Origin of the sequence: Rheinheimera sp. UJ51 (assembly GCF_020819615.1) — a bacterium.
Classification (GTDB): Bacteria; Pseudomonadota; Gammaproteobacteria; order Enterobacterales; family Alteromonadaceae; genus Alishewanella; species Alishewanella maricola.
Map to the genome: position 1 here is coordinate 57,672 of NZ_JAJHOG010000012.1, position 52,695 is coordinate 110,366.

At 47.9% G+C, this 52,695-nt stretch carries 32 protein-coding genes (1 of these 32 cut by a window edge); 16 read left to right on the forward strand and 16 right to left on the reverse strand.

Annotation, left to right across the window (positions count from 1 at the left end; genetic code table 11):
- A protein-coding gene (locus LMJ53_RS13945) for an EAL domain-containing protein (RefSeq protein ID WP_229587617.1) crosses the window boundary here: on the forward strand, positions 1-1,078 show its final stretch. Its footprint begins 1,466 nt before the window's first position; only the last 1,078 of its 2,544 coding nucleotides appear in the window; its start codon lies beyond the left edge, outside the window; it ends in the stop codon at positions 1,076-1,078.
- A gap of 74 nt (positions 1,079-1,152) precedes the next feature.
- Here LMJ53_RS13945 and LMJ53_RS13950 read toward each other — a convergent pair whose 3' ends face one another.
- The 5 genes from LMJ53_RS13950 to LMJ53_RS13970 all read right to left on the reverse strand — a co-directional run bounded on the left by LMJ53_RS13950 (position 1,153) and on the right by LMJ53_RS13970 (position 8,966).
- Positions 1,153-1,662: a hypothetical protein gene (locus tag LMJ53_RS13950; RefSeq protein ID WP_229587619.1), complete on the reverse strand. Its 510-nt coding sequence runs from the start codon at positions 1,660-1,662 to the stop codon at positions 1,153-1,155.
- Between the two features lie 117 nt (positions 1,663-1,779).
- On the reverse strand, positions 1,780-3,141 hold the full coding sequence (hemN, locus tag LMJ53_RS13955) for an oxygen-independent coproporphyrinogen III oxidase (RefSeq protein ID WP_229587621.1): 1,362 nt from the start codon (positions 3,139-3,141) through the stop codon (positions 1,780-1,782).
- Between the two features lie 88 nt (positions 3,142-3,229).
- A complete protein-coding gene (locus tag LMJ53_RS13960) occupies positions 3,230-5,161 on the reverse strand; it encodes an esterase/lipase family protein (protein WP_229587623.1) in 1,932 nt (643 codons plus the stop codon).
- A gap of 103 nt (positions 5,162-5,264) precedes the next feature.
- Positions 5,265-7,376, reverse strand: coding sequence for a putative bifunctional diguanylate cyclase/phosphodiesterase (locus LMJ53_RS13965; protein ID WP_229587624.1), 2,112 nt, complete (start codon positions 7,374-7,376; stop codon positions 5,265-5,267).
- 9 nt (positions 7,377-7,385) lie between these two features.
- Complete coding sequence (locus LMJ53_RS13970; protein ID WP_229587626.1) at positions 7,386-8,966, reverse strand: methyl-accepting chemotaxis protein; 1,581 nt, start codon at positions 8,964-8,966, stop codon at positions 7,386-7,388.
- A gap of 394 nt (positions 8,967-9,360) precedes the next feature.
- Here LMJ53_RS13970 and LMJ53_RS13975 point away from each other — a divergent pair, with 394 nt between their 5' ends.
- The 5 genes from LMJ53_RS13975 to LMJ53_RS13995 all read left to right on the forward strand — a co-directional run bounded on the left by LMJ53_RS13975 (position 9,361) and on the right by LMJ53_RS13995 (position 17,693).
- A complete protein-coding gene (locus LMJ53_RS13975; protein ID WP_229587628.1) occupies positions 9,361-11,553 on the forward strand; it encodes a TonB-dependent receptor in 2,193 nt (730 codons plus the stop codon).
- A gap of 211 nt (positions 11,554-11,764) precedes the next feature.
- Complete coding sequence (locus LMJ53_RS13980) at positions 11,765-12,112, forward strand: hypothetical protein (protein ID WP_229587630.1); 348 nt, start codon at positions 11,765-11,767, stop codon at positions 12,110-12,112.
- Positions 12,113-12,179: 67 nt separating this feature from the next.
- Complete coding sequence (gene glsB / locus LMJ53_RS13985; protein ID WP_229587632.1) at positions 12,180-13,136, forward strand: glutaminase B; 957 nt, start codon at positions 12,180-12,182, stop codon at positions 13,134-13,136.
- 274 nt (positions 13,137-13,410) lie between these two features.
- A complete protein-coding gene (locus tag LMJ53_RS13990; protein WP_229587634.1) occupies positions 13,411-14,559 on the forward strand; it encodes an efflux RND transporter periplasmic adaptor subunit in 1,149 nt (382 codons plus the stop codon).
- Positions 14,560-14,573: 14 nt separating this feature from the next.
- On the forward strand, positions 14,574-17,693 hold the full coding sequence (locus tag LMJ53_RS13995) for an efflux RND transporter permease subunit (RefSeq protein ID WP_229587635.1): 3,120 nt from the start codon (positions 14,574-14,576) through the stop codon (positions 17,691-17,693).
- 99 nt (positions 17,694-17,792) lie between these two features.
- Here LMJ53_RS13995 and LMJ53_RS14000 read toward each other — a convergent pair whose 3' ends face one another.
- From LMJ53_RS14000 to LMJ53_RS14015, 4 genes are all read right to left on the reverse strand, one after another.
- Entirely contained in the window at positions 17,793-18,410 is a 618-nt protein-coding gene (locus LMJ53_RS14000) for a TetR family transcriptional regulator (protein WP_229587637.1), read from the reverse strand.
- Between the two features lie 117 nt (positions 18,411-18,527).
- On the reverse strand, positions 18,528-19,484 hold the full coding sequence (locus LMJ53_RS14005) for a sugar kinase (RefSeq protein WP_229587644.1): 957 nt from the start codon (positions 19,482-19,484) through the stop codon (positions 18,528-18,530).
- Between the two features lie 154 nt (positions 19,485-19,638).
- Positions 19,639-20,871 carry an Nramp family divalent metal transporter gene (locus LMJ53_RS14010; protein ID WP_229587646.1) on the reverse strand — a complete coding sequence of 411 codons (1,233 nt, stop codon included), beginning with the start codon at positions 20,869-20,871 and terminating at the stop codon, positions 19,639-19,641.
- 203 nt (positions 20,872-21,074) lie between these two features.
- On the reverse strand, positions 21,075-23,057 hold the full coding sequence (locus LMJ53_RS14015; RefSeq protein WP_229587648.1) for an LTA synthase family protein: 1,983 nt from the start codon (positions 23,055-23,057) through the stop codon (positions 21,075-21,077).
- Between the two features lie 444 nt (positions 23,058-23,501).
- Here LMJ53_RS14015 and LMJ53_RS14020 point away from each other — a divergent pair, with 444 nt between their 5' ends.
- Entirely contained in the window at positions 23,502-23,690 is a 189-nt protein-coding gene (locus LMJ53_RS14020) for a YgaP family membrane protein (protein WP_229587650.1), read from the forward strand.
- A gap of 281 nt (positions 23,691-23,971) precedes the next feature.
- On the opposite strand, the gene LMJ53_RS14025 is transcribed toward LMJ53_RS14020, so the two are convergent.
- Together LMJ53_RS14025 and LMJ53_RS14030 are read right to left on the reverse strand one after the other, a co-directional pair.
- Complete coding sequence (locus LMJ53_RS14025; protein WP_229587651.1) at positions 23,972-24,952, reverse strand: sensor domain-containing diguanylate cyclase; 981 nt, start codon at positions 24,950-24,952, stop codon at positions 23,972-23,974.
- The gene (locus LMJ53_RS14030; protein WP_229587653.1) at positions 24,942-25,787 is read right to left on the reverse strand and encodes an alpha/beta fold hydrolase; all 846 of its coding nucleotides are present in this window, start codon (positions 25,785-25,787) and stop codon (positions 24,942-24,944) included. The genes LMJ53_RS14025 and LMJ53_RS14030 overlap by 11 nt, the downstream gene beginning before the upstream one ends.
- A 358-nt stretch (positions 25,788-26,145) precedes the next feature.
- On the opposite strand from LMJ53_RS14030, the gene LMJ53_RS14035 reads away from it, so the two are divergent.
- The 8 genes from LMJ53_RS14035 to LMJ53_RS14070 all read left to right on the forward strand — a co-directional run bounded on the left by LMJ53_RS14035 (position 26,146) and on the right by LMJ53_RS14070 (position 34,786).
- Entirely contained in the window at positions 26,146-27,723 is a 1,578-nt protein-coding gene (locus LMJ53_RS14035; RefSeq protein ID WP_229587655.1) for a diguanylate cyclase, read from the forward strand.
- Positions 27,724-27,915: 192 nt separating this feature from the next.
- Positions 27,916-28,731 carry a hypothetical protein gene (locus LMJ53_RS14040; RefSeq protein WP_229587657.1) on the forward strand — a complete coding sequence of 272 codons (816 nt, stop codon included), beginning with the start codon at positions 27,916-27,918 and terminating at the stop codon, positions 28,729-28,731.
- Entirely contained in the window at positions 28,732-29,019 is a 288-nt protein-coding gene (locus LMJ53_RS14045) for a hypothetical protein (RefSeq protein WP_229587659.1), read from the forward strand. It abuts the gene before it with no gap.
- Positions 29,020-29,041: 22 nt separating this feature from the next.
- Entirely contained in the window at positions 29,042-29,389 is a 348-nt protein-coding gene (locus LMJ53_RS14050) for a hypothetical protein (protein ID WP_229587661.1), read from the forward strand.
- Between the two features lies 1 nt (position 29,390).
- The gene (locus tag LMJ53_RS14055; RefSeq protein WP_229587663.1) at positions 29,391-30,989 is read left to right on the forward strand and encodes a peptidoglycan-binding domain-containing protein; all 1,599 of its coding nucleotides are present in this window, start codon (positions 29,391-29,393) and stop codon (positions 30,987-30,989) included.
- Between the two features lie 170 nt (positions 30,990-31,159).
- Complete coding sequence (locus tag LMJ53_RS14060) at positions 31,160-31,957, forward strand: hypothetical protein (RefSeq protein ID WP_229587665.1); 798 nt, start codon at positions 31,160-31,162, stop codon at positions 31,955-31,957.
- A 239-nt stretch (positions 31,958-32,196) separates the two neighbouring features.
- Positions 32,197-32,853: a transglutaminase-like cysteine peptidase gene (locus LMJ53_RS14065; RefSeq protein WP_229587666.1), complete on the forward strand. Its 657-nt coding sequence runs from the start codon at positions 32,197-32,199 to the stop codon at positions 32,851-32,853.
- Between the two features lie 34 nt (positions 32,854-32,887).
- On the forward strand, positions 32,888-34,786 hold the full coding sequence (locus LMJ53_RS14070) for a LapD/MoxY N-terminal periplasmic domain-containing protein (RefSeq protein ID WP_229587668.1): 1,899 nt from the start codon (positions 32,888-32,890) through the stop codon (positions 34,784-34,786).
- A gap of 6 nt (positions 34,787-34,792) precedes the next feature.
- Here LMJ53_RS14070 and LMJ53_RS14075 read toward each other — a convergent pair whose 3' ends face one another.
- Genes LMJ53_RS14075 through LMJ53_RS14095 form a run of 5 tightly spaced genes read right to left on the reverse strand, consistent with a single transcriptional unit; the run spans position 34,793 to position 41,100 of the window.
- Positions 34,793-35,155: a tryptophan synthase subunit beta like protein gene (locus LMJ53_RS14075; RefSeq protein WP_229587670.1), complete on the reverse strand. Its 363-nt coding sequence runs from the start codon at positions 35,153-35,155 to the stop codon at positions 34,793-34,795.
- Between the two features lie 12 nt (positions 35,156-35,167).
- The gene (locus tag LMJ53_RS14080; protein WP_229587672.1) at positions 35,168-35,755 is read right to left on the reverse strand and encodes a helix-turn-helix transcriptional regulator; all 588 of its coding nucleotides are present in this window, start codon (positions 35,753-35,755) and stop codon (positions 35,168-35,170) included.
- A 7-nt stretch (positions 35,756-35,762) separates the two neighbouring features.
- Positions 35,763-37,079 (reverse strand): HlyD family type I secretion periplasmic adaptor subunit, encoded by a 1,317-nt coding sequence (locus tag LMJ53_RS14085; protein ID WP_229587674.1) that lies wholly within the window; start codon positions 37,077-37,079, stop codon positions 35,763-35,765.
- Entirely contained in the window at positions 37,076-39,214 is a 2,139-nt protein-coding gene (locus LMJ53_RS14090; RefSeq protein WP_229587676.1) for a type I secretion system permease/ATPase, read from the reverse strand. Before LMJ53_RS14090 ends, LMJ53_RS14085 begins: the two co-directional genes overlap by 4 nt.
- 23 nt (positions 39,215-39,237) lie before the next feature.
- Entirely contained in the window at positions 39,238-41,100 is a 1,863-nt protein-coding gene (locus tag LMJ53_RS14095) for a TolC family outer membrane protein (protein WP_229587678.1), read from the reverse strand.
- Between the two features lie 194 nt (positions 41,101-41,294).
- On the opposite strand from LMJ53_RS14095, the gene LMJ53_RS14100 reads away from it, so the two are divergent.
- On the forward strand, positions 41,295-52,695 hold an 11,401-nt coding region (locus LMJ53_RS14100; protein ID WP_229587680.1), incomplete at its 3' end, for an Ig-like domain-containing protein.

Consider the following 52,695-nt stretch of genomic DNA (forward strand, 5'->3'; position numbering starts at 1 on the left):
CCGCTTAGGCGGCGACGAGTTTATTATTTTAATCCCCGAAATCAAAGTTTGTGATTCACTGCAAGCATTAGCGCAGCGTTTAATCGCGCAGTTTGAACGGCCAGTGCAATTATTAGGGCAAGATTTCTTTTTAACCACCAGTATTGGCATCAGTTTATTTCCCAAGGATGGGCATACAGCGGAAATGTTGGTGAAACATGCTGATGTCGCAATGTATCAGGCAAAAAATGCGGGGCGTAATCAATACCGCTTTTATGACGCGAGCCAAGGCCAACAAAACGTCGATGAACTGAAGTTAGAGCAAGCGTTACGACAAGCACTGCGTCTGCAATTACTTGAGGTGCATTATCAACCTAAATTCAGCATAAAAACCCAAGAGGTCATTGGTTTTGAAGCCTTGTTGCGTTGGTCAGATCCAGAGTTAGGCCCACTGTCGCCCGCCTTGTTTATCCCGTTGGCGGAAAAACTCGGGCTGATTCATCAGTTAGGCGAATGGGTGTTGCGCCAAGTCTGTTTTCAGTTAAAGCAATGGCAAGCATCCGCTCTGCCTGTTTCCATTAATATTTCAGTGTTGCAATTAATGGAGCTGGATTTTCTACCACGCTTTCGCGCTATTGTCACGCAAGCCGCAATTCAGCCACGTTTGATAGAGTTAGAACTGACTGAAAGCTGTTTTATACCCGAGCATTCGGCTTATATTTTAAATGTACTAACCGAACTGAAAAAGCTGGGGCTACGCTTATCCATTGATGATTTTGGGACAGGCTATTCATCCCTGTCTTACTTACGCCGTTTGCCAATCGATGCTTTGAAAATTGACCATAGCTTTATTCGTGAATTACCGGCCAATGAAAGTGATCGGCAAATCACTCTGGCCATTATTGCCATGGCTAAAGCCTTGGGTTTAGAAGTGATTGCCGAGGGTATTGAACACACCGCTCAGTGTGAATTTTTACTGCAAGCCGGCTGCGATACCGGCCAAGGTTATTTCATCTCGCCAGCATTACCAGCAGCCGACATCACTAAAAAGTGGCTAAAAACCACACCCAGTACATCCGCTGAACATGACACGGTCTGACGCCCCCTAAGCGGCTATTTGCTATAATAGCCGCTCAGTTACCTGCGCGTGTTTGGTTAACCGCACCCGCACGGCTAATAGCGGTATTTCGCAAGCAAGATCTGTTCACGCTGTTTGTCAAATTGGTTATGCGCCACTTCTACTTGATGTGCAAACTTATCATAAGCTCGTTCAACTTTACGTTGATACGCTTGTCTTGCTTTGCTCTTTTGTTTGGGTTTGGCTTTGTGATGACTGTGCTGATAAGCATCAGATAATTGCGCTAATTCGCGATCAAGCTGACGTTCTAACGACACCAGATGACGCTGATGTTCATGGGCTAACTGCTGTAATGCTTGGCGCTGCTTGGCAACAATACGCGGTGTTGCATGCTTAACCTTGTAATATCGGCTATAGCCTTGTTGCACCGGATCGATGCGGGCCACTCTAACTAATTCATCGGCAGCCCGTCTTAAGGTATACACCAACACATCATGACCCACTCGCTCAATGGCAACGGGCGACGCTTGATGCGCGAGCACTGGCAGTTGTACCAGTGTTAACAAAGAAACAGCAAACAGGGTTTTGGTGATTGTTGTGGCCATAATCGGCTCCACTTTCTGCTAAACACCCGTTAATCTTGCACTGTACAACTGAACCACTGCTGAAAGCTTTTTCGGCATTTTGATTAAAAAAGTCAACTTACCCTGCCCTATGCCGATTTATACTACCTTGGAACAACGTTGCTGACTTTGCGTTAAATAGGCATCGAAGCAGGCACAAATACTGCGAACCCATAGCCGACCTAAGGCAGTCACTGTTAACTCACTGTCATTGGCTACAAGTAAACCATCGGTGATAAACGGCTGCAACTGCGGCACCGCATCGGCAAAATATCCCCAAAAATCGATTAACTGCCATTGCTGGCAAAAAGCAGTGATATCCAATTTGAAGTGACAAATGAGTTGGCTAATCAATGCAGCGCGCAGCCGATCATCCTCACTTAAACTCAAGCCACGCTCAACTGGGCGCTGTTGTTGCTGTAAGGCAGCATAATAATCGGCTAATACCTTACTGTTTTGCCACAATACACCGTTGATTTGGCTAATACTTGACACCCCCAGCCCCAACAACGCATCTTGCCCGGCTGTGGTATAGCCTTGAAAATTACGCTGCAAACGGCCTTGCTGCTGCGCTATCGCCAGTGGATCACTGGCTTTAGCAAAGTGATCCATGCCAATAAATTGATAACCGGCTCCTACTAACGCCGTGATCGCCAATTGCAATAACTGCAGCTTCGCAGGCGCAGCCGGTAAACTGTCGAAGGGGATTTTCCGCTGCGCGGCAAAGCGCTCTGGTAAATGCGCATAGCTGAATAATGAAATGCGATCGGGTGATAAACGGATAATCTCGGCTAAGGTTTCAGCAAAACTGTCGGGCTGTTGATATGGCAGGCCATAAATCAGATCCAGATTGACCGAGCTAAAACCCAGTGCTCGACTTAATTGCACTTGCTGGCGGATCAACTCGGTTTCTTGCACTCGGTTAATGGCAATTTGCACTTTCTCGTCTAAATCTTGCACACCAAAACTGACACGATTAAACCCCAGTTGGCGTAAATGTCGCAGCTTTTGCTCGCTACAACTGCGCGGATCGATCTCAATACTGATCTCTGCCTCAGTTATCAGCTGAAAATGCTGATGAATTAACTGCATTAATTGCGTTAACTGCGCTTCCGTTAAAAAGGTGGGTGTGCCGCCACCCAAGTGCAATTGCGTGATGCGTTTATCGGCTACACTAGCTTGATACAGCGCCATTTCTTGCGCCAATGCCGTTAAATACTGATCAGCTTTGTGCTGATGCCGCGTGACAATTTTATTACAGCCACAGTAATAGCAAAGCTGATGACAAAACGGAATATGTATATATAAGCTCAGCTCAGACGGAGCGTCTTGCAGCACGGGGGTAATCATGGCCGAGTCAAAAGCGGGATCTAACGCTAACGCGGTTGGATAAGAGGTATAACGCGGTCCGTTAATGTTGTATTTGCCGATTAACGCCGCATCCCATGATATCGCTTGCATCTTCTGCCCCCTTATTTAGCTAAGGCGGCAGTATACTGAGCTTTCACTGACTCAGCCTTGATCTAACGCAAACGGAAATACTTGCCGTTTAGCGTGTTAACTCAGCGAGGTGCTGATGCAAAATGCGGCGGATCTCTAAAATGGCAGCCGAGGTTTCTTGTACGCTATGCCCCGAGCGGATCACCATCTCTGATTCAGCTTCCGGTAAATGCGCACTTAAATAGGGTACAACGCCATCCGAGTGTTGGGCCACAGGTAAGCTGGGTTGTTCTACCCCAATAATCGAGTGATACCGCACCGCAGCATTAATCGGAATGCGTGCCGCCGCCATGATAAAACTATCGCGATCGCTGAGGTTTTCAATGCTGGTGATCCGCAGTGGCACACGCGCTTGGCTCTTGCTGCTGGGATCGTTTAACAGCTCAGCCGCTTCGGCCACACGTTCTAACACCGTCACGGGCAAGGTAATGAGCCCGGCTAACCAGCGAGCTAAACGATAGTCTGCCACCGCCGTACCCAAATGTGGTGTCGCAATAAAAATCGCCCGATTCGCCCCCGGTAAAGCTGAAAACGTAAAATCATCACGAAAGCTTTGAAAGAAACGCTGCTGACGTTTTAAATCTAATTTATGCTCTTCGCTAACGGCATACAATAATTGCTCACCCGAGTCAGACACCAATAAACGCGCCAATAGCCCACCCATACTATGACCAATGATCACCATATCTTCTGAAGCCGGAGCCAAGCCTTCAGGATCAAACTGTCGTAAGGTTTGCGTAATACGCTGGCGGATAGCTTGTAAATTCAGAACCAAAGGTAAGTTCGTAGGGTAATACAATTGCCACAACTGATAGTTGGCACGCAGCTTTTCATCACCCAAAACCTCATTCGCCGTATTAACCCAGGCTTCAGGGCTACTAGCAATACCATGTAACATAATGATAATTTTACGATTAGGATCATAAGGCTGCAGCATAAATAAATGTGGCTGCGCTAATGAATCGCTTGCACCCATTAAATTCCAAAATGCTTGCCGAGAAAAATCAGAACGCGCTAACCATAAACCATAACCCGCGGTAAAGTTGGCCGCCAATGGGATCTTCGCGCCAGCAATCGTCACTTGCTGCTGTTGCAGCGGATCCAGCACATGTAAGGTCACCTGATCGGTACTTAACACTTCAGCTAAAGTGTTACCGCCAAAACTCAACACGGCTGTCACCACCGGCGAGGGTAATTCGCTATAGCCTTGCTGCAAATTTAATTGCGTGCGCGCCGCACTGACGGCCACTAATTCAGCACCGAGCCCATCGCGGCGATATTGATTGCGCAAGCCTTGAAATGACAAGGTGTTGGTGGGCACAAGCTGCGCAGGAAGTGCTTGCTCGCGAAAGCGCCGATGTTGCAACTGGCTTCGTAACTGCCAACGCTCGGTTTGTAAGGTAATAGCACTGTCTTGCAACCAGCGCCGTTGTTGCTGTGAGAATAATAAGGTTGCGGCTTGTTGGGTGGCAAAGTTGTAGTAATCACGCACTTGCGTTTGCCGGTCTTCAAACAAACGATTAATCGGTGTCACACCAGAATAAAATAAATAAGCGTAAGCATAGCGAGCGCTCATCAGGTAGGCATCGACCTCAGCCAGCACATCTTTATTGCGTGGACGGCTATACCATAAGGCTTGATGTAACCACAGTTCCGCCATCGCCGATAGGCGTTGTTCACTGGTTAAACCCAAACCGGTGCTGAGGATCTCGGCACATTCTGCCGCTTCGCGCTGACAGGTTGCCTGATCTAGCCCAAGTATTTGCAGCACGACACCTGTATATTGGCTAATGGTGCCCGTAGTTAACACATCGCCTCGCCGCTGCTTAACATACTCGCGGCTATCCACATTCGACACCGACACGGTGGCGCAGCCGCTTAAAGCGAGCAACAACCATAAGCACACTAAGCAATGCCAACGACGTTTTACCGCTGCCAGAGAAAAAAGCGGCAACTTTGCTGTAACTAACACGCTATTCACTCACTACTGACCATGGCTTAGATGAACTATCATAGCATGCGCCGTTGCCTACGAATATCGAACTAGTATGACAGAAAGCTAAGGCGCGAGCCCTATGTCAACTTTAACTGGCAAACACGGCACGATGAAAATTAACAAAATCATGGCTAGCCAGTGGCTTACTAAAATAAAAGCCTTGATAGTGATAGCATCCCATTCCTGCCAACGCATCACGCTGCTCAGCAGTTTCTACGCCCTCTGCTATTACCCCTAAGCCTAAAGCTTTTGATAACGCAATCACCGTACAGGCTATTGCAGCATCATTGTTGTCATGCAAAATATCTTCGACAAAACTACGATCAATTTTTAATTGCTCTAAGGGCAAACACTTCAAATAACTTAAAGACGAGTAACCGGTACCAAAATCATCTAACGCAAAGCCAATGCCGTATTCTTGCAAGCGGCGCATTTTAGCAACAACTTCATCTACTCGAGAAACTAAAATACTCTCTGTTAATTCAAATTGCAGACGATTCTGGACTAACGGATGTTGCTCTAAAATAGCTAAAACCTGCGGCAAAAAATTTTCTTGGTGAAATTGCCGTGCACTGATATTAATCGATAATTTAGGCACTAGACCCGGCATGTCAGCAGTCCAATTGGTGAGTTGCAAGCAAGATTGCTCAATAACCCATTGGCCAATTTCATAAATTAAACCACTTTCTTCAGCGATAGGAATAAACACCGCTGGGCTAACGGAGCCAAGCTCAGGATGAAACCAACGTATTAAAACCTCAGCCCCGACTAATTCGCCTTGCTCATTATGCAAGCCTTGATAATGCAATTGTAATTGTTGGTTGCTGAGAGCTTGTCTCAATTGGCTTTCTAATTGCGTCCGGGTTGAAGCTTGTATTTGCATCGACACATCAAACAAGCTAATCATGTTTTTGCCAGCGGCTTTCGCTTGATACATCGCTAAGTCTGCTTGCTGCAAAAGCTCATCCACGACTCTGTTGTCATCAGAAAAAATCGTAATACCGATACTAGGGCTACTCACATAACTCAGCTTTTCTAATTTAAATGGAGTATTCAGTACTGCACGAATTTTCTCGGCGATCTGGGCGGCCTGATCAATGGCCTGATAGTAATCTGGTGAGAGATGTAACAACAAAATGATAAACTCATCGCCACCTAAGCGTGCCACGGTATCTTGCTGCCGTACGCTTTGCTGTAAACGCTGCGCCACTTGCCGCAAAAGCTGATCACCGGTTGCGTGACCAAGTGAATCATTTAGATGTTTAAAGTTATCCAAATCAATAAACAGTAAAGCGCCCAATTCTTGACCGTACTGGCGCTTTTCTAAGGCATCATTTAAACACTGCATCAACATACGGCGGTTCGGTAACGAGGTTAAAGGGTCGTAAAAAGCTAATTTTTCAATTAAAACTTCTGCACGTTTGCGCTCCGAAAGATCTCTTACCATACCAATAAAGGTTACACTGTCAGCACGTTCGATCCGTGAAATGCGTAACTCCATATTAAATAAACGACCATCTTTACGCTGGCCTTTAGTTTCTCGACTGCGGCCAATAATTTTTGTTACGCCAAAGTGTAAATGCGCATTAATATAGTGGTCATGCTGGCTGCGATAGGGTTCAGGCATCAGCATCGACACATTTTTGCCCAGCACCTCTTCTTCTTTATAACCAAACAACTTAATTGCGGCATTGTTAAAGGTTTGAATTAAGCCTTGTTCATTAATGGTAATAATGGCATCCACCACATTATCGAGGATCTCACGATGCGCAACAGCATAATCCTCTAAAGCTTGTTCATTTTGCTTCATGCTACTGATATCACTGATATAACCATACCAGCTTGGTCGACCTAAATGATCTTGTTCAAGTGAAGCATGCGCGGCAAGCCAAACAATGTTACCGCTTGGATGTTGATAACGAAATTGCATGTGCCATGGTGTACCATGAGTAGCAGAATGGGTGAGTAGTGCTCTGAGATCATCAAAATCTTCAGCCGCTATCCGAGAAAAAATAGCGGATTGATTAGTGTGCAACTCTTGCAATGGCATACCCAGAATCGCTGCAGCACTATTGGTCAACTTCAACAACTGATAGGATTGTCCAGTGGTTTCAGATAATTGAAAAAAAAATCCCGGTAAATTGTCCGTTAATAAATTCAGAACCGTCTGACATTCCTGCTGACTACTAACTAACATCATGCCTCCTAGCTAGTTGGTGCGCTGCCGCGCCCAGAATTGCCGAGTTAACGCATCAAAACCTTGCGTGATGCCATTCATTTCATCACTGGCACAGGCGGTGGATTCGGCATTGTCCAGACTACGACCGGCTAAATCTCTAATGCTGGTTATATTCTGATTGATCATTTCCGCCACAGAACCTTGTTGAGAAACAGCTGCTGCAATCTGTTGATTCTGCTCGGTTATGCTTTGAATAGAATGTAAAACCTGCTCCAACACTTCTGCTGTTTGTGCACTCATTTCTGCACAGTTTTCTGCGCTATCATTACTTTGTTGTAAAGCATCGACGGCCAGAACAGTTCCTTGCTGTAATTTAGTTATTTTTTGTTGAATATCAGATATCGCGGTCTGCGTTCTACTTGCTAGTTGTCTTACCTCATCGGCCACGACTGAAAAACCGCGTCCCGCCTCTCCGGCACGAGCGGCCTCGATGGCAGCATTTAAAGCTAAGAGGTTGGTTCGCTCTGCAATGCTTCGAATAATATCTAAGATTTGACTAATATCCTGACTACTCTGCGCTACCTTTAATACAATTTGCCGCGCTTCGGCTAAAGTGTGTTGTAGTTGTTTGGCAGCACCAAGACTTTGATCAACTACCCCCTTACCACTTTGCGCTCGACAAAATGCACTATCTGCTGCATCTGATGAATATTTTGCATTGCCCGCAACATCTTGCACACTGACACACAGTTGATTAATGGCTGTAGCTACCTGCTCTGTTTCAGCAAACTGTGCAAAAATTTCTTGCCGAGTCGCCGACACCGATTGCGTTAGCTGCCCAATTCCTCTTGCTAAAGAATTAGCAGAATCTGCAACGCGCCCAACCACTCCGGCGGTTTCAGCTTCTAATGCTCGAATTAGTAGTTGAGTTTGGCCAATTTCATCAGCGCGACCGGTATAAACATAACAGGCTACTGGATCTGCAGACTGCTCCTTCACCATTTGAAACAACTTTTGCAGTGGCTCGAGTAATTGCCAATTCAGTATCAAAGCCAATAACAGCCCCAAAAAAGGATACAGAACATAGCTCATTGGAGATGAAATAAAATGAGCGATTGTTATACCCATTGCGATGGGTAGGAAGGTGGTGAACATTAATTTTAAACGCAGTGATAAGGTTGGTTTGCTTTGACGAAGGATTTTGCCTTTATTCAGCGCCGTGTAAATTTGCTGTGCACGCTTAATTTGTGGCGCAGACGCTTTCCGCCGGACAGACTGATATTCTGAAACCTTACCGTTATGACTAATAGGTGTTACAAAAGCGTCAACCCAATAGTGATCACCATTTTTACAACGATTTTTAACAATACCCATCCAGGGTGAGCCGGCTTGTATACGTTGCCAAAACTGTTGAAAAACCAAAGGCGGCATATCAGGATGACGGACAACGTGGTGATTTTGTCCTAACAATTCGTCTTGGCTAAAACCACTTATTTCAATAAATTCTTCATTTACATATTTAATTCGTCCTTGAAGATCTGTTGTTGATAAAATATTTGCCTCTGCATCAACTACCTGCTCACATCCTGTCACCGGTAAATTTTGTTTCATAACAGTTCTACTTTATTAGAATTAATTAAACAAAATAAATAACCATGAGCATATAAAGGTTATTTAACCATTATTTAATTGTGGTTATATCCTGTTCCTTTTTTACTGTCAACACTGAAAACTAATATTCGTAAAATATAATTTACGTATCCGTGACAAGCACTGTTAGCCAAATCGGCTTTTTTTGTAACGTATAAGTTTTGATGTAAACATTGCTGCAACTCACCTAATTTTATCTTCTCAGCCACAAATTATCGCCACAGTTACGCTCTGTTAGCATCAATTAAAAACGGTGAGCTAAATGCCAGGTAATGGTTTTCATCCAGCTGTTCAGCATTTATACTCCGCGGGTTTGCCCATCTGTTGGGCAGTCTACTCAGGAGAATGACACCTTATGCCAACTCTACAGCTGACACCTGCTTTATTTACCAAACTTAGCCTACTGACTGTGGCGATGGCGGGTTTGTTTAATGCCTCCGCGTTAGCACAACAAACCGCGGACAATAGCGAAAGTAAAATTGAAATAATTGAAGTCACCGCAACTAAACGTACACAAGCCATTTATGAAGTGCCGGTGGCCATTAGTGCTTTCAGCGGCGACGCCTTAGCCGAGCAAGGCATTACTGATTTAACCGATGTCGGTAAATTTGTTCCCAATTTAAATGTCACAGGTTTTTCTGCCGGTCACACTTCTTCGGCTAACCCTTTTATTCGCGGTATCGGTTTGCAAGATCACTTGATCACCACCGATCCGGGTGTCAGTGTATACGTGGATGGCGTGTATCTTGGCCGCCAAGTCGGTCAAAACTGGAACCTGAATAATATTGCGCGCATTGAAGTGTTACGTGGTCCACAAGGCACCTTGTATGGTCGTAATTCCATTGGCGGCGCCATTAATATTATTACGAAACAACCAGATGAAGTCGCTCTGAATAAGGCTACGGTCAGTGTCGGAACACGCGGTCGCTTAAAAGGTGATGTCTTTGTTAATCATGAATTGACCGATACCCTCGCCTTTAACTTAAATGCCGGCTATAACGAGCGTGATGGCTTAGGTAAATTTATTAACGTGCCTAATGCCAAATATGATGTGGGTGAAACCCAAGAAGCCTACGGTCGTCTATCTATTAAATTTTCGCCACAAGACGATTTAAGCTTTACCCTTACCGCTGATGCTAACGACGGTAATGGCGGCTTGCGCCCTTACACCACGCTCATCGATGAAGTGCCCACAGGTGCTTATTACACCGGTGAGCGTTTTGGCCAACCCACCCCAGCAGGCCCACTACGCAACAGCGATGTGGCGGCTAATATTTATGATAATGCCACAGGTACTAAAGAAGTCACTGAAGTCAGTAATTCTGCCAGCGGTTTATCACTGACCATGGATCTCGGCCTGACCGATACCTTAGCCACTAAAGCCATCATTAGCCATCGCACCTCTGACTACAAAGCCGGCTTAGATGATGACGCCACCATTTTTAGCTTAGATCACTATCCTGAAGTGGGTAATGCGGATCAAACGTCTGCTGAATTGCAATTAAATGGTTACCTTGGTGAAGTCGATTTTGTTTCTGGGATTTATTATTTCACCGAAGAAGGCAGCAATCGGCAAGGTGCCGATTCACGTTTTAACGGTGGTGCCAACCTGTTAGAGCTGGATCAGCGCTCAGTCAGCCGCGCTATCTTTGTGAATGTCGGCTATATGCTTACAGACGATCTGCGTATTGCCGGTGGCTTGCGTTTTAACCGTGACAAAAAAGACGTGATTGCCGATGTCGGCATTGGTGCTTTTACTGCTAGCGACAGCTGGAGCCAGCTAAGCTATGACTTATCCGCAAACTACACCATGCAAAATGGCTTGAATGTTTACACTAGCATCCAAAGCGGTTATCAATCAGGTCAGTTCCCGGCGCGTCCTTACTGCTTGTTTGGCGATCCAAATTGCTTAGTGGCTTCTGAAAACATCACGGCAGTAAACTACGAAGTGGGCTTAAAAGGGCAAATCAATAATAATTTTGCTATGAGCATTGCGGTATTTAATACCGAATATGATGATTTACCTTATCAGGTGAGCACCACCGCAGAAGGCGGCTTTAGCACCACAAACTTAGTGGTAAGCCAAACCTCACGTGGTATTGAATGGGAAGGCACCTGGTTTGTCACTGACGCCTTTAAACTGCATGGTGCAGTAGGCTATATCGATGTTGATGTGGATCAGATCGGTGCGGTGAAACCCGTTGCACCGTTGACACCTGACGTTACGGCAGCGCTGGGCGCAACGTATAAATTTGCGTTGGAAGGCGGTGCCGAATTGACCGCACGGCTAGATTACTCTTTCCGCGATGAGATGTATGGCGAACCAAGCAGTGACAGTGGCCGCTTTACCCAAATCGATAGCCGTGAGTTAATCAATATGGATCTGCGCTATGCACCGGCTCAGGGTGACTGGTCAGTGTCATTATATGCGCAAAACCTGCTTGATGAGCGCTATGATAATGCCCGGTTAAATACCGGTGACTATGTTCTGCGTATTTTAAGCAATGATGCGCGCGAACTGGGTGTGCGTTATACCGTGCAGTTTTAATTAAGCACCTGTTACACCGAACATCCCAGCTGTGGCCTACCGCAGCTGGGATTTTTTCTATCTCAGTAAGCGATATTGCTACTGCTTATCATGTTAAAAAAACGCCTGAACGACTGCGCTAAAACACCGCTCACCACGTAACATGGTCAATGAAACGATTCACTCGGCTAACCACACCTTTTCTGCCACTTCACCGCTAACGAGGTAGACCATGTTCAATTTTTTATTCGACAATATCGTAGCCGCCGTCATCGTTATGCTTGTTATTGTTGCCTTAGCCTTGTGGTACTTTTACCAACGCGACTTTTCTGCGTTAGCCCAAGCGCAAAAACATGCACATCGGCCACTTAGCGAGCAAGCCTTGCGTACGGCCACAGAAGAAGCCGATTTATGTGGCTTGGGCCGAGAGTTTCGCGCTTATATCCAAGGTATTAACTTACGCTTAGGCGCCAACCAGCTAAAAGTAGGGCATTTGTTGTGGATCTTTGATCAACTTGAACAAAATATTCGTTATGACGCTACCTTAACGATACCTGAGTTTAGCCAAGCCCTGCGCTGATGGTCGCCAACAGGTTAAACCGCACTCGCGCCTGCAATACTCAACTTGGCTATGGTATACTGCAGCCTTGTTGCTATCACGATATCTCGCCATTATGTCTTTCGCCGATCCCAGCTTAGAAGCTTTATTACAACGGTTATTAACCCAATATCAGCCGCGCTATACCGAAGGTAAAGTGGCCAACTATATCCCCGCATTGGCACAGGTCGCCCCCGAACAAGCAGGGGTTGCCATCGCCACCTTGGATGGCAAAATCAGTGGTGCCGGTGCGTTTGAGCAACAGTTTTCCTTACAAAGTGTCTCGAAAATTTTTGCGCTGGTGATGGCGATGAATAGACTCGACGATGAGCTGTGGCAACGCGTCAATATGGAGCCGTCAGGGCAGCCATTTAACTCAATTGTGCAGCTAGAATGGGAAAAAGGCATTCCACGTAACCCCGTGATTAATGCCGGGGCCATTTTAGTCTCGGATGTGTTGGTAAGTCATTATTCTGCTAGTAAAAGTGCTTTTCTTAGTTTTATTCGCCGCTTAGCACAAACCGATCAGATTTATGCCGATCAACAAGTGTATCAATCCGAATTAGAGCACGGTAATCGCAATGCGGCCCTCGCCTATTTGATGAAAAGCTTTGGCAATATTGAAGCAGAAGTGCCCTTAGTTTTGGCGCAGTATTTTCATCAATGTGCAACCGCCATTAGTTGCGCCGAATTGTCGCGCGCCCTGCTGTTTTTGGCAAACCGTGGCGTGCAGCCTGGCACCCAAGCGCAAATTTGCAGCCGACGTGACGCGCACCGCGTTAACGCCATTTTGTCCACCAGTGGCATGTATGATCAATCTGGCGAATTTGCGTTTAAAGTGGGTTTACCGGCAAAAAGTGGCGTTGGTGGTGCTATTGTTGCCATTGTGCCGCAATTTGGGGTGATCACGGCTTGGAGTCCACCGCTCAATCGGTTTGGTAACTCGGTCGTGGCCATGCAACTGATCACCGCCATTGCTGAAGAATTGGGCTTATCGTTGTTCTAATTACAACGTTGTTTTCATAAGTAACAGAACCAGCCCATGAGTTATGGATATAACGAAGACAAGTTACGCTGCCCCTCGCCATTACTTGTTATCTTTCTGAGCCTGAAGCGAACTCACTTTCAACATTCAACCGCTGTTTATTGCCTTTAGTCGCACATACAGCGTAACGAGCCTTGTTGCGCTTGATAACATACAGCCTTGTATGTATATTGCAACCATTATTCTGCTACTGTTATCTATCGCAGCTTTTCAGTTATGCCTCACAGGAGTTTTTATGCGTTTTAAGACCAAACTATTGAGTGCTGCCGCATTCAGCATGTTATTAGTAGCCTGTAGCCAACCTGAACCCAGTGCCACTCAAGGTACTGCCCCTGCGCCAGAAGTAGAAGTTGTGACGTTAAGCCATTCCGCTATGCCGCTGATCTCTGAATTACCAGGGCGCACCACGGATTATCGTCAGGCGGAGATCCGCCCTCAAGTCAACGGTATCTTAAAACAACGCTTATTTACGGAAGGCCAATTAGTCACTGCCGGACAAGTGCTCTATAAAATTGATGCGGCGCCTTATCAAGCCGCTTTGGCACATGCCAAAGCGAATTTAAGCAGCAGTAAAGCCATGCAACACAACGCACAGCTGAAAGCCGATCGCTTAAAAGGGTTAGTGGGTAAAAAAGCCATTAGCCAACAAGACTATGACGATGCTCAAGCGGCTTTAATGCAAGCAAATGCCGCAGTTGCCAGTAGTGAGGCCGCCTTACAAACCGCGCAAATTAACTTAGATTATACCGAGATCACGGCGCCTATCGCGGGTCAAATTGGCCGCTCTAATGTGACCGAAGGGGCTTTGTTAACGGCGAATCAGGCACAGGTGATGGCGACTGTCAGGCAACTTAACCCTATCTACGTTGATCTTACGCAATCAAGCAGCGAATTAATGCAACTTAAACGGCAACATCAGCAAATGGGTAGTGCCGAAGTAACGGTTGAACTGTTGCTAGATGATGGCAGTACTTACCCGCAACAGGGCAGCCTGCAATTCTCTGAAGTGAATGTCGATCCCAGCACGGGCATGGTGACCTTGCGTGCCGTGTTTGCCAATGATCAGGGTGATTTATTACCTGGCATGTTTGTTCGAGCCCGCCTGCAGCATGGTATCGACCAAAATGCTCTGATGGTGCCGCAAAAAGCGGTGATCCGAACGCCCAAAGGTCAAGCATCGGTGATGTTAGTCACCCAGGATAACATTGTAGAAGCACGGGTCATTGAGACCGGGCGTGCTGTGGGTCAAGATTGGCAAGTGCTTTCCGGCCTCAAAGCAGGAGATAGCGTGATTGTCGCGGGCTTACAAAAAATTCGACCTGGCGCCACGGTACGCACAGTAACGGCAACCCAAACCCCACCTAATTCTGCTGCTGTGCAGTAACCCTGGAGTCGCACATGGCAAATTTCTTTATCAATCGACCGATCTTCGCTTGGGTTATCGCCATCGTTATCATGTTGGCAGGCTTGTTATCCATCAAACAACTGCCGGTAGAGCAATATCCTCGGATCGCGCCACCGGCGATCAGTATCAGCACCTCTTATCGCGGTGCATCTGCTCAAACCGCTGAAGATGCGGTGACACAAGTTATCGAGCAAACCATGAATGGCCTCGATAACCTGATGTACCTGTCGGCCAACTCAGACTCTTCAGGCAATATCAGCTTAACGCTAACGTTTGAAACCGGTACTGATCCCGATATTGCACAAGTACAGGTGCAAAATAAGCTGCAACAAGCCTTACCCTTGCTGCCACAAGAAGTGCAGCAAGCCGGTGTGCGTGTGGCTAAATCGAATGGCGCTTTCTTAATGGTCGTTGGCTTTATCTCTGAAGATGGCAGCTTAACACGCGATGATATTGCTGACTTTGTCGTGGCCAATGTGCGCGACCCTTTAAGCCGCACCAGCGGGGTAGGTAATGTGCAAGTGTTTGGTAGCCAATATGCGATGCGTGTTTGGTTAGATGCCGATAAGTTAAACCAATTTCAACTGACCCCCGCCGACATTACTGCGGCCATTCAAGTACAAAATAATCAGGTAACAGCGGGACAACTGGGTGGTTCGCCCGCCCTGCCCGGTCAACAATTTAATGCGGCTATTTTAGCGCAAACACGCTTAACCTCAGCCGAAGAGTTTGGCCAAATATTACTGCGCACCAACAGCGATGGCTCAACCGTGAAATTGGCAGATGTGGCGCGGGTTGAGCTTGGCGGTGAAGATTACTCCGTGATCGCCCGTTACAATGGCAAAATGGCCACGGGTTTAGCTATTGAATTAGCAACCGGTGCGAATGCCCTTGATACGGCTGCCGCGGTACGAGCCAAACTGGATGAACTGCGCCCTTATTTCCCGGCGGGGTTAAGTACTGTGGTGCCTTATGACACCACGCCTTTTGTCGAAATATCGATTAGCTCAGTTGTACAAACGCTGATTGAAGCGATTATCCTTGTATTCTTGGTCATGTATCTGTTTTTGCAGAATTTCCGCGCCACACTGATCCCTACCTTAGCCGTGCCCGTGGTGCTACTAGGTACTTTTGGCGTGATGGCTGCTTTTGGTTTTTCAATCAACACCTTAACCATGTTTGGTATGGTGCTGGCCATCGGCTTATTAGTCGATGACGCCATCGTAGTCGTCGAAAACGTTGAACGGGTAATGAGCGAAGAAGGGTTAGGCCCTATTGAAGCCACTCGTAAATCTATGGGGCAGATCACCGGCGCCTTAGTGGGTATCGGCTTAGTATTATCGGCGGTCTTTGTGCCAATGGCCTTTTTTGGTGGCGCAACCGGCGCTATCTATCAGCAGTTTTCCATTACTATCGTTACCGCGATGGCGCTGTCGGTACTGGTTGCGATCATTTTCACACCAGCCCTTTGTGCCACTATGCTCAAACCCATCCACGGTAATCATCAGGCAAAAAAAGGCTTTTTTGGTTGGTTTAACCGGGGTTTTGAGCAAACCAATCGCAATTATCAGCGCGGTGTGGCGGGCATGCTTGCTCGGCCAAAACGCTCAATGCTGGTTTATGGTGCCATCGTGATGGTGATGGCACTGATGTTCGTGCGCTTACCCACTTCATTTTTACCCGAAGAGGATCAGGGTGTATTCCTCACGTTAATTCAATTACCCACCGGCGCCAGCCAAGAGCGCACCGAAGCCGTCATGGACAAAATTGCCGGCCATTATGGCCAAGAGCAAGCGGTACAGTCAGTGTTTACTGTATCGGGCTTTAGTTTTGCCGGTCGCGGCCAGAATATGGGCTTAGCCTTTGTGCGTTTAAAAGATTGGAGCCTGCGTGATGCCTCCGACAGCGTACAAGCCGTGATTGGCCGTGCCATGGGTTATTTTATGACGGTAAAAGAGGCGCAAATTTTTGCCTTTAACTTACCGCCTATTGCCGAGTTAGGCCGCGCAACCGGCTTTACCTTATTCTTACAGGATAGAGGCGGTGTGGGTCATGAAGCACTGTTAGCCGCCAGAAACCAGCTACTGGGTATGGCAGCGCAAGAACCCGGCTTAATTGGTGTTCGGCCAAATGGCATGGAAGATGGCCCACAGTTAAAAATTAATGTTGACCAGTTAAAAGCACAAGCGTTGGGTGTCTCTCTTAGTAATATTAACCAAACCCTGTCGATTGGTTGGGGCTCGACCTATGTTAATGACTTTTTAGATCGTGGCCGCGTGAAGAAAGTGTTTGTGCAGGCCGAACCTGAATTTCGTATGACACCTGAAGATATCAAGCGTTGGTTTGTGCGCAACGACAACGGTGAGATGGTCAGTTTCGCCTCGTTCGCCAGCAGCGAATGGGTATATGGCCCGCAACGTTTAGAGCGTTACAACGGCGTATCCGCACTGGAGATCCAAGGCGAACCGGCACCGGGCTCAAGCTCGGGTGATGCCATGAATACCATGGAACGGCTTATTGGCCAGCTACCTGACGGTATTGGTTTTGAATGGACCGCGACCTCTTATCAAGAAAAACTCTCTGGCTCACAAGCACCCGCTTTATATGCGCTGTCGATCTTAGTGGTGTTCTTATGTTTAGCGGCCTTGTATGAAAGCTGGAGCGTGCCTTTTGCGGTGATCTTAGTCGTACCGCTCGGTATTGTTGGTGCGTTAACGGCAGCGTATATGCGCGGTTTAGGCAACGACGTGTATTTTCAGGTAGGGTTATTAACCACCATGGGGCTGGCATCGAAAAACGCCATCTTGATTGTTGAGTTTGCGCGCGAGTTACAGCAACAAGGTAAAGAGCTGGTCGAAGCCATTTTAGAAGCGGTGCGGTTGCGTTTACGCCCCATTATTATGACATCAATGGCCTTTTCACTTGGCGTATTGCCACTGGTGATCAGTAGCGGCGCAGGCTCTGCCAGTCGAAATGCGATTGGTACTGGTGTACTAGGCGGCATGATCTCCGCCACGGTACTGGCCGTGTTTTTAGTGCCGGTATTTTACTTGGTGATTATGCGTTTGTTTGCCAAGCAACCCCGCGCGAACGCTGAGCAAAGCGAAACCTAACTTAGTAGGCATGTAAAACTGCCACCGATTCGTACCTTTGCCGGCTTTTAGTCCCACACTAAATAGCCGGCTTTTTTTATGCTTAATGTTACCGGGTGATTAGCGCTGCTTTAAGCCTTGCAGCATGGCATCAATCAATACAGCGGCATGCTGATCTAAATCGCATTGCTGCGGTTTTAATAAATAACTACTAATGATACCACCAACATACATATGAAAAGCCGATGCCGCCAGACGAGGTGATACACCCGTTCGTAACATCCCCGCTTGCTCGGCACGTGCAAAAGCTCGCTGCATCACCGCGATGGTTTGCGCATCTAATTCATCTTGTTTATTTACGGCCGGGTTTAATTCATCGAGATATTCACAGCGATGAAATACAATTGTCAGCACACGATGTAACTGCTCGCTATTGGCAATCATTTGTAGGGCATTAACCATGAGGTCTCGCACCTGTATGAAAGGATCGACATGCGGATTACTATCCACTTCCGCCAACAAATGCTGAAACGGTAGGCGCACCCGCTCTAACATGGCGTTAAACACATCAGCTTTGTTATCAAAGTGCCAATAAATAGCACCGCGGGTAACATTAGCGGCTTGGGCAATTTTCTCGAGAGTGGTTCGAGATACACCAAACTGAAAAAACAGCTGTTCAGCCGCATCTAAGATCGCTGCGCGAGTGGTTTCTGCTTCGGCTTTAGTACGTCTTGCCATAGAATTTATCAGGCCTATTTCGCTGCATTACATGGCCGTAATATTAACATAACTCATGTATGCAGACCTAATAGCCGAACGGCACAACGGGGCGACTGGTCGCAAAGCAACGCACACTTATTTTTGAAATTGCGACGGCCGATGACGCGCCCAAAAACCACTGAAATTATCTTTACTGACAATAGCGCCGGTATGCTCCACCACAAAGCCCGCAAGCCGCGCGGCAAACTTTACGGCATGCTGCGGTAGACTACCGCCAAGCCTTGCGGCTAAGTAACCGCCGTTAAAAGCATCACCGGCCGCAGTGGTGTCGATCACTTTTTTTACCGGGTGGGCAGCTACGCTAAACGTCTGTCCTTGATAATAACCACAGATCGGGTTCTCACCATTTTTAACAATAATTTCTGCCACGCCCAGTTCAGTTAAATGTGCCACAACCTGCTCGGTATTGCTCGCTCCAAACAGCTTTTTATGGTCCTCTAAGCCGGGTAAAGCAATGTCAGTTAATTGATAGGCTCGAGTTAAGGCTTGCTGCGCTTCGCTGTCATTTTCCCATAAAGCGGCACGGTAATTCGGATCGAAAATAATTTGGCTACCCGCGGCTTTTAAGCGTGTAATCATCTGATACAGCGCCTCACGATCGGGCTTGGCTAAAATGGCTAAAGAAATACCTGAAAAGAAAAACATATCGGTGCCGCTAATTTGTTGCTCGGCTTGCTGCTGCAAGGCTAATTGCATCATCTGTTTGGCGGCCGAAGTGTCACGCCAATACACGAAACTGCGCTCGCCAAAGGCATCGGTATTAATCATATATAATCCGGGTCGTGCGGTTTTTGTGCGGAAAATCAAACGGGTATCCACTTGCTCTCGCTCGACCGCACGCACCAATTTATCGCTGATTAAATCCGTACCTACTGCGGTAAAAAACTGCACCTGCACTGGGAGTTCGCAACAACGCTTTAAATACACGGCCGTATTAAACACATCACCGGCAAACGCTTTATGGTAAACCGTTTCAACAAGTTGAAACAACTCAACCATGCACTCACCCATAATCACAATACGCTTATTCATACTTAATCCTTTATTATCCACTCCACTATTCTCTCACTAAACCGCCACAAGCACCTCCGACCACACTCAGACACTGGTCAGACCGCACTCAGAGACACATCCGACCACACTCAGACACCGGTCGGACCAGTACCTGAGTGTGGTCGGATGAGGGTTAACTAAAAAAAGCCAGGTAAAGGGTGCGGCCGCTTAATAATAAGGTTGCAGCAAATACCGCCGCACCCAACACATTCTGCCGCAAGCTGTTGCGATAGGTACCCAGCAGTGAGGAGTTCACGGCTAGTAATAAGCACAGAGTAATGATTGGCAGCAAAATACCATTAGCCACTTGGGCAAACCAAATGATGCTCAAGGGTTTTAAGCCCAAACTCGATACCAGCATACCCACCAAAATAATCAGTAACCAACTCAGTCGAAACCATTGTGGGCTCAGCTGTAACAAGCCGCGCAAAGCATAAGCCGCGGCTAACGGTGCGGTAATGGCTGATGATAAACCGGCTGCTAGTAAACCTAACGCCATTAAGTAGGTCGCTGCAGAACCAAATACCGGTTGCAACGACAACGCTAAATCACCGGCATTTTCCATTTTTAGGCCTTTGCCAAAATAAGCGGTTGCTGCCGTAGATAACACGGCTAAAGTGATCAACCCACCTAAGGGTATGGCGGTGCGTAAGTCAGCCGCAGACTCTGCCAGAGCTTGTGCTTTATTGGGCTGATTGTGCCATTTTGTGGCAGAGCTTGCCGAGTGTAAGAACAAAGAATAAGGCACTACCGTGGTGCCGATCAAGGCAATCACCGTTAACGTGGCACCAGTAGGAATTGTCGGTAATAACATGCCCGACAACATCGCCCCCAGATCGGGCTTGGTTAGCAGCATGGTGCTGATAAACGCCAAGCTCATCAGCAGTACTAAACCAATTAAAAACCGCTCAATCCGTTGATATTGCCCGCGCCACAGTACCACGATTGCAATGACGCCTAACAGTAATGACCAGGGGTTTAACCCCGTGTGTTGCTTTAGTGACAGCACCAGCGCCTGTTGCCCCCAAATGGCATCGGCCCCCAGGCTAGCACCGGTTAAATTTCCGCCTTGATAAGCACTATTCCCCACAACAACCGCCGCGACCACCAGGCTATATAACAACACTTTTAATAGCGGCTGTTGTACTAAATGTCGAAGGTTTTCACCCAAACCTTTACCGGTAACGATGCCTAAGCGTGAGGCCATTTCTTGTAAAATCATCGTTGCGATGACAGAAAATAATAACGCCCATAACAGGGCGTAACCATAGTTCGCACCAGCCAATGAAGCGGTTACCACCGTGCCTGGGCCAATAAAAGCCGCTGTCACTAAAGTGGCAGGGCCTAAACGAAAATACGCACGCATAAACTGAATTCCTGAAGGTATTGCCGCGACACCTTTGTAATCTCGATGTCAAAACAGCATTATTTGTCTGGTGTTTGCTGTAACTTAAGCGTCTTTGCCACTAAGTACAACACTTCAGTTTGCTTAGCTTGCGACTTGATTAAAATAGCTGCAATACGGCGGTGCGTGAAGTAATAGCCCGTCTATGCCTAATGCCGAGCAGTTTAGTGATTAGCCTGCTTCAGTCGGTAGCGCTGCTCGCGATACAACCACGAAGGTAATAACACTTCGGCTAACGCTTTGTTTTTTGTTTTTGCCGCCACTGCGCTATCGCTTAGTGTCAGCCGTTTTTGTTCAAAATCGTAATACCCACTCACCGCTTGGCCATCGGGCTTTAAAATGGTGATGTTCGGGCTGCCATCTGGTTGTTGCTGCAACAGTGCAAAATACTGATCAAATTGTAATAAAGCCCGGCCTGGCGTCGAAGCATCACGACTAAAATCGCGCCCCAGCAAAGGTGTTTCTGCGCTGATACCCAGTAACGATAATAACGTGGGCGCTAAATCAATTTGACTGGCCAACGCACTGATTTTTTGTGGTTGAATATCGGCGCCCAAAATCAGTGCCGGAATATGAAACTTATCAACCGGAACCAAGCTATTACCGTAAACCCGATTGTCATGATCAGCGACAATTAAAAACACGGTATTTTGCCAATACGCCTGCTTTTTAGCCTCGGCAATAAATTTACCCAAAGCATAATCGGCATATTTCACGGCGTTATTCACCGTTGCTTTCGGTTGTTGATGCAGCACAATACGATCATCCGGAAACTCAAAGGGTTCATGATTCGATGAGGTAAAAATTAAACTAAAGAACGGCTTATCTTGCTGTGCCAACTCGGCTAAACGGGCTGCTGCTGCCGTAAACAGATCTTCATCACTTGCGCCCCAACTTCCCACAAATTGTGGATGAATCATTTTGGGGAAGTCTAATACCTCATTGAAACCATTACCGGTAAAGAAGCTGCGCATATTGTCAAAATGCGACTCACCGCCATAAACAAAATTCGTATGGTAACCTTGCTGCGACAAGGTACTGGCAAGGGTATAAAAGTTTTGTTGTGCTGCCGAAAGCTTCACCACACTTTGTGCTGGTGTCGGCGCAAAACCGGCGACAACCGCCTCAATGCCTCGAACCGAACGGGTACCGGTGGCATACATTTGCTCAAACCACCAACCTTGCTCTTTTAATTTAGCAAGCTCAGGGGTAACGGCTACGCCGCCTAACGGCTCAACGAACGTTGCGCCCAAACTCTCTTCTAAAATAATCACCAAATTAAGTGGCCGCGCTTTGGCTTGCACCGGTGTGCGCAGTGCCATCGTCGGTAACTCAGCATCAGTAAATTGCAATGCGTGTAGCCATGGCCAATCTAAAGCTAATTGCAACATGTCTTGCTCGGTTAGGGTGCCATAAATCTCACTAGAGCGAGCTTCGTGCTTTAAACTATAAATGGCATAGATCACCGAATAAGGCGAATTAATCACTAACGAATTAACCATGGCATCACCGGTAATGGCGAACAGCGCAGGGTTAGCCGGCCGATGTTCGGTGGTTGAACGAATGGCGGCAAAAACCAAAAACACCACGAACGGCCAGCTCAGCAACAAGGTTCGCGTATGTTGATAAGGTCGCATCTTGGCGGATACACGCCTAAGCCATTGATTAATAAGCCACAACAATAAAGCCATAGCCATTAAGCCGCCCACGAACATCAAGCGAAAACCCTGCCATAAGGTGCTGAAAACTTCTTTTGGGTATTTTAAGTATTCGATGTAAAGCCGGTTCGGACGCACATCATATTGCAAGATAAATTGTGGTGTAGACACCTCTAACAAAATCACTAAAGCAAAACCCAACAACACCCAATAATGGCTGACGTTACGCCAAATATGAATAGTGCGGGCATGTGCTAGCAAGGGTAACAACAACATGGGAAGCGCCAACCATATACCGGCAAAGATCAAATCAGCCCTAACACCTTGCAGCAAAATACGGCTTAACTCACCCGTCTCTAATACGCGTTCGTACTGCCAGAAAACCAGCCCTAAACGATTAGCCGACAACAACAACAGCACCCCAGCGAGTAACACCAGATACTGTAAATAAGGCCCGCTTAGGCGAATCAACCGTTCAGTTTTTTGCATAAATGATATTCCGCACACTGTATTAGGCGAAATAATAACCATTTAAGCTTAAGTCATTCTTAAGCTAGCCTGCATTATTCTGAACAAAAAAAGTGCATAGAACAGTGCGTACATGGCCACTAAACACCATGACGGCATGGCTATAGAATGATAATCGTTGTTTTGAATGTGAAAGATGATAAAGCGATGCAACGGCTATATTTTTGTTTAATTTAGTCTACACTCATATAACAATCACTTCTAATGTATGTTTAGATGAGCTTATGTTGCTTGCAGCGGCGCACTCATTCGAAAATTAACTCATTGAGGTTAAAGTGAGGCAGCGATGAAGTCGTGCCCGTCATTTCTACCTGACCGTTGTGGGCTGCATCCAACGCTGGCAGACATGAATCACCAGACAGGCTATGCTGAGTAACCCCTAACTTGAATTGAACGGAGTAGCAAATGAAAGCAAACGTAGGCTCGCTGGATAAAACACTGAGAATTATCGCTGGGATATTGCTGATTGCGCTCGCGGCAACCGGTTATATTGGTGTTTGGGGTTGGATTGGTGTGGTGCCGCTAGCCACCGGTTTATTTAGCTTTTGCCCACTTTACAGTTTGATTGGCATTAAAACCTGTAAAATTCCCTAAGCTAAAAACGATAAGGGCACCTGAATATCCTACGTGATTTAAGCCTTAAATAACCTGATTTATCAGGGCGTTTTAAGGCTTTTAAGTTAGCTCTGCTTGATTAACGCTATCGCTGGCAAGATGCCGACAAGCGAGGATCATGCGTTACTAACAATACCGCACAACCGCGTTGCTCATTCACCTTGTGGAACAACTCAAACACCTCTGCTGCAGTGCGTGTATCGAGGTTACCGGTCGGTTCATCAGCTCACAACTAAGCCGATAGCCAGCGCATAATATTGTTACTGATCGTGCTCTGTACTTACGCGATTACGACCATGCGTTTTAGCATGGTACAGTGCACTATCTGCGCGTTGGTAAATACTCTTTTTGGTATCCGCGTCAGCCACTAAGGCAATGCCAAAACTGGCGGTGATGGTAAAGGCAAAACCACTGATTTGTTCAATACTGCTGCGATGTCGTTCTGCAACAATGCGAGCAGCAGCCAGATCGGTGTCGGGCAATAAAATGGCAAACTCTTCGCCACCAATGCGTACCAAAATATCAATTTCGCGAATATGCTGGCGCAGTTGTTGCGACAAGGCTTGCAACACGGTATCGCCCATCGCATGGCCGTGAATATCATTGATGGTTTTAAAAAAATCGATATCCACTAAAATTAAAGCAAATTGCTGCTGGTTACGTTGGTATTGGGCAAGCAATAGATCCAGTTGCGCCTCATAATACCGTCGATTAAATAACCCAGTTAACGCATCGGTCACCGACAGCGTTTCTAAACCCGAATTCAGTACAAGTAGCTCTTGATGCTTCGCCAACAATTCACTTTGCGCTAACTGCAACTGCTGATTAAGATCATCTTTTTCTGCATTCGCTTGTTCGGCTTTGCGTCGTTCGGCGAGTAATTGTTCTTCAATAAGCTGCCGGCGTAACATGCGCAGCACGACAAAGACATAATAATCCTGATCCTGCTGTTGCACGCGGTGGGCGTTAACCATTACGGGTAAATCGTGACCATTGGCCTGTTTTAATATGATCAGTTTTTCTTCAATCTGCCCGTTGGTTTGTAACGTGGGCAGTATATGCCCGAGATAGATTAACTTAGTAGCCGGGGTAAAGACTCGGGTTACCGTATTATGCAACAACTGTTGCTGCGGATAACCCAGCCAATCACAAAACAAGGCATTTACTTGTTGGATGGTATTTTTTTGGTCCAGCAGCATAATGCCGCAAGGCAACGATGCCAGCTCGAGACTAACACTCACTACTGATTTCCTTACGAATGGCAGCAATAACCGCAGCGGGGTTAATCAATTGTGGATAATGCCCAGATGCCGCTAACTCCATAATTTTGGCATTCGGAATATGCTGCTGCAGATACTCAATAACCTGCACGGGAACAATAATATCTTCAAGACAATACAGAATCGTCACTGGCACTGATACGGCTGACAATTGCGGCCGAATATCACAGTAAAAGGTCACATTGGCAAACTGTAACGAAATTACCGGATCGGAGCGCATAAAGCTGAGTTTCAGCTCATCGACGCTTTTAGCATCATCTGTTTGCCCTATTACCTTTGGCGCCAAATAGTTAGACCATTCGAAATAGTTTAACTCCATCATGGCTAGCATACCGGCGATGTCACTGGCTTCAAAGCCACCGAAGTAAGCTGGTGGGTCATTTAAATAGCGTGGCGAAGGACCAATAGCAATGATTTTTTTAAATAATGTAGGCTGCTTTATCGAGGCTAATAGCGCAATCGCACCACTAACCGAATGCCCCACAAAAATAATGTTGTTTAACTGTAAGCTTTGGCACAACTGCAGTAAATCATCTGCATAAGCTTGCAAATGGTTATAACGTTTCTTGTTATAAGCCCCAAGATCTGATTTACCACAGCCAATATAATCAAATAACACCACACGATACTGCGCGTAAAAGGCCGGGGCAACATGCTGCCAAATATCTTGATCACAACCAAAACCATGCCCAAACACCAGCGTTTGCTCACCTTCGCCATGAATGGCAATATTGTGTCGACGTATCACCTCAGTTGCGGTTGTTGCATTAAAATTGGGCTGCTCTGTCTGAGCCATAAAACCTCACTGTTGCACTAGCCGTGGTGCAAATCGCTTTGCATCGTAAACTCCATTTGCTCGTGCACATTAATTGATTGCTTTAGCCTAGCTTAACCGTCATGCGCTGTCAGTAGTATCAAGAAAGTACTTACAACATTTTCAGCCTTACCGCGAATAAACACGGATAGCTCAATCTCTGTTATCACCGCCCTATCTTTACTGCGGCCAAGTTAGGCAGCCATTACCGTTATAAAAACAGTAAAAAATGTTAAACTAGCTTGGCCTTTATCGGCTCTGACCACGCGCTTCATAAAATGTTTGATTAATCTGGTGATTAATTGGCGTGTTATGCTTTTTTGTTCATAGGATAGAACTGATGTCAGCTAAACAAGTGTCTGTTTTTACGTTGCTTATTTGGGCATTGCTCCTAGTATTATTGACTCATTCGAGCAGGGCAGTCGCCGCAGAATCATGCTCAGTAGTCTCTCACGACTCGCCTAGGGCAGAAGTGTTAACCGCAGCTAAAAAATCCAGCATTAAACTCACCCCAGGCCTTAATCAATTTACTCTGCGATGTCAGCTCAATCAGCCGGGTGTGTTTTCTTTTCAGCGACATGGCTTAAACCGCTTTAGCTGGCAGCAGGCCGGCATAACGCAATCGCCGATCCCATCAGGTGAAGTGACATTTCAAATTGATCAAGGCGAGTTTTCGGCGTTACTTAGCATAGATTCCAAATTTGCGCACAACCCACGCTTTCAATGGCAACCGCTGACAGACTTTATGCTGTCTAGCCAAAAACATAATCTTATTATGGGCTTATTTTACGGTTTAAGTTTTACGTTAATGCTCTATGTGCTGATAATCAGCCGTAAAGTACCCGACAAGGCGTTAAAACTTTACAGCGCCTACATCTTTTGTATCACCAGTTTTATCTTGCTGCAGGAAGGCCAGTTATTTCTGTATATTGCCAGCCATCTATTAAGAGAAATCCATCTCGCCTATTTACTCAGTATTGGTTTAACGGTGGTCAGTGCCACTTGGTTTATGTGCGAAATTTTGAAAGTGAACACTGACTTTCCAAGAACGAGCCTCATTTTTAAAACCACGTCTCTGATCGTCCTGTTTAGTTGCTTGCTTAGAATGGTCATTGAAAACCATCCGTTGGCCACCGCCGCCGCTATGTTGATGAGCTATGGAACCTTGGCATTGGTCGCCGCTATTTTTGCCAGCGCGCTGTGGCAATGGCAACGACGAGTGAGTGAGGCAGGTTTGGTGTTCTGCGCCCTTAGCATTGTGTTAATTAGCATGATCTTTCGGATTGTATTATTAGACAGCAATATCTTTGTGCAGCGCTATGGTTTCATTATTGCCTTTGCGGTGGAAAGCCTGATGTTAGCCATAGCCGTGTCACGGCGTATCGGCCGCATTGCTATGGCTAAAGAACGTGCTGAAAACGAAGCGAATATTGATATGTTGTGTAACATATTAAATCGCCGGGGTTTTAGCTTAAAAGCCCAACATTTAATGGATTATCAACGCCAAAATGGCGGCTTGCTGGGCATTTTTTATATTGATGTTGATCGCTTCAAACAACTCAATGACACCTATGGCCATCACGCTGGTGACGCAGCCTTAAAAGAGATTGCCCGTTATTTACAAAGCAAAATGCGCATGGAAGACGCCGTAGCACGCATCGGGGGTGATGAATTTGTTGCCCTGGCCTGCTTTAGATCACAGCAAGAAATCGTTGCCAAACTCGATGAATTACAAAAACATTTTCAGCAATTTACTATTAGCCTGCATCAGCAACACTTTTCGGTATCGGCGAGTATTGGTTACGCCATGTTTAGCACCGTGCCCGAAACGCTAGAGGCTCTCTTGGCCGCTGGAGATGCTGCCATGTATCAAGCAAAATCACAACGCAAAGCGCTGGTTTTAGCCAACACACGCTGAACTGGCGTCATAACCTAGCGCCAGCCCGCATATAATTACCCCTTCTATGAGCCGCTGACTCTAATTGCAGCAGCGGCTTAAGCCGCAACTTCTTGAGTGCATTTTACCGAATACCGGTTGGTCACTTGCTGCCATGCTAATGCGGTCTATACTTAATACGCTCGCTTTTCACAACACAGCAGGATGGACGCCATGCATCGCACCACCTCGGAACGGCTGAAAAGGATCCAACAGTTTTTAGGCGTGGAGCCTGATGGGGTTTTGGGTGGACAAACCCTTAGCGCCTTAGAAAAACGCTTGCTACCGATTGATGTTCGCCTTGGGCAAGCAACAAGCACTACCGCCACATCCCCGGCCATGACACAGGGTCTCACCCTCTCTAAAAAGGGTATCGACTTAATTATTCAGCACGAAATTAGCTCTGAGCAGTACTATCAGGCCAAACTCATTCACCCCAGTTGGCCCGGCGGTGACTCAGGTATCACCATCGGTATTGGCTATGATTTGGGATATGCCAACACAGCGCAATTTGAACGCGATTGGTCAGCCCTGCTCCCAACATATGATATCGCTAAATTACGCCGTGTTTGCGGCAGCAAAGCCGCCAGCGCAAAGCGCTTGCTAAGCTCAGTTCAAACACTGGTTATTCCACTGTCAGCCGCTAAACATGTATTTGTCCATGCATCACTGCCTCTTTATGCCAGTAAAACCCAACGCACCTTTCCTGGTGTCGAAAAGCTGCATCCCGATGCACAAAGCGCGTTATTGTCTTTGGTCTATAACAGAGGCACCAGCATCAGTGGCGATTCTCGCCGTGAGATGGCGGCCATACAACCTTTGGTTCTACGCCATGCCTATCAAGACATCGCTCAACAAATCATCAATATGAAACGCTTATGGCAAAACCGTGGGCTCGATGGTCTATTGCATCGGCGTGATGATGAAGCAAGGTTGGTCATGCAAGCTGCGCGCAGCTATCAAGCCGATGAATTAGTGCAGGTGGCCTAAATGAGTAACAACATGGCACAACTACAAAAAATTTATGCGGCATCGCAAGCCAAACACCAGCAATTTACTGAGCAAAGTGGTTTTCAGTGGCAGGAATATTCTGGCTGCATGGTGCTAAGTGCTAACACTGAACTGCCGGATGTGCTGCAGTTTCGCTCTCCCTTTAATCCAACCGGCTTTACCCCAGTAATCAACAAGGTTGCATTACCCAAAACCACAGCCTTAGCAACCTTGCAACAACGCTACGGAACGACCTTTACTCACGCTATCAGTATCTTGTTTTACTAACTGCTAAAAGAGGCGAACACTTATGTCCACGTTTAAAAAAGCCATGTCTAATCTCGCAAACGCCGTACAAGACTTATCCAAATTAGATGTCATTACCTTTGAAGGCTCCGTCACACTAGAGGGCAGCGATCCGGAGTTAGTCCGATTCTCCGATGTCATGGCCAAAGCAAAAGGCAATACCGCGGTTAAAGTCAAAGTACTCGCCAGCACCCAAACCAGTATTGATGGTGATATTGTCGCTTTTTATGACACAAATATTACCGAGGCGCAGCGTTTAGCCCATGCTGATTTAGTGCAAGCCGGCGCCGAATCGCGTAAAGCCACCATCGATTTTGTGAAATCCATCGTTGGCGATATCGCAGATCTCTAATATGGCTGATTCTGCAGCAGATTTTTTAGCGCAATTTGGCATGGGGCTCGATGCTGCCGTTAATGAGCGACATCTCCCCAACCCCGTTATGGCGGTAAGCAACCCCAATCAAACCGACTCGGCGGCCTATATTCGTGCCGTTAGAGCACGTTTAATTGAGTTAGGTTATTTAGCCGAGGGCGACAAGCAGGTTAATCGCAGCAATCACACTTTAGATCCGATCTTGGTTAAGAAAATTAAACAGCTACAACAAGAAGCCGGCATCGAAGTGGACGGCTGGGCAGGGCCAGAAACGTGGCAGGTGTTGGAGTGTTTAGTGAGCTTTGAAAATCAGCAACAGCCCGCAGATTGGCAACAGGTGTGGGCCAAGCCATTGGCGCAATTAATTCCTGCCGTCGGCATGCCTAACCTAGCGTTGTTACGGGGTATTTATTGTCGTCTTTACAGTATGGGCTTTTTTAGTGATTGGGCACAGCATCGTATCCACACCAAAACCATCCTATTGCCACAAGACAACCCCGCTTTCGCTTTGGCCATCGCCCGGTTTGCGCAATTTGCACGGCGTTTAGGCTTGCTCAGTACGGCATCGTTAACGCTTACCGAGCCACTAGTGCATGCCCTGTACCAGCATGATGCTATCGTGGTTAAGCTTGCCGATGCTGCGTTATTTGCTCAAGTTACTCACGAGTTTCAGCACAACATTGAGGCCATTAGCCGTATCGAACTATGGCTGCTCGGCTATGATATTACCCCTGGCCAAGACCAAACTGAATGGGAAAGACTGCGCGCGAAAAGAAGTGCCAGACCAAGGCGCCAGCTGTCAAAAACCACACTCGCCATTAGTCGTTTTTATCAAGACAATTCGTCAGAAGCGCTTCATGCAAAACAACACAGCAACACTGTAGATGCGAAACTGATGGCTGCTTTTGCTGTTTTAACTCATGAACCGAGCAAAGACATTTACCTAGGTAAGCAGCTCAATAATACCGTGCAAAGCATTTTGTCGCACAAACAGCACAAAAAAGAATTTCAGAACCAATTTGCTCGGCTGGCCAACGGTATTTTTGATGGCCTCAAGCGAGTGATCCGCTGGTTATTTCGAGCCGTGAAACAACTGCAGCAGTTCACTACAGAATTTATTGCTAATCTCGCGCGCTATATCAGTAGAAAAGCCCGAAAATTTTATATTGGCGTGGTTAAAGCCATCGATATTGTGCACGCAGGCACCAGTTATTTGCGCAACTCAGTGTATCAGTTTAGCCAACCCGCCAATTTGCTGTTTAGCCACGACCATGATTTTGACCAATATTGTTTACTCAGCCCTAGCGCTACCCCTGCACAAATCCAGCATCATCTCGTGCAATATCGTTTTCGCGTTAAGCTTTATGCCGCAAGCTTAAATATTATTAGCCACTTAATGCGTATGGCACATCGGGTGCTCAAAACCGTAACCACACCCTTTGGTTGGTTACTGCCATTACTGGCACTGGCTGATTTCGCTAATTCGGCAAAGGCCATAAAACAACAACTCGATAGTATCGCTGATTATCAACTCAGCATCGATATAAAACAGGCGCTTTTTCAAGCACACATATCCTAAATTCAGCCAAGCCTTAGCCGAAGCCGCCCGCTTAGTTAAGCATGACAACCACCTCATCAGTGTAATGATGCCCCGTTACAGTTTGCCTAATAGGCTCACGGCGGCACTTAGCTGTTGAGATCGTCTGAAACAGCGTACTATAACGGCAGTTTTTAACCAAGCGAGCCTTTATGAGCGAATATCCCGACTACCACCTCCTTGTGCCGACTGAGAGAGCGTCTTTTAATACCTGCTTTTATTGTGGTTGTATTGCCAGTGAATATGACTTTGCGCCGCCATTAAAATACCGTGATTTCTTTCTTAGCACACAAGAACCTGCTGACTTTGTGAAGATCCCCAGTTGTCGTGAATGCTTTGAGCATTTAAAAAGCTGCAAAGCGGGGGCATTAGAAGAGCGCCGTGTTTACGCCAAGAAAAAACTGGCGAAAAAATATGAAAAAGCCTTAAATATTTTCGAAATGTGGACAGAAGAAGAACTCGCTACGCTGGATTTTAGCTTAAGCCATAGCATTGCTGCGGGCTTAAAACTAGGTTTAGAAACCACCGAAAGACTTAATTTTCCGGGTTTTAATTACGAAGCTGCCGGTATTAATCATCAAGTACATTATCACCTTAGCCCCAGCTTTGACGTATTTGGTGAAAGCTATAGCAGCTTTAGAGAAGCCCTAGACTATGCCAGTAAAGCTTATCGCATCCCCAAGATCACCTTAAAAGAATACTACGCAGAGCACGGCAACAGTTTTGAAAAAGCCATCCACGCGGTACATCGAGAAACCGCAGCCAAGGAATTTCAAAAACAACTCACTACACTGTGCCAGCAATTTGCTAAACAACATAAACAATCGGTCATTTTTGTACATAAACAAGTTGAGCGCTATTTAACCGAAGATGACACGCTCAGCATTAGCCAAGCGCTCGACAAACTGTATGACGAGCGTATTCATCCCGCAGCAACACGCAAACGCTAAGTTCACTGCGTGTGATAAGCCTAGCTTAACGTGTCAAACCCGATGGGCGTGATTTAAGGCTGTCACACTTGTCACAGCGGCCTCAGACGGTAACAGGTATAACAAAAGAGCAGAGCGCGCTGCAAAAATCCGTTGAGATACAAGTAGTTTTACACTATCTTGGGGCTGGGTTACGAGTACTGAGCGTGTGCTAAATGCCAGCAAAGGCGATAAAAAAATTCGCAATATCTTTTGGAGGCATGCTGTTTATCGCGGCAGCGTTGCATAACCATGCGCTTGAAACCCCCTTTCTTATTGATTTCTCTCAGTTTGATCGTTATCTCGAACAATCTGCTCCAGCGTCAACAACACTGGCTACCTCATCGGCTTGGCAACAAATGTTGCAAGATGCTGCAAACTTACCGGTTGTTCAGCAATTAGAAACCGTGAATACATTCTTACATAACACACTCAGTTACGAGTTAGATGCCTCGCTCTATCAAGTCGAAGATTACTGGGCCAGCCCTGCCGAAATATTGGCATCAAGGCGCGGCGACTGTGAAGATTGGGCGATCACCAGTTACATCAGCTTACGCGCTTTAGGGATCCCTGATACACAGCTTCGCTTAGTCTATGTTCGAGCGCGCGTTGGGGCTGAACACAGCGGCCTCAGTTTAGCGCATATGGTACTGGCTTATTATCCAGATGCCGAAGCTGAACCTCTGATTATCGATAGTTTAATTCAAAATATTTTACCCGCATCAGCCAGGCCAGATCTAACGCCAGTATTTAGTTTTAATTCTACTGGGCTTTGGGCGGGTAGCGGCAATCAAAAATCAAAACACAGTGCGTCGGCGCGGTTATCGCGCTGGCGTGATCTGGTAGCACGATTATCACTGCAGGGCATTTTTTTATGATGCTGGGCAATATGTGGGTTAAGGAGTTTAGGCTATGTCTCTGATTAAGCAGTTGTGGATTGGAATTATTGTTATTGTGCTCTTAGCCTTTGGCAGTAGCTTTTTTATCAGTGCCTACCAATCAAAAATTTATCTCGCAGAACAACTGCAAGTTAAAAATATCGATAATGCCACCGGAATGGCTTTAAGCCTGTCACAAATGGAAAAAGATCTGACCACTATCGAGTTGATGCTCTCGGCGCAATTTGATACCGGTTATTACCGGCGGATTGCCTTAAAAGATGTGGCAGGAAATACCCTTACAGAGTTTACGCTTAGCCCTCAACCGGTTGCGGTACCCGATTGGTTTGCTAGTTTATTAGCGTTTAATGTTAAACCCGGTATTGCTCAGATCCAAGATGGCTGGCAACGCTATGGCAGTATTGAACTGGAAAGCCAAACCGATTACAGCTTAATCGCGTTATGGCAGATTACCCAAGATTTAGCGCTAGGCTTTTTGCTGATTGCTATTTTTTGTGGTGTGGTGGGCAGCTTTTTACTTAGACGTGTTAGTCGCCCCTTAAACCAAGTAGTAAACCATGCAGAAGCGCTAGGTAATCGCCAATTTATTACCAGTGAAGAGCCCTCAACCTTTGAGTTAAAACGCTTGGTTGCTGCCATGAATCGGCTAACCAGCCGGGTGCGCAGCATGCTGGAACAAGAACAAAAACAACTGGATAGACTGCAAAAGCAACATGAATTGGACGATGTTACCGGCGCGTTTAACCGCGATTATTGCGCCAACTGGCTCGACAGTTATTTTGGCAACATTGAACACAGTGAATTAAGTTGCGTGCTGTTATTACGGGTGAGCGAACTGCACGAGTTAAACCTGCAACTCGGCCATGCCAAAACAGATCTTTGGTTAAAACAGTTAGTTGCAGAGGTTCAGCAATATTCGGGGATGCGCTTGGTTAGCCGTTTAAATGGTAGCGATTTCTTTTTAGTTGTCGATCAGTTAGCTTCAACCGCTGAACTGACAGAACAACTGCTCAAACAACTTAATCAGAACTGTAAGGTTTCCCCCAGTGCGGTCAATGCACCGGTATTGTTGGTCGGTATGTCATTAGATACCGTTACTAGCCGGCAGCAAACGTTAGCGCAGCTTGATGCTTTATTAGTTGAAGTTGAAGCCTCGCCACCATTACAAAGTAAAACGCTGCTTGATGCCAAGCCATACGCCGATTTAGCGGATGCAACCGACTGGCTAAAAGCGCTGCAGCAGGCGGTAACATCTGGCAGTATTAGCTCGACTATTTACCCGGTGCAACGTCGAGATGGTCGTGTTATGCATCAAGAAGCCATGTTAAAAATGAAAATCGACGGCCACTGGTTATCGGCTGCTCAGGTGCTAGGTTGGGCGCGGCGTTATCACTACACCAGCCAGTTGGATATCGCCATGTTAAAGCACGCTTTGTTGCTGCTGCAAGAGAACAAAGCGCTGAACTTGGCGCTGAATATCTCTGATCTTACCTTGATAGATGTAGCAACACATTATGAATTATTAACGCTGCTGCAGGCGGTGGAGCCATCGATTCGTGTGCGATTAGCCTTGGAGTTTGATGAGCGCTTAGTGGTGAAACAGCCATTGCTGTTTAGCCGTTTCGCTGCCGCTTTAACGTCATTGTCAGTGCATGTTGGCTTGCAAAAATGTGGCTTTGCTATTAATGCCATCCAAGACTTAGAAAAACTGGGCATAGACTACTTAAAAATCGACGCCGCCTTGGTACGACGTTATCAAAACAAAGACAGTGCCCATTTGTTGTCGGGTTTAATCAAACTGGCACATACTTTAAGCTTAACCGTGATTGCCGAGGGCGTAAGCGCCAGCGCAGACATCGAAGGCTTGCTTGAGCTGGGTTTTGATGGCTTAACCGGCCCGGCTATTGTTTAACGCCGCTTAGGGCATAATGCTGTCGTCCTCTTCTTCATTGAGGAGGCTAAGCGTTTGCATGTTGTGGCGTAGCGTTTTACGATTCAGTAATTTCACCTGCGCTGCCATCGGCAGTTTGGTAAAGGTAATAACGCCATTAGCCGTTAATAACTCCACCAAATCTTCCAGGACGCGCGCTAAATCTGCGTCGGAATCTTCCAGTTGTTGACTGTGGCTCAACTCTGTACTGGCTAGCGCATAAGTTGGCATATTTTTCTGCATAAACTGCAGAAGATCAGGATCGTTGTTAGAGATAAATTCTGGATAGTCTGCGGATGGCTCCGTGCTTAACGCGACGATCTCTTTATTGCTGGCTCGCTTAACATACATAAAACACTTCCTTTAAAGCAGCATGATGAGTTGCAACCTATCTTTGATCCCTAGCTTAGCAAAGGTTGCCGTAAGGTGTTGCTTCACCGTGCGTTCGGTAATGAATAAACGCTCTGCCACCTGTTTATTACTTAAGCCTTGCCGCACCAAGCTCGCCACTTCGAATTCTCTTTTCGACAATTGCCCTTCAAAGGTTTGCCACGTTGTTTTGCTGGGGATCGCTTTTGACAAAAACCGATTGAGTTGATTAAGCAATGCTGCGGGTATCCACAAAGCGCCATTACGAATAGCCGCCACGGCTTGGACAAAGTTAACGCTATTACTGCCGGCATCTAGGTAACCTTTCGCGCCCGAGCTCAACGCCACTTGCAGTTCAACTAAAGCGAGTTGCTGGCTGATCACTAACACTAACTTACTCTGCTGCAACTGTTTGACCAGCACCGTCCAATCGCTACGCGCACTGTGGATTAATACCACATCACAGGTATTTAACGCTTGAATGTCGGCATCAGGATAAACATGCAGCTGCGGCTTACCAAAGGCAGTGGTCCAGCTTGAGGCAGTAAAACCTGGAGCAGTAAAAATTGCTACATTGGCCATTAATTGATTATCTCTCTGTCATCGCGTTACTTTTTGCTCGAAGCAGTGGCTTCAGCAAATACGATAAGACCGTGCGTTTACCGGTGACAATATCGACTTGCACCGTCATACCGGGCAAGATGGTTAACTTATCATCCAGCTTTTGGCTGGCGGTACTTAATCTAACGACATAATAAGTGTTATCTTTTTCATCCGTGACCGTATCGGCACTGATATGACTGACACTGGCTTGCAAACCACCAAAGATAGCAAAATCATAAGCACTGATGCGGATAGTCGCCTGCTGACCAATTTGAATAAAAGCGATATCTTTTGGCGAAATTCTGGCTTCAATTAATAACTGATCGTCCAGCGGTACAATGTCTAAAATATCTCTGCCTGGGGTTAATACCCCACCCACCGTATTAATATGCAGCCGTTGTATGGTGCCACGCATGGGTGATCTCACTTCAGCCTGCTGCACCATATCCACTAAACCAGTTTGTAGTTCAGCAAGAGCAGCCAGTTTGCCACGCGATTCTGATAACTGATTACGCCAACGATTCAGCACGGTTAACTTAATTTCTTTGAGTTTATTGCGTGCCTCTTGCAAGGCAGACTCGGCTCGCGCGGTATTGGCTTCAGCCCGTTTTACTTCGCCGCTAGCTCTCGCGACTTCACGCTCTAAGCGTAAAATATCAATATCCGATACTGCGCCACTCGCCAGTAATGGCTTGGTTACACTTAACTCTTGATTGGTCAACTCTAAGGTTTGGCTATATTGGAAAAGTGCAGCTCTGGCTTCAACTAACTCTTGTAAGCGTTGTTGCTGCTGCTCTGCTTGCACCGCTAATTGCTCGTTTAACTCGGCTAAACTATTACGATACAGTTGAATTTCATGTTGCAGTCGATCGGGCGCTGCCGTTTTTAACTCTTCCGGAAACTGCGGGGCACTCTCGTTAGTAAGCGCTTGCAGCCTGGCGACCTCTGCTGTCAAGGCATAAAACTGTGCTTTGTTTTCAGCTAAGTTCGCGTTTGAACGGGTAGAGTCGACCTTGAGCAACACCTGTCCTACATCAACCACTTCGCCTTCACGCACCAAGATATTGGTCACTAAACCACCATCCAGCGATTGAATAGTTTGTAATTGTTGCGAAGTGACCACCTTGCCATCGCCTCGGGCAATTTCATCTAATGGCGCAAAAGCAGCCCAAACAATCAATGCCACTACGCTGAATAGCACACCATAAAGCAAAGCACGCGCCGATAATGGCGATTGCGCAATACGCGCCCACTCCGCTTCAGAGACCCAATCTTTTGAATATTTATGCGGTTGATTACTCATGCGTTATTACCCATGATACGGCCTTGACGCAGTGCTTCCATAACGGTGTCTTTCGGACCATCGGCAATAATTTTGCCGTTATCCATCACGATAATCCGATTGGCTAAAGACAACAATGGGCTGCGATGTGTAATTAATAACAAGGTTTTACCCTCAGCAAACTCCCCTAATTGCTTTCGAAAGGCTTCTTCACTGCTGTAATCTAGGGCTGCTGTTGGCTCATCTAACAGTAAGATCGGCGGATCGTTATAAAGCGCTCGGGCAATCGATACGATTTGCTTTTGACCGCCAGATAAGTTTTGCCCCTTTTCACCGACTTGCATTTCAAATCCGGCCGGATGCTGACTTAATAATTGATTTAACCCAGAGATGTTACAGATATTGAGAAAATGCTCAGCGCTTTTCGGCGGCGCGGCTAATTCGATGTTGTAACGCAAAGTGCCACGAAACAGGCTGATATCTTGTGGCACATATCCGATATTGTTTCGCACCTGATTAATGTCTAACTGACGAATATCGATACCATCAATCAATACTTGCCCTTGCTCAGCATCATGTAAGCCTAAGATCAGTTTTTCTAAGGTCGACTTACCAGAACCATTTCGCCCTAAGATGGCAACATGCTCACCGGGCTCGATAACAAAACTGACATTTTGTAACGAAGGGACATCGCTATCTTGATAGCTAAAACTGACATTTTTAAATTCTATTTTGCCCTGTAGTAGCGGCTTATCAATGGTTTGTCGCGTGGCGTTTTGCTCTGAAGGATACGCCATGAGTACATCCAGCTGTTCATAAGCGGATGACGCATAATGAAATTGCGCTAATAATCCGGTAGCTTGGCTTACCGGTGCTAAGGCTCGCGATGACAATAGATAGACCGCAATTAAGCTACCTTGCGTTAGGTTGCCGTCGATTAACAGGTAGACACCAATAATGATCACCGCCACACCGGTAAGCTGCTGCAGAAAAGCGGCCACATTACTGACAGAGGCTGATACCGAGCGCATTTTGGCACTGTGATGAGCACAGCTTAACGACAACTGCTCCCAGCTGTGCTGAATATCTGCATTAACATTATTGGATTTAGTCGTTTCTAACGAGCCTAAGGCTTCAATCAAGGTCGCATTACGTTCAGCCACCGATTTAGCCGATTCATCCGATAAGAACTTCAGTTTGCGCTGGGCAAAATAAGCATAGATCAGCGAAATTAAAGCCCCGACTAAGATCGGTGCTAATAAAGGCAAGCTGATCATGCCAATCACGACACAATACAACAATACAAAAGGAAAATCGGCCAACGCAACAATGGTTAAAGAGCCGATAAAACTTCGCACAAACTCAAAAGATTGCACAATTGAAGCAAAACTACCGGTAGATTGCGGTCGATACTTCAACTTCATCGACAACACTTTGTCCATAATGGCAGACGAAAGCATCACATCCGTTTTACTTGCCGCTAAATCAACAAAGTGGTGTCTCAGCAGTTTTAACACTAAATCTGCCACCAGTACTAAACTGATGCCAGACGCCAAAATCCATAGGGTGTGCGTAGCCAAATTGGGAACAACCCGATCATAGACGTTCATCACAAACATCGGCATCGCCAATGCAAACAAGTTGATCATGATCGCGGCTAGCAACACATCGCGATATAACGAGCGGTTTTGCTTAATGACACCCCAAAACCAATGCAGGTGCGCCGGTAATTTAAAGTGATTAATTTTATCTGCCGCATCGGTTTTCGGCCGCACATAAAACACCGAACCTGCGTACAGGGCATCAAGCTCGGTTAACGGCAATGTAATGACACTTGCCGGCAATTCAGGATAACTAATACTGACCTGCTGCTGAGCGTGGTCAATACTGTGAATGATGCAGGCTTTATTGTCGTGCAGTGTCAAAATAGCCGGGAATAACGCCGTGTTTAATTGTTTCAACGGCCGCTGTAGAATTTTTGAAGCCAGTTTGGCGCGATCGGCCGCGCGATGAAATACCGCCGGACTAAGCATGTTGTTTGTTAACGGCAAGCCACTGAGTAAGCTGGCAGGGCTCACCGCATAATGATGAAATTCACAGATATACAGTAAGGCTTCGAATAACGGGCCGCCCGTATGCTTGTTATCTGGGATCAATACGTCAATTCCTATGTCAGTGTTTATTCTGCAGCGCGTGGCACAGCACTGTCATATTTTGCAGTAACGACCGCTTCTATCCGGCGATTGACGTTATGTGCCGCTTCCGTATCTGCTTCAGCTAATAAGCGACTCGCACCATAACCTTTGGTCATAATGCGTTCTTCCGCAATGCCATGCTGCGACACCAATATTTGCTTTACTGCATCTGCACGTTGTTGCGATAAAATATCGTTGTACCATGCCGCACCATCTGATGAGGTGTGGCCTTGTATTTCAGCTTTCGTATTCGGGTAACGCTGTAAAAATGCAGCAAAACTGGCCACTTGAGGTAAATATGGCTCTTCAATCACGCTTTGGTTATGGCCAAAGGTAATTTCCAAGGTAAATTTAGCCTCTTTTTGGGTAAAAACGGAACAGCCTTTAGCATCAACTTTATCGGTTATTGGCGTGTTAGGGCAAAAATCAGCACTGTCTTTCACCGAGTCATTATCGGTATCTTGGTCAACTTGCAAACTGCCATATACATCAACTGCAGGGCAAGCAGTCGCAGGATCAACAGTCAGTCTTTCTGCGCCTAGCTCAGTTAAAGAAGGCCAAGTACTCGAGTTTAACCCCAGCGTATTGGTCAAGTTTCCCATACCCGCTAAAGTTCTGGCCTTAGCGACACTTAAGGTATAAATCGCGGCTAAATAAGCTCGACTGGCTTGAAAGTATTCATTTTCAGAGTCAAGCACATCTAACAATGAACGTTGGCCAATATCAAATTGCTGTTTATAAGCTGTTCTGACTTTATCCGAAGACAATCGATGTTGATTTAATAATGGTAACTGCTCTGCCAACTTAACACCGTCATTGTAAGCAATTTGAATGGTTTGACGGATATCAATGCAGGCCTTATCGCGTAACTCTTCGGCTAAATTAACTTCCGAGTACGCTCGACTAAGCGAAGCGGAATTACGGCCACCGTTATAAAAATTGTATTTTAATTCAATGCCGACTGAGGCTTCATTTTGATCGGTTCTGACACCAATGTCTGAATAGTTTTGATAACCGTAACTACCCACTAAATTAACGTTGGGCTTAAAATTTGCTTTCTGGGTTTGCACACCCGCTTCAGCGGCTTTAATGTTGCGTAAAGCGGCATGATAGGCCGGGCTAGCTTGATAGGCTTGGCGTAAAGCTTGATTAACCGTACTCGGTAGCTGATCAGACAAAGTAACAGGTCGCATATCAGAGGAAGGTAAGGCGCCAACGATCCTTAAATATCGTGTTGTGACATCATGCAGATTGGAGGTTTCGGTAATCACGTTGCTTTGTGCTAACGACACACGACCGCTAATTTGCTCTAAATCGACGAATTTAGCGACCCCCGCTTTAGCGCTGCTTTCGATTTGCCGATACACTTCGAAATGTTTGTCTAAATTTTCTTGCGCCAATGCAACCAACTGGCGTTGGGCTAACACATCTTGATAAGCCCGAAACGCTTCTAATGCGATATTTTCAGCGGTTTCTAACAAATTAAAATAGGCAACCAGTTGAAAGTTGGAGAAGCGATTCACTTCTGAACGCGTGCGGCTGCCATCATAAAGCATTTGCGTAAGCGTTAAACGCGCATAAGCACCGTCATACTCTCTAACCAAACCATAATTTTGTTTTTGGTATTGCAAACCTAAGGTGCCATCTATCGAGGGTTTATAGCCAGCACGAGCAGAGTTAACATCATCACCGGCCGCTAAAAATTCATACCATTTAGCCAGAACTTCTGGATTTTTTTCTATCGCTTCTTTCGCAGCTTGTTGCACCGTAGAAGCGGCATAACTGGGGACGGCAAAAATAATTAAGGTTGCAAAAAAAGGATACAGACATTTTTTTATAACAGACACTGCTCTCAATTGGAATACACCTTATGTTTCTATAATTGACACAATTATTAATTCTATTTTAACAAAGATATACATGGCTTTAGTTGATAGAAAACAAGTTTGAACGTGATTAACTGTACTCAGGTCCAATGGTGTTATCTACAAACCCACCTTATCATATAAGTTGTGATAGTTATTAAATGGATACACTAATTATGTCAAAAATCGTTGCTCAAGCTGTTGAAGGTATTGTTCAAGTACAATCGACTAACGGTGAAATAAGAGTTCTGAAGCAGGGTGATACGCTACTGCCCGGCGACACGGTGATCACCTCAGAGCAAGGTTCGGTTATCTTGGCATATTTAGACGAAACCGTTAGCGTTTCAGCAAACCAACAATTCGTTATTTCTGAGAGTTGGCTGCAAACAGATATTGCGCCTGAAGACTCCGCTGTTGCCTTAAACACTGCCGACGACATTTTAGCCGTGCTTGATGAAGAAGGTGATTTACTTGAACAATTAGATGCGACCGCAGCCGGCGCTGAAGGCGGTGCAACTGAAAATAGTGGTAATGACTTTGTCAGACTCACCCGCATTGCTGAGTCAAACAACCTAACGCTATTTGAGTTGGGTGCATTCTCTGAAGATGATCCTGTTGTGCCATTATTCTCCGATTCAGCCGCGGCTACTATTGAACCTGTTGAAATTACCATTAATAACATTACCGCCGATGATATTGTCAATGCGGCAGAGGCTGCAGGTTTTATTACGGTTACCGGCACCGCCAGCGGTGGTGATATTGTGGCTGGTAATACTGTTACCCTGATAATTAATGGCGTTACCTACACGACTGTAGTTCTAGCAGATGGTAGTTGGTCAGTCGATGTCGCCGGTAGCGACTTGGCTGCAGACACCACTTTTGACGCTGTTGTGACATCAACTAACGCGCTTGGTAACACGGTACAAAACAGTGCAACCTCTACCCATACGGTTGATCTAACCGCCGATGCCGGTATCGTTACCGTTAATAACATTACCGCGGATGACATCGTTAACGCCGCCGAAGCGGCCGGCACCATTGCGGTTACCGGCACCGCGCTCGGCGGCGATATTGCCCCGGGCGATGTCGTCACTTTAGTGATTAATGGCACCACCTACACCACCACGGTTCTAGCCGATGGCAGCTGGTCAGTCGATGTTGCCGGCAGTGATTTAGCCGCCGATACCGAATTTGATGCTGTCGTCAGCTCATCGGATGCGGCGGGCAATACCGTCGAATCCAGTGCCACCTCCACCCACACCGTCGATCTGAGTGCCGAAGCCGGCACCGTTACGGTGAATAACATCACCGCCGATGACATCGTTAACGCCGCTGAAGCGGCCGGCACCATTGCCGTTACCGGCACCGCGCTCGGCGGCGATATTGCCCCGGGCGATGTGGTCACTTTAGTGATTAATGGCACCACTTACACCACCACGGTTCTTGCCGATGGCAGCTGGTCAGTCGATGTCGCCGGCAGTGATTTAGCCGCAGATACCGAGTTTGATGCTGTGGTCAGTTCATCGGATGCGGCAGGTAACACCATCGAATCGACTGGAACTTCAAGCCACACCGTCGATCTGAGTGCCGAAGCCGGCACCGTTACGGTAAATAACATCACCGCCGATGACATCGTTAACGCCGCTGAAGCGGCCGGCACCATTGCCGTTAGCGGCACCGCGCTCGGCGGCGATATTGCCCCAGGCGATGTCGTTACATTAGTGATTAATGGCACCACTTACACTACTACCGTGCTAGCCGATGGCAGCTGGTCAGTCGATGTTGCCGGCAGTGATTTAGCCGCCGATACCGAGTTTGATGCCGTGGTCAGTTCATCGGATGCGGCGGGCAATACCGTCGAATCCAGTGCCACCTCTACCCATACGGTTGATCTAACCGCCGATGCCGGTATTGTTACCGTTAATAACATCACCGCCGATGACATCGTTAACGCCGCCGAAGCGGCCGGCACCATTGCGGTTACCGGCACCGCCTTAGGCGGCGATATTGCCCCTGGTGATGTGGTCACTTTAGTGATTAATGGCACCACTTACACCACCACCGTGCTAGCCGATGGCAGCTGGTCAGTCGATGTCGCCGGCAGTGATTTAGCTGCTGATACCGAGTTTGATGTGGTGGTGGTATCCAGTGATGCCGCAGGCAATACCGTGGAGTCTACAGGAACATCCTCTCACACAGTTGAAACCACACCAGGTACACTCAACATTTCCGCCACCGTGGATAATACCGACGGTACGCTTGACCTCAGCGGCACCACCACGGATGTTGCCGAAGGTACGCTGATTAACATCACCATCACCGATCAAAACGGTCAAACGGTTATTACCCAAGCCACCGTGCTGGCCGATGGCAGTTACCAGTTAGCCGATGTCGATGTCAGCGCGTTAGCGGATGGTCCATTGACCATTGCTGCAACGGCAGTCGATAACAACGGTAACCCATTAGCGGCAGATACCAATGCTACATTGGATGCCATTGCCGGCTCATTGGATATCGCTGCGACCGTCGATAACACCGATGGTACGCTTGACCTCAGTGGCACCACCACGGATGTTGCCGAAGGTACGGTGATTAACATCACCATCACCGATCAAAATGGTCAAACGGTTATTACCCAAGCCACCGTGCTGGCCGATGGCAGCTATCAGTTAGCCGATGTGGATGTCAGCGCGTTAGCCGATGGCCCATTGACCATTGCTGCCACTGCGGTGGATAACAACGGCAACCCTCTCACTGCCGATACCAATGCCACATTGGATGCCATCGAAGGCAGCCTGGATATTGCCGCGACCGTCGATAACACCGATGGTACGCTTGACCTCAGCGGCACCACTACGGATGTTGCCGAAGGTACGCTGATTAACATCACCATCACCGATCAAAATGGTAAAACGGTGATTACCCAAGCCACCGTGCTGGCCGATGGCAGTTACCAGTTAGAAGGTGTCGACGTCAGCGCGTTAGCGGATGGCCCATTGACCATTGCTGCCACGGCAGTGGATAACAACGGTAACCCATTAGCGGCAGATACCAATGCTACATTGGATGCCATTGCCGGCTCATTGGATATCGCTGCGACCGTCGATAACACCGATGGTACGCTTGACCTCAGCGGCACCACCACGGATGTCGCCGAAGGTACGGTGATTAACATCACCATTACCGATCAAAATGGTAAAACGGTCATCGCCCAAGCCACCGTGCTGGCCGATGGTAGTTACCAATTAGCCGATGTCGATGTCAGCGCCTTAGCCGATGGCCCATTGACCATTGATGCCACGGCAGTAGATAACAACGGTAACGCCCTTGATGCGGATACTGCAGTCACACTCGATGCGGTTGCCGGTACACTGGAAATTGCGGCCTCGGTTGACAATACGGATGGCACCATCGATTTATCCGGCACCACCACGGATGTTGCCGAAGGTACGGTGATTAACATCACCATCACCGATCAAAATGGTCAAACGGTTATTACCCAAGCCACCGTGCTGGCCGATGGCAGCTATCAGTTAGCCGATGTGGATGTCAGCGCGTTAGCCGATGGCCCATTAACCATTGCTGCCACGGCTGTCGATAACAACGGCAACCCACTCACTGCCGATACCAATGCCACATTGGATGCCATCGAAGGCAGCCTGGATATCGCTGCGACAATCGATAACACCGATGGTACGCTTGACCTCAGCGGCACCACCACGGATGTTGCCGAAGGTACGGTGATTAACATCACCATCACCGATCAAAATGGTCAAACGGTTATTACCCAAGCCACCGTGCTGCCCGATGGTAGTTACCAGTTAGAAGGTGTCGACATCATCGCGTTAGCCGATGGCCCATTAACCATTGCTGCAACGGCAGTCGATAACAACGGTAACCCACTCACTGCCGATACCAATGCCACATTGGATGCCATCGAAGGCAACCTGGATATCGCCGCGACGGTTGACAATACGGATGGCACACTCGATTTATCGGGTACCACTACCGATGTCGCTGAAGGCACCGTGATTAACATCACCATTACCGATCAAAATGGTCAAACGGTTATTACTCAAGCCACCGTGCTGGCCGATGGCAGCTATCAGTTAGCCGATGTGGATGTCAGCGCGTTAACGGATGGCCCATTAACCATTGCTGCCACTGCGGTGGATAACAACGGTAACGCCCTTGATGCGGATACTGCAGTCACACTCGATGCGGTTGCCGGTTCATTGGATATCGCTGCGACAATCGATAATACCGATGGTACGCTTGACCTCAGCGGCACCACCACGGATGTTGCCGAAGGTACGCTGATTAACATCACCATCACCGATCAAAATGGTCAAACGGTTATTACCCAAGCCACCGTGCTGGCCGATGGCAGTTACCAGTTAGAAGGTGTCGACGTCAGCGCGTTAGCGGATGGCCCATTAACCATTGAGGCCACGGCAGTAGACAACAACGGTAACCCATTGGCCGCTGATACCTCAGCCACACTCGATGCGGTTGCCGGTTCATTGGATATCGCTGCGACAATCGATAATACCGATGGTACGCTTGACCTCAGCGGCACCACCACGGATGTTGCCGAAGGTACGGTGATTAACATCACCATCACCGATCAAAACGGTCAAACGGTCATCGCCCAAGCCACCGTGCTGCCCGATGGTAGTTACCAATTAGCCGATGTCGATGTCAGCGCCTTAGCCGATGGCCCATTGACCATTGATGCCACGGCAGTAGATAACAACGGTAACGCCCTTGATGCGGATACTGCAGTCACACTCGATGCGGTTGCCGGTACACTGGAAATTGCGGCCTCGGTTGACAATACGGATGGCACCATCGATTTATCCGGCACCACCACGGATGTTGCCGAAGGTACGGTGATTAACATCACCATCACCGATCAAAATGGTCAAACGGTTATTACCCAAGCCACCGTGCTGGCCGATGGCAGCTATCAGTTAGCCGATATAGATATCAGCGCGTTAGCCGATGGCCCATTAACCATTGCTGCCACGGCTGTCGATAACAACGGCAATCCACTCACTGCCGATACCAATGCCACATTGGATGCCATCGAAGGCAGCCTGGATATCGCTGCGACAATCGATAACACCGATGGTACGCTTGACCTCAGCGGCACCACCACGGATGTTGCCGAAGGTACGGTGATTAACATCACCATCACCGATCAAAATGGTCAAACGGTTATTACCCAAGCCACCGTGCTGCCCGATGGTAGTTACCAGTTAGAAGGTGTCGACATCATCGCGTTAGCCGATGGCCCATTAACCATTGCTGCAACGGCAGTCGATAACAACGGTAACCCACTCGCGGCAGATACTAATGCTACATTGGATGCCATTGCCGGTTCATTGGATATTGCGGCCACGGTTGACAATACGGATGGCACACTCGATTTATCGGGTACCACTACCGATGTCGCTGAAGGCACCGTGATTAACATCACCATTACCGATCAAAATGGTCAAACGGTTATTACCCAAGCCACCGTGCTGGCCGATGGCAGCTATCAGTTAGCCGATGTGGATGTCAGCGCGTTAGCGGATGGCCCATTAACCATTGCTGCCACTGCGGTGGATAACAACGGCAATCCATTGGCCGCTGATACCTCAGCCACATTAGACGCCATAGCGGGCTCACTCGACATTGCCGCCACCGTCGATAACACCGATGGTACGCTTGACCTCAGCGGCACCACCACGGATGTTGCCGAAGGTACGCTGATTAACATCACCATCACCGATCAAAATGGTCAAACGGTGATTACCCAAGCCACCGTGCTGGCCGATGGCAGTTACCAGTTAGAAGGTGTCGACGTCAGCGCGTTAGCGGATGGCCCATTGACCATTGATGCCACGGCAGTAGATAACAACGGCAACCCATTGGCCGCTGATACCTCAGCCACACTTGATGCGGTTGCCGGCTCATTAGATATCGCTGCGAGCGTCGATAATACCGACGGTACGCTTGACCTCAGCGGCACCACCACGGATGTCGCCGAAGGCACCGTGATTAACATCACCATCACCGATCAAAATGGTCAAACGGTTATTACCCAAGCCACCGTGCTTGCCGATGGCAGCTATCAGTTAGCCGATGTGGATGTCAGCGCGTTAGCGGATGGCCCATTAACCATTGAGGCCACGGCAGTAGACAACAACGGTAACCCATTGGCCGCTGATACCTCAGCCACACTCGATGCGGTTGCCGGTTCATTGGATATCGCTGCGACGGTGGACAATACCGATGGTACGCTTGACCTCAGTGGCACCACCACGGATGTTGCCGAAGGTACGGTGATTAACATCACCATCACCGATCAAAACGGTCAAACGGTCATTACCCAAGCCACCGTGCTGGCCGATGGCAGTTACCAGTTAGAAGGTGTCGATGTCAGCGCGTTAGCCGATGGCCCATTGACCATTGCTGCCACTGCGGTGGATAACAACGGTAACGCCCTTGATGCGGATACTGCAGTCACACTCGATGCGGTTGCCGGTTCATTGGATATCGCTGCGACAATCGATAATACCGATGGTACGCTTGACCTCAGTGGCACCACCACGGATGTTGCCGAAGGTACGGTGATTAACATCACCATCACCGATCAAAATGGTAAAACGGTTATTACCCAAGCCACCGTGCTGGCCAATGGCAGTTATCAGTTAGCCGATGTCGATATCAGCGCGTTAGCCGATGGCCCATTGACCATTGCTGCCACTGCGGTGGATAACAACGGTAACGCCCTTGATGCGGATACTGCAGTCACACTCGATGCGGTTGCCGGTTCATTGGATATCGCTGCGACAATCGATAATACCGATGGTACGCTTGACCTCAGTGGCACCACCACGGATGTTGCCGAAGGTACGGTGATTAACATCACCATCACCGATCAAAACGGTCAAACGGTCATTACCCAAGCCACCGTGCTTGCCGATGGCAGTTACCAGTTAGCCGATGTCGATATCAGCGCGTTAGCCGATGGCCCATTAACCATTGAGGCCACGGCAGTGGATAACAACGGCAACCCACTCACTGCCGATACCAATGCCACATTGGATGCCATCGAAGGCAGCCTGGATATTGCCGCGACCGTCGATAACACCGATGGCACACTCGATTTATCGGGTACCACTACCGATGTCGCTGAAGGTACGCTGATTAACATCACCATCACCGATCAAAATGGTAAAACGGTCATCGCCCAAGCCACCGTGCTGGCCGATGGTAGTTACCAGTTAGCCGATGTCGATGTCAGCGCCTTAGCCGATGGCCCATTGACCATTGCTGCGACGGCTGTCGATAACAACGGTAACCCGTTAACTGCCGATACCTCAGCGACACTCGATGCCATTGCCGGTTCATTAGATATCGCCGCCACGGTGGATAACACCGACGGCACACTCGATTTATCGGGCACCACCACGGATGTCGCCGAAGGCACGCTGATTAACATCACCATCACCGATCAAAATGGTCAAACGGTTATTACCCAAGCCACCGTGCTGGCCAATGGCAGTTATCAGTTAGCCGATGTCGATATCAGCGCGTTAGCCGATGGCCCATTGACCATTGCTGCCACGGCTGTCGATAACAACGGCAACCCACTCACTGCCGATACCAATGCCACATTGGATGCCATCGAAGGCAGCCTGGATATTGCCGCGACCGTCGATAACACCGATGGCACACTCGATTTATCGGGTACTACCACCGACGTCGCTGAAGGTACGCTGATTAACATCACCATCACCGATCAAAATGGTCAAACGGTTATTACCCAAGCCACCGTGCTGGCCGATGGCAGCTATCAGTTAGCCGATGTGGATGTCAGCGCGTTAGCCGATGGCCCATTAACCATTGCTGCCACGGCTGTCGATAACAACGGCAATCCATTGGCCGCTGATACCTCAGCCACATTAGACGCCATAGCGGGCTCACTCGACATTGCCGCCACCGTCGATAACACCGATGGTACGCTTGACCTCAGCGGCACCACCACGGATGTCGCCGAAGGCACCGTGATTAACATCACCATCACCGATCAAAACGGTCAAACGGTGATTACTCAAGCCACCGTGCTGGCCGATGGCAGCTATCAGTTAGCCGATGTGGATGTCAGCGCGTTAGCGGATGGCCCATTAACCATTGAGGCCACGGCAGTGGACAATAACGGCAATCCATTGGCCGCTGATACTTCAGCCACACTCGATGCCATTGCCGGTTCATTGGATATCGCCGCCACGGTGGACAATACGGATGGCACACTCGATTTATCGGGTACCACTACCGATGTCGCTGAAGGCACGGTGATTAACATCACCATCACCGATCAAAACGGTCAAACGGTGATTACCCAAGCCACCGTGCTGGCCGATGGCAGCTATCAGTTAGCCGATGTGGATGTCAGCGCGTTAGCGGATGGCCCATTAACCATTGAGGCCACGGCAGTGGACAATAACGGCAATCCATTGGCCGCTGATACTTCAGCCACACTCGATGCCATTGCCGGTTCATTGGATATCGCCGCCACGGTGGACAATACGGATGGCACCATCGATTTATCCGGCACCACCACGGATGTTGCCGAAGGTACGCTGATTAACATCACCATCACCGATCAAAATGGTCAAACGGTTATTACCCAAGCCACCGTGCTGGCCGATGGCAGCTATCAGTTAGCCGATGTGGATGTCAGCGCGTTAGCCGATGGCCCATTAACCATTGCTGCCACGGCAGTCGATAACAACGGTAACCCACTCGCGGCAGATACTAATGCTACATTGGATGCCATTGCCGGTTCATTGGATATTGCGGCCACGGTTGACAATACGGATGGCACACTCGATTTATCGGGTACCACTACCGATGTCGCTGAAGGCATGGTGATTAACATCACCATCACCGATCAAAATGGTAAAACGATTATTACCCAAGCCACCGTGCTGGCCGATGGCAGCTATCAGTTAGCCGATGTGGATGTCAGCGCGTTAGCCGATGGCCCATTAACCATTGACGCAACGGCAGTAGATAACAACGGTAACGCCCTTGATGCGGATACTGCAGTCACACTCGATGCGGTTACCGGTACACTGGATATTGCGGCCTCGATTGATAATACGGATGGCACACTCGATTTATCCGGAACCACCACGGACGTTGCCGAAGGTACGCTGATTAACATCACCATCACCGATCAAAATGGTCAAACAGTTATTACCCAAGCCACCGTGCTGGCCGATGGCAGTTATCAGTTAGCCGATGTGGATGTCAGCGCGTTAGCGGATGGCCCATTGACCATTGCTGCCACGGCAGTTGACAACAACGGTAACCCATTAGCGGCAGATACCTCAGCCACATTAGACGCCATAGCGGGCTCACTCGACATTGCCGCCACCGTCGATAACACCGATGGCACACTCGATTTATCGGGTACCACTACCGATGTCGCTGAAGGCACGGTGATTAACATCACCATCACCGATCAAAATGGTAAAACGATTATTACCCAAGCCACCGTGCTGGCCGATGGCAGTTACCAGTTAGCCGATGTCGATGTCAGCGCGTTAGCCGATGGCCCATTAACCATTGAGGCCACGGCAGTCGATAATAACGGTAATCCACTAGCGGCCGACACATCAGCCACATTAGACGCCATAGCGGGCTCACTCGACATTGCCGCCACCGTCGATAACACCGATGGTACGCTTGACCTCAGCGGCACCACCACGGACGTTGCCGAAGGCACCGTGATTAACATCACCATCACCGATCAAAATGGTCAAACGGTTATTACCCAAGCCACCGTGCTGGCTGATGGCAGTTACCAGTTAGCCGATGTCGATATCAGCGCGTTAGCGGATGGCCCATTAACCATTGAGGCCACTGCGGTGGACAACAACGGCAATCCATTAGCGGCAGATACCTCAGCCACATTAGACGCCATTGCCGGTTCATTGGATATCGCTGCGACAATCGATAACACCGATGGTACGCTTGACCTCAGCGGCACCACCACGGATGTTACCGAAGGTACGGTGATTAACATCACCATCACCGATCAAAATGGTCAAACGGTTATTACCCAAGCCACCGTGCTGGCCGATGGCAGTTATCAGTTAGCCGATGTCGATGTCAGCGCGTTAGCCGATGGCCCATTAACCATTGAGGCCACTGCGGTCGATAACAACGGCAACCCTCTCGCGGCCGACACATCAGCCACACTTGATGCGGTTGCCGGCTCATTAGATATCGCTGCGAGCGTCGATAATACCGATGGTACGCTTGACCTCAGCGGCACCACCACGGATGTTGCTGAAGGTACGGTGATTAACATCACCATTACCGATCAAAACGGTCAAACGGTCATTACCCAAGCCACCGTGCTGGCCGATGGCAGCTATCAGTTAGCCGATGTGGATGTCAGCGCGTTAGCCGATGGCCCATTGACCATTGCTGCCACTGCGGTGGATAACAACGGTAACGCCCTTGATGCGGATACTGCAGTCACACTCGATGCGGTTGCCGGTACACTGGATATTGCGGCCTCGATTGACAATACAGATGGCACACTCGATTTATCGGGCACCACCACCGACGTTGCCGAAGGTACGCTGATTAACATCACCATCACCGATCAAAATGGTCAAACGGTTATTACCCAAGCCACCGTGCTGGCCGATGGCAGTTACCAGTTAGAAGGTGTCGATGTCAGCGCGTTAGCGGATGGCCCATTAACCATTGAGGCCACTGCGGTGGACAACAACGGCAATCCATTGGCCGCTGATACCTCAGCCACACTGGACGCCATTGCCGGTTCATTGGATATCGCTGCGACAATCGATAATACCGACGGTACGCTTGACCTCAGCGGCACCACCACGGATGTCGCCGAAGGTACGCTGATTAACATCACCATCACCGATCAAAACGGTCAAACGGTGATTACCCAAGCCAACGTGCTGGCCGATGGTAGTTACCAGTTAAAAGGTGTCGATGTCAGTACCTTAGCCGATGGCCCACTAACCATTGACGCGACGGCAGTCGATAACAACGGCAACCCACTCACTGCCGATACCAATGCCACATTGGATGCCATCGAAGGCAGCCTGGATATCGCCGCGACGGTTGACAATACGGATGGCACACTCGATTTATCGGGTACCACTACCGATGTCGCTGAAGGCACGGTGATTAACATCACCATCACCGATCAAAATGGTAAAACGATTATTACCCAAGCCACCGTGCTGGCCGATGGCAGCTATCAGTTAGCCGATGTCGATATCAGCGCGTTAGCGGATGGCCCATTGACCATTGCTGCCACTGCTTTCGATAACAACGGCAACCCTCTCGCGGCCGACACATCAGCCACATTAGACGCCATTGCCGGTTCATTAGATATCGCTGCGAGCGTCGATAATACCGATGGTACGCTTGACCTCAGCGGCACCACCACGGACGTTGCTGAAGGCACGCTGATTAACATCACCATCACCGATCAAAACGGTCAAACGGTTATTACCCAAGCCACCGTGC

Bases quoted from the DNA above. Each gene is read 5' to 3' on its own strand.
- LMJ53_RS13975 (WP_229587628.1), top strand. From the start codon at position 9,361: ATGCCAACTCTACAGCTGACACCTGCTTTATTTACCAAACTTAGCCTA.
- LMJ53_RS14080 (WP_229587672.1), bottom strand. From the start codon at position 35,755: ATGGCCAATGTAGCAATTTTTACTGCTCCAGGTTTTACTGCCTCAAGC.
- LMJ53_RS13970 (WP_229587626.1), bottom strand. From the start codon at position 8,966: ATGAAACAAAATTTACCGGTGACAGGATGTGAGCAGGTAGTTGATGCA.
- LMJ53_RS14055 (WP_229587663.1), top strand. From the start codon at position 29,391: ATGGCTGATTCTGCAGCAGATTTTTTAGCGCAATTTGGCATGGGGCTC.
- LMJ53_RS13965 (WP_229587624.1), bottom strand. From the start codon at position 7,376: ATGATGTTAGTTAGTAGTCAGCAGGAATGTCAGACGGTTCTGAATTTA.
- LMJ53_RS14020 (WP_229587650.1), top strand. From the start codon at position 23,502: ATGAAAGCAAACGTAGGCTCGCTGGATAAAACACTGAGAATTATCGCT.
- LMJ53_RS14065 (WP_229587666.1), top strand. From the start codon at position 32,197: ATGCTGTTTATCGCGGCAGCGTTGCATAACCATGCGCTTGAAACCCCC.
- LMJ53_RS14040 (WP_229587657.1), top strand. From the start codon at position 27,916: ATGCATCGCACCACCTCGGAACGGCTGAAAAGGATCCAACAGTTTTTA.
- LMJ53_RS14060 (WP_229587665.1), top strand. From the start codon at position 31,160: ATGAGCGAATATCCCGACTACCACCTCCTTGTGCCGACTGAGAGAGCG.
- LMJ53_RS14005 (WP_229587644.1), bottom strand. From the start codon at position 19,484: ATGAATAAGCGTATTGTGATTATGGGTGAGTGCATGGTTGAGTTGTTT.
- LMJ53_RS14035 (WP_229587655.1), top strand. From the start codon at position 26,146: ATGTCAGCTAAACAAGTGTCTGTTTTTACGTTGCTTATTTGGGCATTG.
- hemN (WP_229587621.1), bottom strand. From the start codon at position 3,141: ATGCAAGCGATATCATGGGATGCGGCGTTAATCGGCAAATACAACATT.
- LMJ53_RS13995 (WP_229587635.1), top strand. From the start codon at position 14,574: ATGGCAAATTTCTTTATCAATCGACCGATCTTCGCTTGGGTTATCGCC.
- LMJ53_RS14045 (WP_229587659.1), top strand. From the start codon at position 28,732: ATGAGTAACAACATGGCACAACTACAAAAAATTTATGCGGCATCGCAA.
- LMJ53_RS13980 (WP_229587630.1), top strand. From the start codon at position 11,765: ATGTTCAATTTTTTATTCGACAATATCGTAGCCGCCGTCATCGTTATG.
- LMJ53_RS14000 (WP_229587637.1), bottom strand. From the start codon at position 18,410: ATGGCAAGACGTACTAAAGCCGAAGCAGAAACCACTCGCGCAGCGATC.
- LMJ53_RS14015 (WP_229587648.1), bottom strand. From the start codon at position 23,057: ATGCAAAAAACTGAACGGTTGATTCGCCTAAGCGGGCCTTATTTACAG.
- LMJ53_RS14070 (WP_229587668.1), top strand. From the start codon at position 32,888: ATGTCTCTGATTAAGCAGTTGTGGATTGGAATTATTGTTATTGTGCTC.
- LMJ53_RS14050 (WP_229587661.1), top strand. From the start codon at position 29,042: ATGTCCACGTTTAAAAAAGCCATGTCTAATCTCGCAAACGCCGTACAA.
- LMJ53_RS14085 (WP_229587674.1), bottom strand. From the start codon at position 37,079: ATGAGTAATCAACCGCATAAATATTCAAAAGATTGGGTCTCTGAAGCG.
- LMJ53_RS13990 (WP_229587634.1), top strand. From the start codon at position 13,411: ATGCGTTTTAAGACCAAACTATTGAGTGCTGCCGCATTCAGCATGTTA.
- LMJ53_RS14075 (WP_229587670.1), bottom strand. From the start codon at position 35,155: ATGTATGTTAAGCGAGCCAGCAATAAAGAGATCGTCGCGTTAAGCACG.
- LMJ53_RS14010 (WP_229587646.1), bottom strand. From the start codon at position 20,871: ATGCGTGCGTATTTTCGTTTAGGCCCTGCCACTTTAGTGACAGCGGCT.
- LMJ53_RS14030 (WP_229587653.1), bottom strand. From the start codon at position 25,787: ATGGCTCAGACAGAGCAGCCCAATTTTAATGCAACAACCGCAACTGAG.
- LMJ53_RS13950 (WP_229587619.1), bottom strand. From the start codon at position 1,662: ATGGCCACAACAATCACCAAAACCCTGTTTGCTGTTTCTTTGTTAACA.